The following is a 55,456-nucleotide window of genomic DNA, read 5'->3' on the forward strand; positions in this document are numbered from 1 at the left end:
ATTACGTGGAGTACCTCGACACCGGCATGTCGGTGAACTTCCGCTTCGGTCGCGACGATTTCGCGCGGAAGGTGGTCGACGCCAACCGGGTGCCGTTCTATCCGGAGCTGCACCAGTTGTTGTCGCTGTTGAAAGAGGTTCCCGAGACGCCCGAGCGGGCCGGGCTGCAGGACAAGATCTGGACCGAGATCAGCTCTACACTCAGGCAGGAGCACACCGACAGCCGCGCCCGCCACCGGGCCACCCAGGAAATGTACCGGCGGCTCGTCGCCGACCTGTTGGCGCCCGGGGAACTGCCCCGGCAGGTGGCCACCGACTGCCCGGTCGCCGAGCAGATGGCGGTCGAGCGGCACGATGCGCCGAGCAAGCGGTGGCGCGAGGAACTCATGCTCGGCGACCCGCTGTAAAGGATCCCCATTTCGGGCTCGTTAATTCGTTGTATCGCTTCCTTCCGTGGATCATATTTCCATTTCGGAGAGGTGCATGCACAACGATCGGGAAGATATCTGGTTCACCTGGAACACCCCGCGGGACAACGCCGTGCCGCCGGGGATCTTCTTCGACGAAACCCTGCGGGACGGCCTGCAGGCGGCGAACATCCCGATTCCCACGCTGGAGCAGAAACTGCGGATCGTCGACCACATGGCCCGGTGCGGCATCCGCTGCGCGGACCTCGGCTTTCCCGGCTCCAGCCCGCAGGCCCGGCAGGAGTGCACCGAGCTGGCCCGGCACATCGCCGCCTGCGGCTATCCGATCGTGCCGGGCTACGCCGGACGCACCCACCCGGCCGACATCGAGGCGATCCGCGCGGTCGCGCAGGACGCCGGCAGCTCCGTCGACGCCTACCTGTTCATCGGCGTCAGCCCCATCCGGCAGTACGTCGAGGACTGGAGCCTGCCCGCGATCCTCGGCAACATCCGCGACTCGGCCGCGGCCTGCGAGCGCGACGGCCTCGAGTTCGTGCTCGTGCTGGAGGACACCGTGCGGTGCACCCCGGACGTGCTGCGGCAGGTCTACGACACCGCGATCGATGTCGGGGTGCGCCGGGTGACGCTGTGCGACACGGTCGGCGCGGCCACACCCGAGGGCACTCGGTCGCTGATCCTGTGGTCCGCGGAGTACTTCACCGATCGCGGCCACCCGGTCGGGCTGGAGTGGCACGGGCACAACGACCGGGGGCTCGCCCTGGCCAACTCGCTGACCGCGCTGGAGGCGGGCTGCGTGCGGGTGCACGGCACGATCCTCGGCGTCGGCGAGCGGGCCGGCAACACCTCGCTCGACCAGCTGCTGCTCAACAGCCACCTGTTCGCGCACGAGCGGCACGACCTGCTGGCGCTGCGGGAGTACTGCGAATATGCCGCGACCGTGCTGGAGATCGACGTGCCGGAGAACTACCCGGCGATGGGCCGCGACGTGTTCAAGACCAGCGCCGGCGTGCACGCGACGGCCATCCTCAAGGCGCACGAGAAGGGCGACGTCGCGGTCAAGGACTCGGTCTACTCCGGAGTGCCGGCGAGCCTGCTCGGCCGGCAGCAGGAGGTGCTCATCGACTCGTCGTCCGGCGCGAACAACGTGCGCTACTGGCTGACCGCCAACGGCTTCGCGCAGGACGACAAGGTGATCAGGAAGGTGCTGGAGACGGCCAAGGCCGACCGCAACCCGTTGGACGACGAGCGGATCAGGAGCATCATTGCCACCGTCAACTGAGCACGCGATGTCAGCCCAGACGGTCAGCCTGACCGGCGGCGTGCTGGTCGTCACCGAGGACCCGGACCTGGTCGCCGCCCAGCTCGCCGGCGCGTGCGACGTCCCGCCGCGGCAGCTGATCCGGGAACCGTTGCGCGACAACATCTCGACCGACGAGATCATCCCGGGCTGGTGCTGCTACTGGTACGACGAGAAACTCGGCGACTACGCCTACCTCGGGCTGCGCGACCGCCGCTTCGCCGAGGGCGACGTGCGCAAGTTCGCACCACAGGTGATCGTCAGCGGCGCGGCCAAGGGCTGCGGGTCCTCGCGCGAGCACGCCGTCTACGCCGAGCGGTACGCCGGCGTCGAAATCGTCTTCGCCCGGTCGTTCGAGAAGATCTACGAGCAGAACTGCCGCAACGTCGGCATCATCACGTGCGACGACTTCGACGTCCTGGAGGCGCTGCTGGCCGGCGAGCGGCTGCCGCTGACCGCGTTCGTGCGCCGGGCCAACGGGCTGGAGCGCGCCATCATCGACGCGGGCGGACTGTTCGCCTACAACCGCCGCCGCGGCGAGGCCGCCACGCCGGCGGTACCGGCCGAATGGGCCGGCCCCCGGCCGCTCAACCGCGTGGAGAAGATCGTCCAAAAGCGACTGTCGGCGCGCAACCCGCTGCCGGACGGCGCCACGGTCCACATCGGAGAGTCGTACTTCATCGAGACCGACGTGCGGTTCTCGCACGAGTACGTGACCGCGATGGCGGCCGGCATGTTCGCGCACCAGTTCGGCGACGGCGCGGTCCTGGCCGACGCGGGCAGCTGCTACTTCTTCCAGGACCACCTCTCGCTCGCACCGGCCGTGCTCGGCCGCCGGGCCGACGGACCGCAGCTCGTGCAGCGCATCGAGGGACTCAACCGCAGGCAGCGCGAGTTCGCGCAGCTGGCCGGCGGGGTCTTCGTCGGCCCGCAGGAGGCGATCTGCCACAACTACATGGTCGAGCGGGTCGCCCGCCCCGGCCAGGTCGTCATCGGCACCGACAGCCACACCTGCACGGCCGGCGCGGTGGGCGCGTTCGCGTTCGGCGTCGGCGCCACGGACATCGCCAACGCCTGGTACAACCGCGAGATCCTGGTCAAGGTGCCGGAGGTGATCCGGATCGACCTGGCCGGCGCGCTGCGCCCCGGCGTGTGCGCCAAGGACCTCGTGCTCGGCCTGCTCGCCCACCCCGAGCTGCGCGACGGGCGCACCCTGGGCCGCGTGCTGCTCTACGGCGGCCCCGGCCTGTCCGGCCTCGACATGGACGAGCGCGCCACGCTCGCCAACATGGCGGTCGAGGCCGGCGCGATCACCGCGCTCGTCGAGCCCGACGAGCTGACGGCCCGGTTCCTGGCCGGACGGGCGCCGGCCGGCAGTACCCCCGAAGCGACAGACACGGCGTGCGACCCGGGCGCGACCTATCACGCCGTCGTCCACATCGATCTGTCCACCGTGGAGCCGATGGTGGCGCTGCCCGGCGACCCGCGCAACGCCATCCGGCTGGACGCGGTCACCGGCGAGGTGCGGGTCGACAAGGTATACGGCGGATCGTGCACCGGCGGCAAGGCGCACGACATGGACATGTACGCCAGCGTGTTCGCCCTGGCCCGCGAGCGCGGCGCCGCCGTCGCACCGGGCGTCGAGGCCTACATCCAGGTGGGCAGCGAGGCGATCATGCGCTACGCGCGGGAGCGCGGCTACGTCGAGCTGTTCGAGGCCGTCGGCGCGCGGCTGCTGCCGCCGTCGTGCGGCGCGTGCATCAACGCGGGTCCCGGTGCGTCGTACACCCCGGAAGAGATAACGGTGAGCGCGCAGAACCGGAACTTCCCCGGTCGCTCGGGGCCCGGGCAGGTGTATCTGGCCTCGCCCTACGTGGTCGCCGCGACCGCCATCGCCGGGCGGCTCTGCTCGGTCGAGGATATGTTCAATGTGGACGGTGCGCGATGAGGATCGCGGTGGTGCCCGGTGACGGGATCGGCGCCGAGGTGGTGCCCGCCGTGCTGCCCGCGCTCGACCTGCTCGGCCGCGCGTTCGGGCTCGACGTGCGGTACGACGTCTTCGGCTGGGGCGCCGACGAGTGGCTCGCCACCGGCACCGGCCTGCCCGACGGTGCGCTGGACACACTGCGCGACGAATACACGGCGGTCCTGCTCGGCGCGCTCGGCGATCCGCGGATCCCGGACATGGCCCACGGCAGGGCGATCCTGCTCGGCCTGCGCCGCGGGCTCGACCTGTACGTCAACTATCGGCCGATCCCGCTGCCCTCCGGCGACACGATCCAGCTGTTCCGGGAGAACACCGGGGGTCTCTACTCGGGCGTGGGCGGGACGGTCAGCCGGGGCACCGTGGCCCAGGTGGCGATCGACGAGTCCGTCTACACCCGGGACACCGTCGAACGGTTCACCCGCTACAGCCTCGCCCGGCTGCGTGAGCTCGGCTGCCGGCGGGCGGTGCTGGTGCACAAGGCCAACGCCGTGCCCAACACGGGCCGTCTCTGGCGCGAGGTGTACTACCGGGAGGCGGAACGGTTCGGCGACGTCGAGACGTCCGACGAGTACGTCGACTCGTTCTGCTACCACCTGGTCCGCGACCCGGCGCGCTACCAGGCCGTGCTGGCGCCCAACCTGTTCGGCGACATCATCAGCGACATCGGCGCGGCGCTCATGGGCGGGCTGGGACTCGCCGCCAGCGCCAGCGTCTGCCCGGAGACCGGGCAGGCGCTGTTCGAGCCGGTGCACGGCAGCGCGCCCGACATCGCCGAAAAGGGCATCGCCAACCCGTACGCGGCGGCCCGCTGCCTGGTCCTGCTGCTCGACCACGCCGGGCACGCCGAACCGGCGCGGCTGCTCGACCGGTGTCTGGACGAGGCGATGCGCACCGACGCGCGCACCCCCGACGTGGGCGGGCACGGCACGACGCACGGGTTCATGGCCGAGGTGACCAACCGGCTGGCGGCGGCCACCGGCGACGGAAGGAGCGCGGCGTGACCAGCAGCGTCGGCATCGTGCCACCACCGGCCCTGGCCCGGGCCGGGCAGGAGACCTCGTCGGTCGTCCGCGACTCACTGATCCTCGCCGCGACGCCCGGGATCCTCTCGTTCTCCGGCGGGTTCCCCGCGCCGGAACTGTTCGACGTCGAGGGCCTCCGCGCGTCGTACGACCACGTGCTGCGCACGGCCGGCCGGCGGGCCCTGCAGTACTCGGCCACCGAGGGCGACCCGGACCTGCGCGCGGCGATCGCCGCCCGGCTGGCGTCGCAGGGCTTCGCGGCCGATCCCGACCGGATCGTCATCACCACCGGCGCGCAGCAGGGCCTGTCGCTGCTCGCCGGCGAGCTGCTCGGCCCCGGCGACACGGTGCTGGTCGAGAACCCGACGTACGTCTCGGCGCTGCAGTCCTTCGCCGCGGTCCGCGCCCGCGCTGTCCCGGTCGCCACCGATGAGCAGGGCATCGTCGTCGAGGCGCTCGCCGACGCGATCCGCCGCGAGCGCCCGGCGGCGATCTACCTGGTGCCGAACTTCCAGAACCCGGCCGGGCACACCCTGCCCGCGGCCCGCCGCGCGGCCGTCGCCGAGCTCGCGGCCGCACACGGGCTGTGGATCGTGGAGGACGACCCGTACGCCGAGCTGCGCTTCGACGGCGCACCCCGCTTGCCGCGTATCAGCGGCTACCCGGCGGTGCACGACCGCTCGATCCTGGTCGGCAGCCTGTCCAAACTCCTGGCGCCGGGGATGCGGCTGGGCTGGCTGCACGCGCCCGCGCCGGTACACCGGGCCGTGGCGCTGGCCAAGCAGGCGGCCGACATGCACTCGTCCACGGTGGACCAGGCCGCGGCCGCGCACTACCTCGCGACCCACGACCTCGACGCCCACCTGACCACGGTCCGCCACGCCTACCGCGAACGCGCCGAGGCCATGCTCGCCGGCCTGGCCGCGGCCCTGCCCGAGGGCAGCCACTGGAGCCACCCGGCCGGCGGCATGTTCATCTGGGCACGCCTGCCCGACGGCCACGACACAGCGGCCCTCCTACCGAAAGCGGTCGCCGCCGGCGTGGCCTACGTCCCGGGTGCCCCCTTCTATGTGGGTACCCCCGATCCGGCGACGCTGCGCCTCTCGTTCATCACCAACCAGCCGTCCGCCATCCGCACGGGCATGGCCCGCCTGTCCACGCTCTTCTGAGCTGCCGCAGCGCGGGCAAGGAGCCGGCGTGGCTCTTCTGAGCTGCCGCAGCGCGGGCTGGAGCCGGCGTGCGGGAAGGTCAGGCGCTGCCGCTGGAGGCGTCGTCGCCGGCGACGGCGAGGACGCCGTCGAGCCCGGCCAGGGCGGCGGTCAGCGGCGCGATGTCCCGGCGGCCGGTCAGCGTGAGCAGGACGGTGACGACGGGTGGCTCCGCGGCGGGGCGGGGCTGTTCGACGTGGACCTCGGCGACGCTGAAGCCGCGGTCGGTACAGGCGGTGAGCGCGGCGCGGAGCACGCCGTGGCGGTCGAGGTAGGTCAGCCGGAGCCGCCACGGGGCGTACTTCGAGCGGGGCAGCCGGGCCGCGAGCGGGGTGAAGGCAAGGACGATGACCAGGTGTCCGGCGGTGGCGGCGACGGCGAGCTGCCACAGCCCGGCGCCGGCCGCCATGCCGACGGCGGCGACCAGCCAGATGATGGCGGCGGTGGTCAGGCCGCGGACCACGTCGCGGCGCACGAAGATCAGGCCACCGCCGATGAAGCCGATGCCGGAGACGATCTGGGCGGCGATGCGGGACGGGTCGAGCACGACATGGTCGCCGATGACGTCGGCGAACCCGTACTTCGACACCTGCATGATCAGCGCGGCGGCGAACCCGACCACGGTGTGCGTGCGCAGCCCCGCGCTCTTCTGCCGGATCTCCCGCTCACAGCCGATGATCGCGGACAGCAGCAGCGCCAGGCCGAGCTCGCCCAGCTGCGACCAGCCCTGCCCGTCACCGAATGCCATCGAGCCAGCCTAGCCCCAGACCAGGACGCCGGCATTCGGTCGGCGTGCGCACGGCTAGGCGCACGTCGCGGGCGGTGAGGTCGACCTCATACGAACCGAATCTGGTGGTGGGTGGCCAAACAAAAGGAAAGACTCTTTACAGTTAGCCAAATTTGCGATATGAAAAGAGCCCCCAATAGATCAGGGTCCATGTCCCGCCCACTCCCTCACCCAGGAGCATCACCATGGACAGATCACGATCGGCGCGCCTGCGCCGGGTGCTCGTCGCGGCCGCCTCCGCCGTCCTCGGCGCCTTCATCCTCATCCCGGGCACCGCGGCCGCCGCGGGCACCGGCGCGATCACCGGCTACGGCGGCAAATGCGTCGACGTCGCCGGCGCCAACACCGCGAACGGCACCCAGGTGCAGCTGTGGACGTGCAACGGCACCAGTGCACAGAACTGGACCGTGGGCACCGACGGCACCGTCCGCGCGCTCGGCAAGTGCCTGGACGTCTCCGGCGGCTCCACCGCCGACGGCGCGAAGGTCCAGCTCTGGGACTGCAACGGCACCGGCGCCCAGCAGTGGGTCGCCAACGCGGCCCGCGACATCGTCAACCCCCAGGCCAACAAGTGCCTCGACGCCACCGGCGTGAGCTCGGCCGACGGCACACCGCTGCAGATCTGGACCTGCGGCGGTGGCGCCAACCAGAAGTGGACGGTCCCGGGCGGCGGTGGCGGCGGTACGCCGAGCGGCTTCGTGGTCACCGAGGCCCAGTTCAACCAGATGTTCCCGAACCGGAACCCGTTCTACACCTACGCCGGACTGACCGACGCGATGAAGAAGTACCCCGCGTTCGCCACGACCGGCAGCGACACGGTCAAGCGCCAGGAGGCCGCGGCGTTCCTGGCCAACGTGGGCCACGAGACCGGCAATCTGGTGTACATCGACGAGATCAACACCGCCAACTGGCCGACCTACTGCGACTGGAGCCAGCCCTACGGCTGCCCGGCCGGCCAGTCGGCGTACCACGGCCGCGGCCCGATCCAGCTCAGCTGGAACTTCAACTACAAGGCGGCCGGCGACGCGCTCGGCGTCGACCTGTTGAACAACCCGGGCCTGGTGGGTACGAACTCGTCGATCTCCTGGCAGACCGGGCTGTGGTACTGGATGACCGGCACCGGCAACGCCGGCACGACCTCGCACAACGCGATGGTGAACGGGCAGGGCTTCGGCACCACCATCCGGGCGATCAACAGCATCGAGTGCAACGGCGGGAACACCCCCGCGGTGCAGAACCGGGTGAACCTCTACAACCAGTACGTCGGCATGCTGGGCGTGCCGGCGGGCGGCAATCTGACCTGCTGACGCCGACGGGCACTGTCGTCGACGGACCGGTCACGCCCGCGGCGCGACCGGTCCGTCGCATCTCCCCCGCCACAATGCATTCGCTTACAGGGCCGGAGTCGTCCAGATCGGGAACCAGCGGCCGAGGTCCGTCTCGATGGGAAGCTCGCCGCCGAGCTGGGCCCGGGTCTGCAGCTCGAGGTCGTTGTCGCGGGTGTCGGCCCCGGTGGGTGCGAACGGGTAGAACGTGCCGCGTTTGAACAGGTAGACCAGGCCGAGCCGGCGGTTGTCGGCGGCGCCGACGAAGCCGATGATCGTGCACAGCAGGCTGGGCCCGTAGCCGGCGTCGGCGAGGGTGCTGTTCACCGCGTGCAGGTCCGTGACCAGGCCGGCCAGGTCGCTGCTCTCGTGCCGGCTGGCGATCCACGTGTAGCGGTACTCGTCCTGGCTGACGGCCACATTGCCCACAGCGTCCGCGGTGAGCAGCGAGATCGAGTCGGTCTGGGCCTGCGCGGCGGCCGGGCCTTCGGCCGGTTTGAAGCAGACCGCGCCGACGCCGGTCGGGACCAGGTCCAGGGCCGCCTGCAGGGTGGTGGCCGCGGCCGGCACCCCGAACAGGGCGTCGAGGTCCGGCTGGACCGGTCTCGTGCGTCCCAGTAACGCGTCGAGGAACTTCATGCGCTCGGTGCCGCCTCTCCGAGTTCCGTCGAGATCTCGGCCAACCGGTCCAGCCGCTGCTGCAGGCTCGGATGCGTCGACAGCAGGGTCGACAGGCTCGGCCGCGGACCGGCAGCGGGGGTGAAGAAGAACGCGTTGAACGCCTGGGCGGCGCGCAGGTCGCGAGTAGGGATGCGGGCCATCTCGCCGGTCACCTTCGTCAGCGCCGAGGCCAGCGCGGAGGGACGGCCGGTCAGCGTCGCGCCGGCGCGGTCCGCGGCCAGCTCACGATAGCGGGACAGGGCCCGGATCAGCAGGAAGCTCAGTGCGTACACCACCGCGGAGACGAGCATGACCAGCATGACCAGCAGGTACGTCTGGTCGCCCCCGCTGCGGCGGCGCCCGCCGAACAGCTGCGAGTAGAACATGAAGCGCGTGACCATGCCGGCCACGACGCCGAGGAACGACGCGATCGTCATGACCGCCACGTCGCGGTGTGCGATGTGGGACAGCTCGTGGGCGAGTACCCCCTCCAGCTCGCCGGTGTCGAGGCGGCGCATAATGCCGGTGGTCACGCACACCACCGCGCGCTCGGTGTTGCGCCCGGTGGCGAACGCGTTGGGCAGGTCGGAGTTCGCGACGGCGACCCGCGGTTTGGGCATGTCGGCCGCGGCGCACAGCCGGTCGATGATCCCGTGCAGACGGGGCTGCTGCTGCGGGTCGACGACCCGGGCGTGCATGGCCGCCAGGGCGATCCGATCGGAGCAGAAGTACTGCAGGGCCAGCAGGCCACCCGCGATGACCACGATCGCGACCCACGACTTCAGCAGCGCGACCAGCACGGCGACGAACGCGACGTACACCAGCCCGAGCAGGAACACGGTCAACGCCATGCGCACGGTCAGCTGGCGGTCGGGGCGGAACCGGGTACGCATCGCCTGCTCCTCAGCCCGGGATGAGGCCCTCGTCACCCAGCAGCGCGGCCACATCCGCCAGTTCGCTGTCGGGCGCGGGCAGGACCAGCTCGGAGGCGGTCAGCACGTCGTCGGGCACGTGGGCGCCGCGCTCACGGACGGCGGCGAGCAGATCGCCCAGACGCGCCCGGAACGCGATCGTGTCGCCGGTCTCGACGGCCGCCTGCACCGAGGCGTCGAGCGTGTTGAGTTCGGCCAGCGCGGACTCCGGCAGGTCGTACTGGCCTTCCTCGAGAATCCGGATGATCATCGCTGGGCCTCCTCGTCCGACTGCCCCCCGCCCACGGCGCGAGGCTCCGACCGGCCGCCGACGGCCGGCGCCGGCCGCCCGGCCTTGAGCGCCGCGAGTTCGCGGTCTACCCCCTGGTCGCCGCGCGTCGCGTCGAGCGCGGCCTGCAGGTCGTCGCGGCCGGCGGTGGTCGCGGTGGCGTCCTGGATCGCGCCCGAGGCGAGCAGCTCGTCGATCGCGCCGGCGCGGGCCTGCATCTGGGCGGTCTTGTCCTCGGCGCGCTGGACGGCCATGCCGACGTCGCCCATCTCCTCCGAGATGCCGGAGACCGCCTCACCCACGCGGGTCTGCGCCTCGGCCGCGGTGTAGGTGGCCTTGATCGTCTCCTTCCGCGTACGGAACGCCTCCACCCGAGCCTGCAGCCTGGTGGCGGCGGTGGTGAGCTTGGCCTCCTCGGCGGTCAGTCCGTCGCGCTGGGCGGTGATGTCCCCCATCTGGGTGGCGACGGCCGCCCGGCGCGTCAGCGCCTCGCGGGCGAGGTCGTCGCGGCCGAGGTCGACGGCCTGCCCGGCCTGTTCCCGCAGCCGGTCGGCGGCCTGCCGCAACTGGGCGAGCTGCAGCTCGAGGCGCTTGCGGCTGGTGGCGACGTCGGCCACGCCGCGGCGGACCTTCGTCAGCATCTCCAGTTGGCGTTCGTACGAGTAGTCGAGCACCTCGCGGGGGTCTTCGGCCCGGTCGAGGGCTTTGTTGGCCTTGATCCGGAACAGACCGGCCAGGCGGCGAGCAATACTCACGACACCTGTCCTTCCTCTCGATGCCGTTCGGCTTGGCCTCACGACGCCGATGCGTTCAACCGGCCGTGCGCACCGCCGGTCCGGCGCCACCTCCAATCTTGCTTCGGCGATGGCGCCGAATCGCGCATTCGGCCGCCGGACCACAACTTTCACCACATCGGTCCCGCGCGGCCTGGGGCGGCCGTGGAGCTCGCGGGCGCGGCACGGCGCAGCGGCCGGAAGTCTCCGCGATCATGCACAACCGGCACCGACACCAACGGTTTTTCATGATCACGGAGAGCTGATGTACCCCCGTGTACCACAAGTCTCCGGGATCATGGCAAACCCGGTGTGCGGCCACCGCGAACATCACGATCACGGAAACATTCGTCCGCCCCGGGCCACCCCGATCGGATGGTGTGCCCGGCGGACGCGACAGCCGCAACGACCGCCGGTTACTCGGCCGCCGAGCCCCCGTCACTGCCGCCCCGCCGGCCGGAGTTCAGATCGGCTCGGTGAGCAGCGACATGTCGATGGCGCGCAGCGCCGCGTCGGTGGCGCGGGAGAGCAGCATCGCGGTGAGCTCGCCGTCGCGCGCTTCGATGGCCTCGAAGATCCGGAACTGGTCGGCGACCGACGCGTGCAGGCGGCCGGGCCGGGCCAGCGAGGCGTGCCGCAGCACCAGTGTCCGTAGCGCCAGCGAGTCGAGGATGTCGGCCAGGGTCTGGTTGCCGGCGATGGTCATGAGCCGGCTCTGCAGGTCGACGTGACCCCAGAAGTACGAGTCGACGTCGCCCGCGCTGGCCGCCGCCCGCATCCGCCCGAGGCGCTCGCGCAGATCCTCGATCTCGTCGTCGTTCACGCGCTCCGCCACGAGCGACCCGACCAGGGCCAGCAGGTGACGGCGGACAAAGTAGATCTCCCGCACGCGCTGCGGGGTGAAGGAAGCGACGCGCGGCCGCTTGCGGGCCCGGATCTCGACCAGCCCTTCGGACTCCAGAAGCATCAGGGCCTCCCGGACCGGGGTCCTGCTGCTGTTGAACCGGTGGGACAGGTCGACGGAGTTGAGGTCCTGCCCCGGGGTGAGCCGGCCCTCGACGATGCCCGTGGCCACCCAGATCGCGATCTGGGCGACGGCCGGCTCGCGGCGCTCCTCCAGCTTCAGGAGGCGAACCAGTTCCGCCGAGACATCTGTCGCCGGCTCCACGAGCGTCTCGCTCATCTGCATCCTTCCGCTGCCTGGGTCTGCGTCAGCGTATCGGTCCGCATGGATCAGCGCGGCCGGCGCCGCGAAGCCGGCCAGATCCCCTGCTTGCCGGGCGCGAATACGCCCTGCGGGTCGACGGCGTCCTTGAGCCTCTCGACGAAGCGCAGGTAGGCGTGGTCGTTGAAGGAGAACTGGTCGGCGGCGACGTCCATCACACTGAGGTGCGCCCGGTAGTTGCCGTACCCGAGCTTGCCCGCCTCGGTGACCAGCCGCTGCATCGTGTCGTAGACCAGACGGGCCTGCTCCTCGTCGTCGAAGCCGAAGTTGGCGCCGCTGACGTAGACCGCGCTGCGCTCCGAGACCGCCATGATGGCGCTCTTGAAATCCAGCCCCGCCGCCTCGACCATCGGCCGGAAGGTACGCAGGAACCGCAGCAGCTCGGCGCCGTCCAGCGCAATGACCGGGGCGAAATCCATGTGCCCGCCCCGGGCTCCGGCCCGCCAGCCCGCCATCATCTGCAGGTCGAGGCTCGGGACACCGGCGGCCACCCGGTCCGAGGGGTGCTCGAGCTCGCGGGCGCCGGCCGGCGTGGTCCGCTTCCCGGTCACCGTCGCGCCGGGGATCGCGCCGAACGCCTGCTGGATCTTCGCGTACCGGTGGTCGACCACCGGCCCGTCGCCCCACAGCGAGATCCGAGCGATCCAGCGCCCGATCCCCAACTCCCGGCCGATCCGGTCGAGGACCGCTTCGGGCATGGGGCCGTCACCGTCGTACCAGTCGGACCGCTGCGTCACCATGGCTGCGGCGCTCGGGGTGTTGTACATGCAGGGAACGCCCGCGATCGTGCCGTCCAGCAGCAGCCGGCGCAGCGTGTCGGCGAGCGGCACGATGTCCTCCTCACGCGGCACGGTGACCGTTACCGGCATGATGACCTCGGGCTGCGGCTGGAGCCAGATCCCCATCTTGGTGACGATGCCGAAGTTCGACTGCATGAACAGCTGATCCAGCGAGGGCCCCAGGCCGCGGCGGTAGAGGTTCCAGGTGCGGCTGCCGGGCACCCCGCCCATCCCCGTACGCAGGACCTCGCCGTCCGCGGTGACCACCTCGAGCCCGCACGGCGCCATGAAGTCCTGCCCGTATTTGAGATAGGTGATGCCGTGTTCGAGAGAGTTGCCGACCAGGCTGCCCCAGCCGATGTCCGGGACCGACAGCGTCAGCGGGTGGCCGCCGTCGCGCAGCGCGCCGTCCAGCTGCAGGAAACTGACGCCGGGCTCGACCAGGGCGTAGCAGAGCTCGTCCTCGATCTCGAGGATCCGGTTCATCCGGCGCAGGTTGACGGTCACCGAGCCGGACAGCCGCGGCCCGGCCCCGCCGTACCCGTTGTTGCGTCCTTGGCTGTTGGTCCACAGCGGAACCGACCACTGCGCCGCGACCCGCACGATCTCCTGGATCTGCTCCACGGTCTCGGGCTGGACCACCGCCGAGGGCAGGTGGTCCTCCCAGCCCTCCGGCTGGAACGGGTCGCGGAACTCCCCCATCCGCTCGCCGCGCAGGACGTGCTCCGGTCCGACGACGTCCTCGAACCGTGCGATCGCCTTCTCCAGCGTCATATTTCTCCTTGTCCGATTTCGTGGCCTGAGCAGAGCTTCATTTGATGGCCAATGCGTTCGCGGGTGAGCCGATGCCGCCCGGAACGTGCAGCGGGGCGCTGGTCACGAACATCTCCCATCGGTTGTCCGCGCGGCAGTCGTCCACCAGGCCGGCGAGCCACCACAGCTCGCCGAGGGCCAGCCCCAGCTGGCCGATGAGCATCCGGTGCATGGCGCCGAACGGAGCCGCCGCCGCGGAGAAGTCGGCGGGAAACGCCTCGACGGCCAGGTTGTCGGAGGCCACCGCCGAAAAGCCGTGGTCCCAGAGGTAGCGGCAGATGCTTTCGTTGTGGGCCAGCCCGGGCGACGTCAGCTCCATCGCGGTCCGCCCGTCCACCGTCAGCTCACCGAAGGCGGCGGCGAACCCGGTGTGCAGGAGCAGGATGTCGCCGGACCGGTACTCCAGCCCGGACCGCTCCCGGGCGGCCTCGAGGTCCTCGACGGTGAAGTGCTCCGGCGCGAACGGCTCGAGGACGAGGCCGCGGTCGGCCCACAACCCCTGCATGTCGAGCAGGACCCCGCGACCGGCGATGCCCCGCCGGGCCCAGTGCTCGATCGTGTTGCGCCGCCCGGAGCGGACGTCGTCCTCGGTCGCTCCGCCGAACCACTGCCCGGCGGCGTATCCCACGTGTCCGAGGGAGTCCCACTGGCTGGATCCTTGCAGGGCGAAGCGGTCGAGCACGTCGTCGAAGAACAGCGTCCCCTCCGGGTGGACCACGTCGTGCCGCACCAGGGTCCGGCCCCACTGCTGGTGACCGAAGGCGTCGATCGGCGCGTTGAGCGAGAACACCTTGCCGTCCCGGACCAGGCCGGCCGCGGCCGCGACGGTCCGGGCTGTCTGGAGCGCTATCGACCCCAGGTCGCGCGCGGCATCGCCCTCGGCGGGCCATCCGCTGCGGCCACCGCCCGTGGCCGGCGGCAGCGCGTCGTATTTGACACGGCCGGTTCCCGCGGCGGGCCCGTTCACGCGGCGCCCGCCATGGCCTGCCGCGCCCGCTTCCCGCGCGGCGCCCGCTGAAAATGCCACCCGAGCAGGGCGTGCTCGACCAGCAACAACGCGACACTCAATCCGTAGCCGACGATGCCGATGAGAATCGTCCCGCCCCACGTGTCGGCGACCCGGAAGCTGGTGCCGCTCTGCAGGATGAAGTTGCCGAGCCCGACGGGTGATCCGTAGATCTCGCTGACGACCATGAGGACGATGGCGATCTGCAGGGCGACCCGGATGCCGGCGAAGATCTGCGGCGAGGCACCGGGCAGCGTCACCCGGAAAAGCTTGAGCCACCAAGGGATCCGGTAACTGCTGGAGATCTCGTTCACGGCCGGGTTGATGCCGGCGACTCCGCTGATCGTGTTCAACAGGATCGGCCAGACCGACCCCAGGGCGATGAGCACGATCTTCGGGGTCGAACCGAGGCCGAAGGACAGGATGAACACCGGGACGAACGCGATGGTCGGCGTCGCGCGGATGTAGTCGAGCAATGGACCGGTGGCGCGCCGCAGACCGTCGGACTCACCGATCAGCAGGCCCGCGATCACCCCGGCGACGGTGGCGATCGCCAGGCCGGCGACGGTGTTCTTGATGCTGAACCACAGGTCTGCCTTGAGCTCCCCGTGCGCCAGGCCGTCCCACAACGCCGTCAGCATGTCCTTCAAGGGCGGGAAGCCGAACGAGGTGTTGCCGGCGGACGAGAGCCACCACACGACGACCACGAGGACCGGCAGCCACAGCTGGACCAGCGCACCGCGCCACCGCATCAGGCACCTCCTCTCGCCGGCGGGCGCCACCGCAGGAGCCGACGCTCCAGGCGCTCCGACACGCTGTTGATCGTCCAGCCGACGAAGCCCGCGGCGACGATGTACGCGAAGGCGCGCGGTGAGTTGCCGTTCTGCTGGGAGGCCGCGATGGTGTGGCCCATTCCGGGCAGCGTGCTCAGCAGCTCGGTCCCTAGGGCGACCAGCACGGACGTGGTGGCGGCGAACCGCACGCCGGTCATGATCGAGGGGGTCGCGCTGGGCAGCACCACCTTGCGGAAACGCAGCAACCGGGGGATGCGGAAGCTGTGCGCGGTCTCCTGGATGGTCGGCGGCACGTCCCGGGCGCCGTACTGCGCCTGCAGGAAGATCGGGAAGACGCAGGCGATGAAGACGACGGTAATCTTCATTTCCGGCTTGGCCCCCATGACCAGCAGGAACACGGGCAGCAGCGCGATCACGGGGAACGATCGCAGGATGTCCACCAGCAGGCGGCTCGACCGCTCGGCCGCGGCGAAGGTGCCGGTGACGAGGCCCAGGGGGATGCCGGCCACCGCCGCGAGCAGCAGACCGGCGACCGCGCCGCGCAGAGTCTCGCCGACATCCGTCCAGAAGCCGCGCGTCGCGAAGGCTTCCCTGAGCGAATCCGCGACCTGTGCCGGTGTCGGCAGCGCATCCCGGCTGATCCAGCCGCTCGCGCAGACGGCGGCCCACAGCGCGATCGCCACCACCACCGCCAGCACCTGCCGGAGGCGGATGTTCAGCCCGCCCCCGAGGCGCCCGGCAACCGCGGTCGCGGTCGCTGTCGCTGTCGTCGAGGTCATCGCGTTTTCCTCGTCACTTGATGTCGCCCGTCGGGGCATCGCTCCAGATCAGCGACGACAGATCGGGCGCTTTCTCGGCGATCCCGAAGGTCTGCATCTTGGTCACGAGAATGCCCATCGTGTCCTTGTCGATCTCGGCGTAGAAGGTCTGAATGGTCCGATTCTTGATGTAATCCGCCGACAACTGCGTGTACTTGGTGTCGATATCGCGCACGGCTTCCGGATTCTTGTTCGCGTAGTCGATGCCCTTCGAGACCGCGTCGACGAACTTCTTCGCGGTGTCGGCGTTCTTCTTCAGCCAGTCGGTGCCGGCGAAGAGCACCGCCTGCGGGAAGCCGGGCAGGGTGTTCATGCCCTGACCGATGATCCGGTCTCCGGCATTGCGGGCGGCGTCGAGGAAGGTCGAGAAGATGTACGCCCCGTCCACCTGACCTTTGTTCAGGGAATCGACAATCGAGTTCAGCGGCAGGGCGACGTAATGGATCGTCTTGGGGTCGACGCCGGCCTGCTCGGCGAGGTAGTCGCAGATCAGTTCGACGCTGCCCTTGAGGTTGGGCAGGGCGATCGTCTTGCCACCGATGTCGGCGAAAGACTTGATCGGGCTGTCCTTCGCCACGGCCAGCCCGTCCGACGGCTCGGTGGTCGTGGTCGACGACTGCAGGCCGGCGACCATCTGGATGCCGAGGCCGGCCGCGACGGCCTTGGTGACCTGGACGCTGTCCGCCATGGCGAACTGGGCCTCGGCCCGCAGAACGGAGGGCGCGTTCTGGGACTGGTCGGAGGCGCCGGCCTTGATCTCGACCTCCAGGCCGTTGGCCTTGAAGTAGCCCTGATCCTGCGCGATGTAGAGGGGCTCGAAGGTGGAACCCGCGGAGCGCAGCACCGTGATTTTCGTCAGGCCACCGGACGAATCGGCGCTGTTGCTGCCGCTGCTCGCATCCCCGCAGGCGGCGAGGGACAGGGCGGCGACGACGGCAAGTCCGAGAATGCCAGCCCTCCGCCGACTCACGAGAACGTTGACCTGCATCTTTCGTTCCTTCCGGAGGACGGTTTGTGACGACAGTCTCACCACATGGCGCAACGTACTGTCGACAGATTCGCCGTGTCAAGCACATCGTGCTGGCCCTTTAACAGGCTTGTCGATGTCTGGACACAAAAGTGTGGACACTTGGCCGGACTCGACTTAGGCTCCTCCAAGGTGCCATCGAGTAGGGAGACGACGTGACCGAACCACCCCAAGCATGGGCACACCGGACAGGCAAGGTCTCGTTGCAGCCCCTGCGACCGGCCGACTGGAGCCCGGAAGCGCTCGCGGCCCGCGCCCAGATCGCCGAGGCCTTCTACCGGTTCGGCATGGGCCACGACGAGCACCGCGCCGATGTCGCCGCCTCGTGCTTCACCGAGGACGTCGTGTACGAGGTCGCGCTCGGTTCGGCCGAGCCGATCACCTCGTGGCACGGCCGCGGCGAGGTCGAGAAGGGCCTCTCCGCCGTGGCGGGCGAGCTGCCGGGCCAGCGCCGCCACCTCGTCTCCAACATCGTCGTCGAGGAGCTCGACCTCGTCGCGGGAACGGCGAACGCGCTCGCGTACGGCCAGGTATCGGTCGCGGCGGACGGCCTCTTCCTGGGAGCGAGCGTCATCTACACCGCCAGAGCACGCCGCGAGCCGGACGGCTGCTGGCGATTCGACTACTTCTTCATCGGCATGGACCACTTCACCGGAACACGCCCCGACCTGGAGACGAAGCCATGACACTCGTCGTCGACGATCTGCACCTGACCTACGGCTCGGGTGCGGCTGCTCACGAGGTTCTCGGCGGGGTCAGCCTGACCGTGGCAGCCGGGGAGCTGGTCTGCATCGTCGGACCGTCGGGCGCGGGCAAGACCACCCTCCTGCGCTGCCTCTCGGGCCTGTTACGGTCCACCGCCGGAAGCGTGACGGTCGACGGGCGGGTGGTCACCAAGCCCCTGCCCGAGATCGCGGTGGTATTCCAGGACTACCGCGGCTCACTCATGCCCTGGATGACCGTCGAGGACAACGTCGCCTTCCCCCTCCAAGGCGCGGGCGTCAAGAAAGCCGAACGCCGCACCCGCGCCCGGCAAAGCCTGCACGCCGTCGGCCTGCCCGACGTCACCCACAAGTACCCATGGCAACTCTCCGGCGGCATGCAGCAACGCGTCGCCATCGCCCGCGCCATCGCCTACCGATCCCCCATCCTGCTGATGGACGAACCCTTCGGCTCCGTCGACGCCCAAGCCCGCTTCGACCTCGAAGACCTCACCCTCCAGCTCCGCCACGAACTCGGCATCACCGTCGTCATCGTCACCCACGACATCGACGAAGCCGTCTACCTCTCCGACCGCGTCATCGTCATGGCCGGCCGACCCACCCACGTCGTCGACGACCTCACCATCGACCTCGGCACCAACCGCAACCAAATCACCACCCGCGCCCACCCCCGCTTCGCCGAACTCCGCACACGCGTACTCGAAGAGATCCGCGGAGACCGCCGTGCGGATGGGCAGTCGACCGTGGACACCGACGACAGGAGACAGGCGTGGCACGCATACCCGAGGCCGACGGATCCGGAGAAGTCGCCGAACGCATCCGGGCCCGGCGTCCGGACGGCCTTCTCCGCCCCATAGACCGGATGCTGCTGCACTCACCGGTGGTGGCCGACGGCTGGAACTCCCTGCTCGGGACGCTGCGGGGCGGAGCGGGTCTGCCGGCGGACCTGCGGGAGCTGGCGGTCCTGCGGATCGCGGTGCTCAACGACGCCGGGTACGAGTGGGACTCCCACGAGGCTGATGCCGCCGCGGCCGGGCTCACCGCCGGCCAGATGGCGGCGCTGCGCGACGACGAGGTGGACATCTCCGCGTTCACCCCGCTCCAGGCGGCCGTCCTGCGGCTGATCGACACCATGACGCGCAGCGTTCGCGTGCCCGACGAGGTCTTCGCCGACATCGCCGCCCTGCTCGATGCCGCGGCGCTGGTCGAGCTGGTCGTCGTCGTCGCGGCCTACAACATGGTCTCCCGCCTCGTCGTCGCCCTCGAGGTCACCGCGGCTGGGGCAGCGCGATGACCGGCCGCCTGGCCGGCAAGGTCGCCATCGTCACGGGGGCCGGCAGCGTGGGCCCCGGCTGGGGCAACGGACGGGCGACGGCCGTCTTCTTCGCCCGCGAGGGCGCCCGCGTCGTCCTGGTCGACCGCGACGCGGCCGCGCTGGACGTGACCGCGGAGCAGGTCCGCGAGGTCGGTGGTACGCCAACCGTCCTGCTCGCGGACGTGACGGATCCGGCGGCGGCGGAGCGGTTCGTCGCGGCCTGCGTCGAGGAGTACGGCAAGCTCGACATCCTCGTCAACAACGTCGGCGGGTCGCGGGCGGGCGGGGTGGCGGAGTTGAGTCTCGACGACTGGAACGCACAGGTGGAGATCAACCTGACCAGCGTCTTCCTCGGCTGCAAGGCGGCCGTCCCGGTCATGCGCGCGGGCGGCGGCGGTTCGATCGTGAACATCTCCTCCGCCTCGGGCCTGCGCTACACGGGCGCCGCACAGGTCGCGTACGCGTCGGCGAAGGCCGCGATCATCCAGCTATCGCGGGTGACGGCGGTGCAGTACGCGCCGGACGGTGTGCGGGTGAACACCGTCGTCCCCGGCCAGCTGCACACACCGATGGTGGCAGCGCGCCTGGCGGGACAGCGCGCCGGCGGTGACGTCGAGCTCCTGCTGCGGCAACGCCAGGCGAGGATTCCGCTCGGTTTCATGGGCGACGGCCGCGACACCGCGCACGCCGCGCTCTTCCTCGCCAGCGACGAGTCGCGCTTCATCACCGGCACGGAGATCGTCGTCGACGGCGGGATGACAGCGCGCTGTGACTGAGACGGCCTTCATCCCCTCCCCCGGCAACCCGGGACCACACCCCCGGCCCAGCAAGCCGAGCCTCGTGCTGCCGCCCGGCGCCACGGACGCCCACTGCCACGTCTTCGGTCCGGCCGACCGCTACCCCTACGCGCCCGACCGGGCGTTCACGCCCGTGGACGCGCCGCACGAGGAGGTGGCGGACCGGCAACGCTTCCTGGGCTTCCAGCGCGCGGTGATCGTGCAGTCCTCGGGGTACCGCAGCGACCACCGGCTGCTGCTGGATGCCCTGGCCGCCGATCCGGCCAGCCGCCGCGGGGTCGCGATCCTCCGCGCGGACACCGGCGCCGCCGAGATCCGGCGGCTCGACGCGGCCGGTGTCCGCGGCGCCCGGCTGCACTTCGTGAACCACCTCGGGCCGGATCCCCAGCCCGAGCACACCCGGCGGATCGTGCACAAGCTGGCCGATGTCGGCTGGCACGCCGAGATCCATGTCCAGGACGACGGGATTGTCCGGCACGCGGCCCTGATCGGTGACATCCCGGCACCGGTCGTCATCGACCACATGGCCCGGATGGACCTGCGGGAGGGCCTCGACGGGCCGCCGGCACGGGCGCTGATGTCGCTGCTGGACCGCGGAAACGTCTGGGTGAAGCTCAGCGGCGTGGACAGGTTGTCGCGCACGGGCCCGCCCTACGCCGACGCGGTGGCTCTCGCCGCGTCGCTCGTCTGCCGCTTCCCGGAGCGTGTCCTGTGGGGTACGGACTATCCCCACGTGAACATCACCGGAGCCGCGCCCGACGACGGCCTGCTCGTCGACCTGATCGCGCAGATGGCTCCGACCGAGGCCGCCCGGGAGCGGCTGCTCGTACGCAACCCGGCCGAGCTGTTCGGCTTCGAACGTTGAGGGAGACCTGCTATGGCTGACCGGCTCAAGGGCAAGGTGGCACTCGTGACCGGCATCGGCGCCGGCATCGGACAGGGCGTCGCGCTGCGGTTCGCCGCCGAGGGCGCGACGGTGATCGGCTGCGACATCGATCCCGCCAGCGCCCAGCGGACCGTGGATGCCGCCGCGGAGGCGGGCACGCCGATCGAGTCCGTCCACCCGGTCGACCTCACGAACCGCGCGGACGTCCGCCGCTGGGTCGCGGTCGCCCGGGAACGTCACGGCCTCGCACACGTGCTGGTCAATGCGGCCGCCATCCCGCCGCACATGGCCCCCGTCGACGAGATGGACTTCGACACGCAGTGGCGGCCGACCATCGCCGGCGAGGTCGACCTGGTGTTCCACGCCTGCCAGGAGGCCTGGCCCCTGCTCCAGGCGGCGCAAGGGGCGTCGGTCATCAACTTCGCCTCGGTCAACGCCAGCCGCGGTAGCCGGCACCTCAGCATGCTCGCGCACTGCGCCGGCAAGGGCGCCGTGCTCTCGATGACCAAGCAGCTCGCCGTCGAGGGCGGTCCGGACGGCATCCGCGCGAACACCATCGCCCCCGGACTGGTGCGGACGCACGCCACCGCGCTCGCCGGCCTGCCCGGCGGCCCGGCCGGCGAGATCGTCAAGGCCCGGACCCTCGTGGGCCGGCTCGGCGTACCCGACGACATCGCCTGGTGCGCCGTCTATCTCGCCTCGGACGAGGCCACCTGGGTCACCGGCGCCAACTTCGCCGTCGACGGCGGCGTCATGGCCGCCTGAGCTCAAGGAGCAGAGAATGACGCAATCCGCGGACCGCAAGCCCGAGGTCTTCACCGACGATGAGCGGGCCGGATTCCGGGCCGACATCGCCGCGATGCGCCGGCCGGGAGCGTACGAGCCCGGCCGGTGGTCGGTGAGCCCGCTGAACCGTGATCGGGACGTCGTCGGCGCGGTTCCCGCCACCATCGCGCTGCGCGATGTCACTATGAGGTCGCTTGAAAGCCTCCCGGGCGTCGTCACGACGGCCGAGGCCAAGCGCTCGTTCCTGCGCGCTCTGGTCGCCTCCGGCATCCCCGAGATCGTGGTCGCGAACGTGCGCAACCGCCCGGTCGAGGAGGCCCGCCGCGACGTGGCGGAGATCCGCGGCCTGAACCCGAACTGCCGGATCACCTGCCCCATGGTCTTCCGGACGCCCGACCTGGAAGCGGCGGCCGCGGCCGGCTTCGACGCGGTCCAGATCTGGCTCCCGCCGTGGGGTCCGGCCTCCACCATGTACGAGCCCCACTTGTTCGCGGCCACCTGGAACGGCCAGGACTGGCGGACCCTCGGCCAGCCCACCGACCGCGCGGGCTACCTGCGGCGGGCGCTCGACCTGATCACGACCGCCAAGGACCTCGGCCTCGCGGTCACGGTGCCGATGCTCATGGTGTCCTACCTCGACGACGCGCGGCACATCGAGTCCGTCGAGGCGCTGGCCAAGGCGGGCGCGGACGAGATCGCGCTCTTCGACGGCCCCGGGGCGATGACACCGGAGGCCATGGCCGAGCTGGTCCGCCGCACGCGCGCCCTCGCCCCGGACGCCCGGATCGGGCTGCACCCCCACAACACCTTCGGCCTCGCCGTCGCCGTCGCCGTGGCCGCCGCCCGCGCGGGCGCCGACGTCGTGGAGGTCTCGGTCAACGGCTACTGCGGCGGGCCGGGCAACGCCGACCTCGCCACGACCGTCGCGGCATTCGAGGCCGCCTACGGGGTGTCGACGGGCATCGACCCTGGAACGCTCACGCACCTGTCCCGGGCAGCGGAGGAGATGACGGGGTACCGGCGCGCCTACAACCAGCCCGTCACCGGCGAGAAGGTCTACAACTGGGGCGGGATGGACTTCATGACCCAGGAGTTCGACGTCGACACGCTGCTGCACAACTGCATCTCCCCGGAATGGGTGGGCGCGGCCCTGCGCATCCCGCTCACGGAGATGAGCGGCCCGTTCACCTCGTGGGACAAGCTCATGGAGCTGGGCTTCACGCCGACGCACGACGGCGTCGACGCCTTCCGCGCCCGAGCCCAGGAGTCGATGGCCCGGCGCGGCCGGCTGCTGACCGACGACGAACTCGCCGCGGTCGCCCGGGAGTGCGGGCTCTGACGGGACGGGATCAGCGCACGCCGTCCCAGGCCGCCGCGGTCGCCTCGATCGTCGCCAGGACGTCGGCGTCCGAGCCGCCCATTGCCGCCGGCTGGAGCACCATCTCGTCGATCCCCCGCCGCTGCAGTTCCCGGGCGCGGGCGGCCAGCTTCTGGGCCGCCTCCTCGGGCGTGCCGATCACCGCGAGCTCGTGCGCCAGCGCCTCGGGCACGAGCTCGCCGAGCGCGTTCCAGTCCGGACGCTCGTTGTGGGCGGGAGCCGCCTCCTGCAGCTTGGTCACGTCCGCCTCCCACCGGGTGCCGCTGGCGACCCGGGACAGGCCGGGCACGGAGAGGTAGAGGGCGAGCCTCGTTCGTGCCTCCCGCAGGGCCCGGCCCGCATCGGGATCGATGCTGGTGACGCACCAGGCGGCCACGGCCGGCGTACCCCCGGAACTCGCGATGGCCGGCAGGGCGACCTCGTCGAGGTAGGGCGGGAACGCCCCGAGCGGGTGCAGGGCGATGCCGTGCGCCACGCGGCCCATCACGCGCAGCGACGTGGGCGACATGCCGGAGCCGTAGACCCGGATGGCCTCACGGCGCTGCGGAGGAACGGCGCTGCCGAACGTCTGCAGCGCCGCGGAGTAGAACTCGCCCCGGAAGTCGATGCCGTCGGTGGCGACCAGGGCCTGCCGGACGAGCGTGAGGTACTCCCCCAACCTGGCGGCCGGGCGGTCGAACTCGACGCCCAATGCGGAACGGAAATCCGCCGGACCGGACCCGATGCCGAGCGTGAGACGCCCGCCGGTGAGCTCGTTGGCCTCGATCGCGGCGGCGGCCGCCGCGAGCGGATGACGGGTAAAGGCATAGGCGATCCCCGTGCCCACACCGATCCGCTCGGTGCGCCCGGCGACCTCCACCGCGCGCATCAGCGCGTCACGACCAGGTGTCTCCGTCACCCAGGCCCGGTCCAGGCCGCGCCGCTCCACGAAACGGGCGGCGTCGGCGAGCACCGCGAAGGAGCGGACCGAGAAGACGATCGAGTGCTTCATCCGTGGATCTCCTTGGGGCGCAACGGTTTTCCGAGCGGAACGACGGGCGGAGCGGGCACGAGCGTTGCCTGGATCGCACCGAGGGAACCGGCCTCCAGGCGGACGACGTCCCCCGCTCGCAGCCACGGGTACTCCTCGGGCGAGTGCCGGGCGGCGAGGTCGGCGATGCACCCGGTCCCGACCGTGCCGCTGCCGATCACATCGCCGGGCCGGACCTCGGTGCCGCGCGACGCGTAGGCGATCATCTGGCCGAAGGTCCAGAAGAGCTCGCTGAGCCGGCCGCCGGAGTAGGGGCGACCGTTGACGGAGGCGGTCATCCGCAGGTCCGGGGTGCGGCCGCCGGGGTCCAGCGGAAGCTCGTCGGGGGTGACGAAGTACGGGCCGAAGGACGTTGCCCAGTCCTTGCCCTTGACCGGCCCGAGCCCGATCCCGCGCTCGCGGCGCTGCAGGTCACGGGCACTCCAGTCGGACATGAGCAGGTAGCCGGCGATACACGCCGTCCCCTGCTCCGGTGTCAGGTCACGGCCCGCGGCTCCGATCACCGCGGCGATCTCCAGCTCGAAGTCGAGCTCGGCGCCGCCCGGCGCGCAGGGCACGTCGTCCGTCGGGCCGAGCACCGCCGCCGGGTTGGTGAAGTAGAACGCCGGGAACTCGTACCAGGCCGGGTCAAGGGTGGCGCCACGGGCGGCGAGGATCGGCAGCAGGTGCTCCTCGAACGCCATGAAGTCGCGGATCGACGGTGGCACCGGGATGGGTGCCTCGAGGCGGAGCGTGTCGAGCCGGCGCCGGGCCGCGGGGGCCGATCGGGCCCGTGCGGCCGCCTCGGCCAGGCGTGTCCCGTCGTCACCGAGCAGTTCCAGCAGGCCGGTGTGGTCCGCGGACTCGAGGACCTCCTCGCCCTCGACCAGGCCGAGACGGCGGGTTCCGTCGTCGGGCGAGCGGTACGCGGTCCAGCGCATGTGATGCCTCTCAGGAGTTCGTCGCGGATGTCCGGGCCAGCAGGCGGCGGGCGTTGTCGCGCAGGAGGCCCCCGGTGAGGCCGTCGACCGCGCCGGCGAGGGCGCCGGGATCCTCGACGCCCATGTCGAACGGGTAGTCGGTGCCGATCACCACGCGGTCGGCGCCCACCACGTCGATCAGGGCCCGGGCGACCTGTGGCGAGTGCACCACCAGGTCGAACCACATCCGGCGCAGGTAGTGCCGGGGCGGATGCCGCATCGTGTGGCTGTCCGGGCGGACCCGGTACGCGTGCTCGCTGCGCCCGAGGTAGGTCGGCAGGTATCCGCCGCCGTGCGCCAGGCAGAACCGCAGGTGCGGGAACCGGTCGAGGACGCCGCCAAAGATGAGGTGGGACAGCGCGATGGCCGTCTCGACGGGCTGACCGACCACGTTGTTGAGGTAGGCCGGGGCCAGCCGTCCGGTCAGTTGCGGGCAGCTTAGGGGATGCACGAACAGGACCGCCTGCCGCCGCTGCGCCACCTCCCACAGGACGTCGAAGGCCGGATCCGAGAGATCCCGGCCGGCGGCCTGGGTAGAGATCTGGGCGCCGGCGAAGCCCCGGCGGTCCAGCACCGTGTCGAGCTGCCGGGCGGCGAGGACCGGATGCTGCAGCGCGATCGCACCCAGGGCCAGGAAGCGGTCCGGGCGCCGGGCGACCAGCGCCGCGAGGTCGTCGTTGACGGCGTCGATGAGCACGGACGCCTCCTGCTCGCCCGCCCAGTGGCAGTACTGGCCGGGGTTGACGGAAACGACCTGAAGCTCGACACCGGCGGCGTCCATCGCGGCGAGCCGGGCATCGACGTCGGACAGCAGGACGTCCCACTCCGGCTGGACGCGGGCCATGTGCGCCGCCGTGTGCGGGTCGCGGTAGCGCTCCGCCGAGGCGGTGAGCTGAGCGGCGTACCCGGGCATCCGCGCCGCGAGCCGGGTGGCCTCGGGCGACGACGCGTGGGCATGCAGGTCGATCACCGGAGGCCTCGAGTGGAGGCGACCACCGGGGTCCGTTGCGTCCCGAGCCCGGTGATGCTGCCGGTCATCACGTCGCCGGGGCGCAGGTACCGGCCGTGGTGGGCGCCGTTGCCGGCGGGCGACCCGGTCAGCAGCACGTCCCCGGCGCGCAGCTGCGCGCACGCCGAGGTGTGCTCGATCAGTCGGGGAATGTCGAAGATCATGTCGCACACGGCCTCGTTCTGCATCGTCTCGCCGTTGAGCCGGAGCGTGATGGTCAGCGCCGACGGGTCGGGCACGTATCGGGCCGGGACGACGATCGGCCCGAGCGGCAGGAACGTCGGCGCTCCTTTGCAGGCCAGCCAGTCCGCCCCGCGCGAGCTGTCGCCGGTCGGGTAGATCCGGTCGCGCATGGTGATGTCGTTGGCGATCGTATAGCCGGCGACGTGGTCCCACGCCGACTCGCGCGGCACGAGATAGCCGTCGCGGCCCAGCACCACCGCCAGTTCCAGCTCCCAGTCGGCTTCCTCGGTGATCGGCGGGATCTCGACGGCTCCGAAGGCGCCGTTCAGGCTGCTGACCTGACCGGCGAAGACCGTCGGTGTCCCGGATGCGGCCCGCTGGTCCATCAGCGCGGTGGCGAACACCCGGCGCTCCGCCGGGCTCGCGTTCGCGTGTTCCGGCCGGGGCGAGGCGACCATCAGGTCGATCACGTGCTTGCGGTAGTTGGCCGCGGCCTGGAAGATCTGCGGCGCCGCGAGCGGGGCGAGCACCTGGTCGGCGCGGGGCGTCACCGCCGCCGCGGCGGTCGCGCCGCCGGCAAGCCATCGTTCGACCCGATCGCACACGGCGTCCCACCCGGGCAGCAGGTCGGCCACCGCGCCGGCGTCGTCCACGATCGCGCGCAGCGGGTAGATGCCGCTGCCGGCGACGGCGGCCAGCTCGGGTCCGTCGCCGAGGTCGAGGCGGGCGAACCCGAAGCCGATCTTCGGCAGGTTGTCCCATACCGCCTCAGCCACGGCGCCCTCCGGCCGCCTCGGCGGTGTCGTCCCAGAATTGGGCGTACCGCTCGAGCATCGCGGTGAACCGTTGCAGATCCTCGGTACCGAAGATCTCCCGCGACGCCGTCTCCAGCGCCGCCACCCGGCGGCGGGCCACCTCGGCGACGGCCCGGCCCTCGGCGGTCAGCGACACCGGGCGCACCCGCGCGCTGTGATGCGAGGCCGGCCGCGAGACCAGACCGCGCTGCTCGAGCTTGTCCAGCGGCGCGCTGAGCGCCTGCCGGCTGACCAGGCAGCGGCGCGCCAGCTCGGCCGCGCCCACCTCGCCGAGCTCGTAGAGGCTCTCGATGATCAGGCCCTGCGTGCCGTTGAGGTCGACATCGGCCAGTGCCGCGCCCACCGCCTCGGACGTGCTGACACGGATCCGGTGCATCAGATAGATCAGGCGGTCCACCACGAGCCGGTCGGGCACCACGCCGGTTGTCTCGGTCACTGAACCTTTGTACGACCGTCAACTAGTTTACGTCAACTACTTGACAGTCGGCATCTCGCGAGTCACCTTCAGCAGGGAAGAGAGGTGACCGCATGACCGACCTGATCACCGGCGCCCAGCCGCCCACCTTCACGCCACGGATCCTGCCTCCGGCGGCGCCGCTCGGGCCCGAACGGCCGTCCGAGACGGCGGCCCGAGCGCACCTGAGCGGCCTGCGGCACGTAGCGCTGGCCGTGCCCGACCTGCACCGGACCGTCGCGTTCTACGAGGGCATCTGGGGCCTCTACCGGATCGCGGACGACCGCGGCGTGGTGTTCCTCGGCTCGGTCGGCAGCCCCGAGCCGTTCGTGATCCGGCTCCGGCAGGCGACCGACAAGCGGATCGACGTCGTCGCCTTCGCCGCCAAGAGCCGCCGGTCCGTGGACACGCTGTTCGAAGAGCTCGCGACCGCCGGCGTCAAGATGGTGCGCTCGCCGGGCCCGCTCGACACCCCCGGCGGCGGCTACGGCATGCGGTTCTTCGACATCGACGGCCGCCTCATCGAGGTCTCCGCCGACGTCGCACCCAAGCCGTTCCGCGACCTCGAGGAAGGCGAGTCGATCCCGCGCAAGCTCAGCCACGTCGTGCTCAACAGCACCGACGTCCGCCGGACCATCGCGTGGTACCAGAGACATCTGGCCTTCCGGCTGTCCGACTGGCTCACCGAGCGGATGGCCTTCCTGCGCCTGTCCTCCGACCACCACTGCCTCTCGATCGCCCAGCGCGACAAGGTGACGCTGAACCACATCTCGTTCGAGATGCGCGGCCTGGACGAATACATGCGCGGCACCGGCCGGCTGCTGCGCCACGGCCACGCCGCGCTGTGGGGACCGGGCCGGCACAGCGCCGGGGACAACACCTTCTCCTACTTCGCCGACCCGTTCGGCAACGTCGTGGAGTACACGACCGAGCTGGAGTGCATCGCCGACGAGGACGCGTGGACGCCGCGGATCTGGCCCGCGACGCCGGACTACGCCGACCAGTGGGGCACCGCCGGTGGGCTGGAGGACCTGTTCGCGCTGGACGCGGCGACCAGTGAGGACTCCGGCCTGTGGGTCCCGGCCCCGATTTAGGAGCGCCTTTCCATGAGCACATCGATCGCCGACGCGCGGACCGTCGAGGTGGCCCCCGGCGTCCACGCCTACCTCCAGCCCGATGGTGGCTGGTTCATCAACAACTGCGGATTCCTGGTCGGGGACGACGGCGTGGTGCTGGTCGACTCGGCGGCGACCGAGGCCCGCACGACGGCGCTGCGCCGGGCGATCGCGGCCGTGACGCCGTTGCCCGTCCGGGTTCTGGTGAACACGCACTGGCACACCGATCACACCAACGGCAACTCGCAGTTCGAGGGCGCGGTCGTCGTCACCCACGACGCGGCCCGCGCACCGATGCTCGAGCTCGTTCCCACCAGACCCGATCCGCACGGCCCGTTCCCTGCCGTCGCGTGGGGCCGGCTCGGCAGGACTCGTCCGGATCTCACGGTCACCGATTCGCTCACGCTCTGGGCGGGAGATCTGCGGTGTGAGGTACGCGGCGTCGGCGGCCCGGCGCACACCGTCGGCGATCTGGTGGCCTGGATTCCCGAGCACGGCGTGCTGTTCGCCGGAGATCTCGCGTTCAACGGCCAGGCCCCGCTGATGTCGGCGGGCTCGATCTCCGGGTCGCTGCGGGTCCTCGCCGAACTGCGTGACCTGGGGCCGGCCGTCGTGGTGCCCGGCCACGGCGAGCTCTGCGGTCCCGAGGTGTTTCAGACCGAGATCGATTACCTGACGTTCGTGCTGGAGTGTGCCGAGCGGGGCCGCAAGGACGGGCGCACCCCGCTGGAAACCGCGCGTTCGCTCGGGCCGCACCCGTTCGACCACCTCGCCGATGCCGAACGCATCGTCGCGAACCTGCACCGGGCGTACGCCGAACTCGACGGCGCCTTGCCCGGCGCCGAGATCGACCTGACCGCGACCCGGCTCGACATGATGGCCCTCAACGGCGGAAAGGCCCTGACATGCCACGCCTGAACCGCAACGCCCTCGTCGTCGGTGCCGGGATCGGCGGCCTCTCCGCCGCCCTCACGCTCGCCACCAACGGCTGGAAGGTCGACGTCGCCGAGATCAAGGAGGAGAACTTCACCGTCGGCGTCGGCATCAACCACCCCGCCAACGCGTTGCGCGCCCTCCAGCGGCTCGGCGTCTATGACGAGGTCGCCGCGGCGGGCTACCACTACCAGGGCATCCGGCGCTTCGGGGCCGGCGGCCGGCTCATCGAGGAATTCCGGCCCACGGATCCGCCGGACGTACCCTTCCAGATCTCGATGACCCGGGCCGACCTGCACGCCATCCTCACCAAGGCCGTCACCGACCGCGGCGTGAAACTCCGCCTCGCAACCACCTGGACCGACTTCACCGACGGGCCGGACGGCGTCACGGTCGAGCTCAGCGACGGCTCCCGCAACCGGTACGACATCATGGTCGGCGCCGACGGCATCCGCTCCCCCCTGCGCACCCGGCTGTTCCCCGGCAACGACCCCGTCGCGACGGGGTACGCCTGCTGGCGGCTCGCGGTGCGCCGGCAGCCGGACATGGTGCTCAGTGAGTACTGGAACAGCGGCCAGGCCAAGGCGACCGTGCTGCACCTCAACGCCGAGACGATGTACCTGCTGGTCGTCGAGGCCGGTTCGTGGTCGCACATCCCCGAGCGCTCCGCGATGTCGCGGATGCTCGTGGACCGGTTGCGGCCGATGGGCGGGCTGATCGCCTACGTCCGCGACACCATCCGCCCGGACAGCGACATCCACTGGGCCGTGCTGGAGGAGGTCTTCCTGCCCAGCCCCTGGTTCAAGGGGCACGTGGTGCTGATCGGTGACGCCGCCCACGCGGTGACACCGCACCTGGCCCAGGGCGCCGGGATGGCGATGGAGGACGCCATCGTGCTCGCCGAAACCCTCGACGGCGCTGAGGTTCCGCAGGCTCTGGAGACGTTCATGGCCCGCCGCTACGAGCGCGTGAAGTACGTGCAGGACCAGGCCCACGCCATCCTGGTCAACGAGATGGAACCGGATCCCCAGGCCAAGGCCGCCTTCGCCGCCGCCCTGGGTGCCCGCCAGCAGGAGATCACCGCTCGGCTGAGCGTGCCCGCGTGACCGGCATCGACTTCGTCTCCGGGCCGGCGGTCCGCCAGACGCTCGACTGGTCCGCGTGCGTCGAGGCCCTCGCCATCGTGTACGGCCCCGGGGCCGAGGACTCCGCCCTGCCGCCGCGCGCCGTCGCGTCCACGCCGGCCGGCAACTGGATGCGCGTGCTGCCCGCGCTGCCCGGCGTCGGCGATCACTTCGGGTTGAAGGTGATGGGCGGCCGCCGAGGCTCCTCGCCGACGGCTCAATACCTGATCGTGTTGTTCGACAAGGCATCCGGCGCCATCGTCGCGTTCGTCGACGCACACTCGATCACCGGAGTACGGACCGCCGCGACCTCCGCGCTCGCGGCCCTGCACCTCGCCTCGCGGGGGCCATTGCGCCTGGGCGTTCTCGGCAGCGGCCTGGAGGCCCGGATGCACACCAGGGCGCTGGTATCGGTCCTCGACATCGCCGAGGTGACGGTGTTCAGCACCACCGAGGCGCGGCGGCACGCCTTCGCGGAGGAGCTCAGCGCCGAACTGGGCGTGCCGGTCCGGGCCGCGCCGACCAACACCGAGGCGGTACGCGAGGCCGAGCTGGTCGTCGCTGCCGCCCGTTCCCACGACGAACAGCCGATCGTCTCGGCCGCCGACCTGAAGCACTGCCGCACGCTGGTGTCGATCGGCTCGACCGTGCCGTCGCAGCGCGAGATCGACGCCGACCTCATCGACCGGGCCGACCTGATCGTGTGCGACGTCCCCGGCGAGGCGACCGCCGAGGCCGGGGACTTCCTCGCCGCGGCCGCGGCCGGGATCGACTTCACGTCCAAGGTTCACTCGCTGTCCGACCTGGTGACCGGCCGCATCGGCGGTGCGGCGGACTTCGCCCTGTTCAAGTCCGTCGGCAGCGGCCTGCAGGACATCGCCATCGCCTCGCTCGCCCTCTCGCGGGCCCGCGCCGCCGGACTCACCACACCGCTTCCCGTCGCCTTCGAAGGCATCTAAGGAGAACTCATGCCCGCGTATACCAAGGCGGAGGCCCGCGACTGGGCCCGTGAACACCTGAAGGGCGTCATCAACGTCCTGATCCCGTCCTTCACCAACGACCTGCGGGGCATGAACGAGCAGGCGATCCGGCACGACGTACGCAAGCAGTTCGAGTACGGCTTCGCCGGCGCGCTGCTCGTCTCGGAGGTCAGCATCACGCTGCCCGAGTACCGGCGATTCTGCGAGATCGCCGCCGACGAGGCCGCCGGACGGCAACTGTTCGTGCACCACTCCAGCTGGAGCAATCTCGAGCACGCCCTCGAGGCGTTGCAGGTGGCCGAGGCGACCGGCGCCGAGCTCGTGCTCCTCTCGTACCCCCCGAACTTCTACCCGGAGTCCGAACAGGACATCTACGACTACACGAAGGCCATCTGCGACGCCACCGACCTCGCCGTGATGATGTTTCCGATGTACCTGTGGGGCTTCTCCCCGCGGATCCATCCCTCGGACATCCCGACGAGCGTCATCCGGCGGCTGATCGACGACTGCCCGAACATCGTCGCCATCAAGGCCGAGGGCGGATACCCGAGCATCATGGGCCTGATCGAGTGCCACCGGCTGTTCGGCGACGAGGTGGTGATCAGCTGCCCGATCGAGGCCGACCTGATCCCGTTGTCGCAGCTCATCCCGATCCAGGTCTCGGCCACCAGCGACCACGAGTACTACGGCCCGACCATCCCGGTAATCTTCGACCTGCTCGCCAAGGGCGACTACGACGAGGCGACCCGCCTCTACTGGCAGATCCACCCGGCCCGCAAAGCCAAGCAGGCCGTCGGCCCCCAGCTGCACGGCGGCTGGTTCATCAACCGGCAGGCCTGGAAGTTCGAGGGCTGGCTGCAGGGCTACAACGGCGGCCCGATGCGCGCACCCACGCAGCGGATCCACGATGCCCAGATGAACGCGCTGCGCAAGGGGCTCGTCGACTCGGGCCTCAATCCGAGCATGGACCCGTACCGCGACTTCTTCGTCGGCCGGAACCCGGCATGACCCTGTCCCTGCCCGAGACCGAACCCCGCGCGGCGACGGCATTGCGGATCGGCGACACCTGGCGGGAGGCCAGCTCGCGCCAGGTGCTGACCGTCGTCGACCCGGCCACCGAAGGCGTGATCGGCACCGTGGCGGACGCCACCCCCTCCGACGCCCTGCTGGCCCTCGACGCCGGGGCCGAAGCGGCGCGCACGTGGGCGCACTCGTCGCCGCGGATGCGCTCGGAGGTACTGCGCCGTACCTACGAGCTGATGATCGCCGACAAGGAGCGGCTGAGCCGGCTCATCACCGCCGAGAACGGCAAGTCCATTGCCGAGGCGCGGGCCGAGGTCGACTACTCGGCCGAGTTCTTCCGCTGGTACTCGGCCCAGGTGCTCGGCGCGGACGGAGAGTTGCGCACCGCTCCCGCCGGGAACAACCGGATCCTGGTCAGCCAGCACCCGATCGGCCCGGCCGTCCTCGTGACGCCGTGGAACTTTCCCTCCGCGATGGCCGCCCGGAAGCTGGCCCCCGCCATCGGGGCCGGATGCACGGCCGTGCTGAAACCTGCCCCGGAGACCCCGCTGAGCGCCGTCGCCCTGGCCGCGATCCTGGAACGAGCCGGCCTGCCGCCCGGCGTCGTCACCGTCCTGACCACCAGCGACGCGCCAGGGGTGGTCGGCGCGCTGCTGGCCGACCCCCGGGTCCGCAAGCTGTCGTTCACCGGCTCCACCGCCACCGGCCAGGCTCTGCTGCGCGCGGCCGCGGACGGCGTCATCTCCTGCTCCATGGAACTTGGCGGCAACGCGCCCTTCCTGGTACTCGCCAGCGCCGACCTTGACGTCGCGGTGGCGAGCGCTATGGCGGCCAAGCTGCGCAACGCAGGGCAGTCCTGCACCGCAGCCAACCGCTTCTACGTGCACGAGAGCGTGGCCGAGGAGTTCACTGCCCGGTTCTCCCGAGCCCTGAGCTCGGTCACCGTGGGAAACGGCCTCGACCCGGGCGTGGATCTCGGCCCGCTGATCAGCGGCACCGCCCGCGACAAGGTGACGGCCCTCGTCGAGAGGGCGCTCGCCCAGGGAGCCCGAACCACCACGGGCCATCGCTCCCTGCCCGACCGCGGTTTCTTCTGTTCCCCCACCTTGCTGACCGGCGTTCCCCCGGACGCGGAGATCCTGCGAACCGAGGTCTTCGGCCCGGTCGCCCCGGTCGTCACCTTCTCCGACACCGATGACGCCGTCCGGCTGGCCAACGACACCGACATGGGCCTGGTCGCCTTCGTCCACAGCGGCGACCTCGCCGAGGCCCTTGCCATCGCCGACCGTCTCGAAAGCGGCATGGTCGGCATCAACCGCGGCGTCGTCTCGGACCCCGCAGCTCCCTTCGGCGGCTGGAAACACAGCGGCCTGGGCCGCGAGGGCGGCCTCCACGGCTCGGCCGAGTACCTGGAACCCAAGTACATCGCCACCGCCTGGTGACCGTCCGCCCGCACCCGCACCGGCGTGGGGAACCGCGGTCGGGTCCTTACGCCGGTTTCCCGAGGCGGTCGGCGACGGCGGCCCGGCGCGACACGCCGAGCTTGGCGAAGATCCGGGTCATGTGGATGTTCACGGTGCGCGGGCTCAGATACAGCGCTTCGCCGATCTGGCGGTTGGTGAGACCCCGCGCGGCCAGTTCGGCGACCTGGCGCTCGCGCGGTGTGAGCGCGTCGGCGGGCTGCCCACCGGCCGTCGTGGCCGGCGCCGGACGCGGCTGCCGGGCATCCATCCGGCGCCGTTCGCGCAGCACCAGAGCGGCCTGTGCCGGTGCGCCGCACGCCTCGTAGAGCGCGCCGGCCTCGGTGAAGTGCCGGCGTGCCGAGTCCAGGTCGCCGGCCGTGCCGTAGGCCGTGGCGGCCGACAGGTGCGCGCGGGCCGCCATGAGCCGGTCGCCCGCCTCGTGCAGCAGCCGCACGGCGTGCAGCGCCTCGGTGGCGGCGGCCGCCGGGTCCGTCGGCAGCAGGGCGTGGGTGCGGGCGAGGTGGGCCAGCCCGGTCCGGCGCGGCAGACCGGCGGCGTGGGCGAACGCTCGATCGGCCCAGCCGGCCGCCGCCTCCGGCCGGCCCAGGGCCGCTTCGGCGGCGGCCAGCGTCTCGTACCAGTTGTTGCGCTCGATCCCGTCGACGCGCCACAGGCGCGGGCCGCCGCCTCCGGTGAGGATGAGCTCGATACAGGCGGCCGGATCGCCGGCATGGTGGTACGCGATGCCCAGCGCGCCGGCGGCCACCCCGGCGTTGGCGTGCCTGCCCTCGTCGGCGCAGGCGAGCGCCTCCTTGCCGAGGCGCACGGCCTCCTCGGTGTCGCCGGCCATGACGGCCAGCAGGCACTGGTCGCGCAGGGCGTTGCTGCGCTGCGCCGTGCTGCCGGTGAGGTACGCGGCGTCGAGCTCGTCGTCGAAGCATGCCGTGGCCCGGTCGAGACGGCCCAGGAGCAGGTTCGCCGTACCGAGCATCATGTGCAGGAACGCGACGACGTGGCTCTGGCCCGAGCTGCCGGCGACCCGCCGGGCCCGTTCCAGGTGACGGATCGCGCTGGGCAGCCGCTCCTGGTTGATCTCCGCCGCGCAGAGAAACCCGACCAGCTCGACGGTCTCGGCGAGCGCCCCGTCGGGCAGGGCGTCGATGATGGCGGTCGCCTCGTCGAGCCGGGCCGCGGTACCGGCGTCGACGCGGTCCGCCATGTGCTCGGCCATCACGCACATCGCGAGCGCCGCGGCGACCGGCGCCGGGTCGGGGTGCAGGCGGGCGGTCGCGAGCGCCTCGGCCGGCCAGTCCCGGTCGGCCTCCGGGTCGGCGCGCATCACCGCGCCGGCCGCCAGGCCGAGCTTGAGCAGCCGCGCCGCGACGCCGTCCTGGTCGGGCAACGCCGCCAGCTCGGCCAGCAGTTGCGCATGCGCCTCCTCGTGGCGGCCGATGAGCCGCTCGATCAACGCGCAGAACCCGGCGATCTGGGCATGCTGCTCGACCAGCTCGGCCGGCAGCAGCCGGCGCAACTCGTGCAGCCGGGCGCGGCTGTCCTCCAACCGGCCGACCAGCGCGGCGGCGCGGGCCCGCAGGCTCAGCAGGTCCAGCCGGACCAGCAGGGATTCGGGTGTGTCCGGGACCAGCCGCAGCGCGGCCTGCAGCCAGTGCCCGGCGGCAGCGGGCGCCGCGAAGAGGCTTGCGGCGGCCGCCTCCCGCAGCGCCTCGATGGCGTGCGCGTCGCCCCGCTTCGCGGAGCGCTCCAGGTGGTGCACCACCTCGGCGTTGGGTGCGCCCCACTCGGTCAGGGCGGCGGCCGCGCGGGCATGCGCGGCGATGCGCCAGCCCGCGCCGGCCAGGTCGTACGCGATCCGGCGGACCAGCGGGTGGCGGAACTCGAAGCGCCCGCCCACGGGCCGCTCCCGCAGCAGATCGTGGCGGACCAGCACGTCGAGCGCGGTCAACGCGCCGGCGAGGTCCAGCCCGGCGGTCCGCGCGATCAGGTCCGCGTCGACGCCGTCGCCGGCCACCGCGGCGCCCCAGGCGGTGCGCCGCTGGTCCGGGTCGAGCGCGACGAACTCGGCGACGAGGGCCGAGCGCACCGGCTCCGGGACGCCGGCCGCGCGGATCGCCGAGTCGAGCGCGGCCGCGGCCGGACCGGACTCGGCTTCGCCCCACGCGGCCAGCGCCTCCAGGTAGAACGGGTTACCGCCGCTGGCCGCGTAGAGCCGCTGCCGGTGGTCAGCGCCGAGGCCGGCCGGCAGGAGCCGGCCGGCCTCCGCCGGCGTCAGCGGTCCGAGCTCCATCCGCTCGACCCCGCCGTCCCGCGCCGCGCGCGCCAGCGCATGCCGCAGGCGGTGCGCGATCTGCCGCGGCCGGTGCGCCACGGCCAGCAGCACCCGGCCGTGCGGCGGGTGGCGCAACAGGTACTCCACGATCTCGGCCGAGCCGTCGTCGGCCCAATGCAGATCGTCGAGCACGAGCAGCAGCCCGGCGGGGCGGGAGAGCTCCTCCAGCAGGGTGCGGACCGCCCGATGCAGCTGGTACCGCTCGGTGATCAACGCTGTGTGCGGGTCGGCGATGGCCGGGAGCGGACCGTCGAGGTGCGGCTCGAGCGCGTCGCCGATGATGCTGAACGGTGCGTTCCGCTCCAACTCACCGGCCCGCCCGCGCAGCACCAGCCACCCGGATCGCCGCGCGCCGTCGCCGAGCTCGGCCAGCAGCCGCGTCTTGCCGATGCCCGGGTCGCCGGCGATCTCCACCGTCCGGGCCGGCCCCGCGCCGGCCGCCTCGACGAGCGCACCGAGGCGGATCAGCTCGGCCCGGCGCCCGACCAGCCGCGCCGGACGGTATTCCCGCGCGGCACCGACAACATGCTCACCGCCCGCTGCCCGCGTCACGCGCGCTGACCTCCCGTACCAAGCGAATTGCACCGATCTGTCGCATAGAGCATTTGCCAGATGCTAGCGCCCCACGCAGGCACCAGACTCGGCGCGGTTCGGCCTAAAAGGGTACGAACATTCCTCTCTACGGGAGCACTCACGCATGAGCACTCAACACGGCACGCCGGCATCGAGCCCGGGCATCTTCGAGGCGGCACCGGTGCGCCCGGCCACGCTCTCGACGGCGGTCTGGGGCAGCGTCGCCGTCGCACTGCTGTCGCTCGTCGGCGCGATCCTGATGATCGTCAAGGGCAAGGCGTCGATCGAGGCATACCTGGACGAGACCGCGGGCGCCGACCTCTCGGGTCTGGTCAAGGACGTGATGGCCGAACAGCTCGACGAGGCGTACCACCGTCTCGTCATCAAGGCCGGGGTCGCCATCGCGCTCGCGGTGCTCGTGCTGATCTTCGCCCTCACCGCGCGTGGCGGCTCGATGGTGGCGCGGATCCTGCTGACGGTGGCGCTCGTGGTGAACATGTGCGCGGGCAGCGGGCTGCAACTCGGCGACCGTGACGTGCTGCCGAGCGGCAGCGTGGCAATCGCCGCGCTCACACCGCTGCTGAGCCTGGTGATGATCGTGCTGCTCTTCCTGCCGGCGAACAACCGCTACGCCGCGGCCCGCGCGCGCGGCAGGTGACCGACGGTCGCGGCCCTCTCACCACCGTGGGAGGGCCACCGCCCCGGTGCCTCCCGCGGGCCCGGCAGTCCCCTACGCTTCGCCGGTGCGCTCGCCGGTCACGCGCGTCCGCGGCAGCCGCCCCGCGCGGGACTCGCCGGAGAGGGCATCGCCGTTGACGGTGACGTCGTAGACGAGGTTGAGCCGAAGCGGCCGGGTGATGCTCTGCCGCCAGGTGACGCGCCGGCCGGCCGGGCCGTCCTCGGCCACGATGTCCGTGAGAGGCGTGGTTTCGCCGCCACCGCTCGCGCTACCGCGGATCACACCATCCTCCTCCTCGAAGCGGTATTCGGCCTCGATGGTGCCGACGGGCGTCTTCATGCGCAGCAGCCAGGTTCCGGCGATGGTGCTCATTGTTTGGTACCTTCCGTCGGCCGGGCCGCAAGCGGGCGCGTGCTCTTCCAGGTGGTCCCGCGGCGCTCGTACTCGAACAGTTCCTCGACCGCGTGCGCGGTGTGCGAGCCGAAGTCACGTTCGAGCAGGTAGAGGGCCACGTCGAGGCCAGAGGTGACGCCGCCGCCGCTGATGAGGTCGCCGTCGTCCACCACACGAGCACGGACGGCGTTCACCCCCGTGGCGTCGAGCATGTCGATGCCGAGCACGTGCGTGGTCGCGGTGCGGCCTTCGAGGAGGCCGGCCATCGCCAGTGCGAGCGAACCCCCGCAGTACGCCGCGACGGTGACGTCCGGGTTGTCGAGCGCACGGCGGATCAGGGGCATCGCGTCGCTCGATGCGAACCGGCCCAGGAGCACGGGGATGGTCTCGTCCCCGGCGTCGGGGTCTCCATCGACGGGACCGACCGCCCCTGGGACCAGCACATAGCCGGGCACGTCCGGGTCGAGCACGGCGGTGGCCGCCAGCGTGATCCGGGGGTTGCCGGATCGCACGACGCCGGGACCGCTCGCGCTGACGAGCTCCACCGCGAGCGCGCCGCCGAGGAACTCGCTCCCGGCGGTCAGCGCCTCGAACGGTGCGACGACGTCGAGCGGGTCGAACCCGTCGAAGAGCACGAACTGGACGTTGACCTGGGGCATGAATGATCCCTTCCGCTGGGCGCACCCCTCTATGTTCACGATCCCGCGCCGGGCGGAGCAATGACTATCGCGACAGGAATCACCTGAATCTGGCCAACCGCGAATGCCTTATGGTTTGGGGATGTACACCGTGGTTGTGCTCGCATTGCCGGATGCGATTGCCTTCGATATGGCCACGCCCATCGAGACCTTCGGACGTGTGCGCCTGCCGGACGGCCGCCCCGGATACCGGATCGTCGTCGCCGGCTCCGAGTCGTCGGTCCAGGCCGGTCCGCTGCGGCTGGCGATCGATGAGGGGCTGGACGCGCTCGAGCGCGCCGATCTCATCGTGGTGCCGGGACGGAACGACCCGTTGCGGCCGTCGCCGCCCGCCGTCCTCGCGGCCCTGCGGGCCGGGGCGGAGCGCGGGACGCCGATCGCGTCGATCTGCGTCGGCGCGTTCACGCTGGCCGAGGCGGGCCTGCTCGACGGCCGGCACGCGACGACCCACTGGCTCGCCGCGGACGAGCTCGCGCGCCGGCATCCAGCCGTCCGGATGGACCCCGACGTGCTCTACACGGACACCGGGGACATCCTGACGTCGGCGGGAGCCGCGTCCGGTCTCGACCTCTGCCTGCACATCGTCCAGCGTGATTACGGAATGGCCGTCGCGGCGGACGCCGCCCGCCTTGCCGTCGCGCCGCTGCACCGGCCGGGAGGACAGGCGCAGTACATCGTCCGGAACCGTGCGACCCATCGGACGTCGACGCTTGAGCGGGCGCTCTCGTGGATCGAGGCGAACGCGCATCGCGACCTCATGCTCGCGGACATCGCCCGGGCGGCGGGCATGAGCGTGCGCACGCTGACCCGCCGGTTCAAGGACGAGACGGGGCAGAGCCCTATGCAGTGGGTGGCGGGGGTGCGCATCCGTCACGCGCAGGAACTGCTCGAAACCACGGACCACACCGTGGATCGGATCGCCGCCCAGACCGGGTTCCCCACGACGAGCAACTTCCGTTCCCAGTTCGGACAGGTCCTCGGCGTCACACCCGGCGCGTACCGCAAGGTGTTCCGCCCGCGGGCGTCGAGGGCGTGACCGGCCGGGTCGTGCCACCTCCCGGCCTTCGCCGGCCGCCGCCACGCTACGGGCCTCATCGATCGGCCGACAGTTCCGCCCGTTCCGGGACCTGCGCCGCGACCGGCGCGGCGGCGGGCCTGCGGAGCAGGACGAGCACCAGGATCCCGGCGACCAGGGCGGTTCCGGAGGCGACCAGCATGGTCGCGTTCAGCCCGTCGGCGAACCCGGCCGGCGAGCCGTGCCCGGCGGCGATCCGGTCGGTGAAGACGGTACCGAAGACCGCGACGCCGAGTGCGAGCCCGAGCTGGCGGAACGTGTTGAGCGTCCCGCCGGCCATCCCGCTGCGCTCGCGCGGCACCTCGGCCAGCACCGCGGAGGCGTTCGAGGGCAGCACGCAGCCGACGCCGAGACCGGCCACGATCAGTCCGGGGATCAGGATCGCGCCGGTGCTGTCCGTGCCGATCCGGGCCTGCAGCAGGTCACCGGCGGCGATCAGGAGCAGGCCGAGGCCGACGGTCCAGCGTGGGGCGATCCGCTGCAGGAACCGGCCGGCGGCCGCGCCGACGACCAGGGCGGCGGCGGCCATCGGGAGGGCGCCGTACAGGCCGGCGTCGACCGGGCCGTTTCCGAGCACCTGCTGCAGCCAGACGGTGCTGAACGCCAGGTAGCCGAACGCGGCGGCCTGGGTCAGGAACGCCGCGACGATCAGCACGGTGAACGGCGCCCGGCGGAACAGGGTCAGGTCGAGCATCGGGTGGTCCGAGCGGGCTTCGGCGATCAGGAACAGGACCAGGGCGACCAGGCCGGCGGCGAACGCGGCCAGGGCCACGCCGTCGGTCCAGCCGGCGTCACCGGCGCGGATCAGGCCGTACGTCACGGCGGCCGCCGCCACGGTGAAGCTGATCGTGCCGGGCAGGTCGAAGCGGCCACCCCGCGGCGCCCGGGACTCGCTCACCCCGCGCATCGTGAACCAGACCGCGACCAGGCAGACCGGCAGGTTGACCAGGAACACCCAGCGCCAGCCGAGGTGCTCGGTGAGCAGGCCGCCGGCGATCGGGCCGGCCGCGGCGGCGGCGCCGTTGACCGCGCCCCAGACGCCGAAGGCGACGCCCCGGTCGTGGCCGTGGTAGGTGACGTTGAGCAGGGCGGCGGTGCACGCGAACATGGCCGCGCCGCCGAGGCCCTGCAGGATCCGGGCGGCGATCAGGGCCTGCTCGTTCGGGGCGACCGCGCAGAGCAGCGAGGAGATCGCGAAGACGCCGACGCCGATCAGGTAGGTGCGGCGGCGGCCGAACCGGTCGGCGAGCGAGCCGGCGCCGAGCACCAGGGCGGCCAGGGACAGGGCGTACCCGTCGATGACCCACTGCAGGTCGGTGTAGTCCGCCCGGAAGTCGTCGGAGATCGCCGGCAGGGCGACGACGACAATGAGGACGTCCACCAGCAGCAGGAAGGTGCCGAGGCAGACGGCGATCAGTGGTGACCATTTGCGCATGCACTGCAGGATGCCGGTTCACACATCATTTTTCCCAGCCAGATGCTCCATTTCTGCGGATCTCGACATTCGGTAGGCTGATGCTGTGGAAATCGACGAGCTGGACCGGCAGGTGACGCACGCGCTGCGGATCAACGGCCGGGCCGGGTACCGGGAGATCGGCACGGTGCTCGGCGTCTCCGACCAGACGGTCGCCCGGCGATACCGCCGGTTGCGCGCCGAGGCGGGCGTTCGGGTCGTCGGCCTGCCCAACCCCATCGAGCTGGGGTACGAGACCTGGTTGATCCGCCTGCGCGCCGCCCCGGACTCGGCGCTGCCGATCGCCGGCGCGCTGGCCCGCCGCCCGGACACCGGCTGGGTGTCGATCACCTCGGGCGGTACCGAGATCGCCTGCACCGTGCGGGTGCCGGCCGCGGTCGACCGGGAGACCCTGCTGCTGCAGAAGCTGCCCCGGACCCCGCGGGTGACCTCGGTCAGCGCGCACTGCGTGATCCACCAGTTCGTCGGCGGGGCGGTCGGCCCGGACCTGCACGACGACGCGCTGACCGCCGAGCAGATCGCCGCGCTGACCCCGCTCCGGGCGGCGCGGGGCGGTGACCGGTCGGCGGCGCACCTCACCCCCGCGGACGCGCCGCTGCTGGAGGCGCTCGCCTGGGACGGGCGGCTCAGCTACGCGGAGCTGGCGGCCACCACCGGCTGGCCGGAGTCGACCACCCGCCACCGGGTGCAGGAGCTGTTCGAGTCCGGGTCGCTCTACACCGACGTGGAGATCGAGCCGGAGCTGTACGGGTTCCGCGCCCCGGTCCTGCTCTGGCTGACGGTGACCCCGCCCCGGCTGGCGGCGGTCGGTGCGGCGCTCCGCGAGCACGAGGAGATCGTCTTCGCGGCGGCCACCACCGGGCAGACGAACGTGCAGGCCCTCGCGATCTGCCGGGACATGCCGGAGTTCTACCGGTACCTGACCGAGAAGCTGGGCTCGCTGGGCGGTGTGGAGCGGATCGAGTCGGAGCCGCTGCTCCGACACGTCAAGCAGCTCGGCACGGTGCGTTGACCCGAACGAGATGCTGACAACGTCCGGCCCTTCGCCTACCGGCTCATCCCTGCGAACCACCCGGCAAACCACCCCGCGCCCGTTGAGCCCATCGGCTGGTAAGGCACCTCAAGCGGCAGGTGATAGTTGAGTGAGAGGCCGAAGGCGGGAGGCGCACCGTGATGCTCGGGAAGCGGGTGTTCGCAAACCGTGTGGACGCCGGGCGGCAGCTTGCCCGCAAGCTGGCCGACCTGCGCGGTCAGAACGTCGTGGTGCTGGGTCTGCCGCGCGGTGGTGTACCGGTGGCATATCAGGTCGCCGCGGCACTCCGGGCTCCGCTGGATGTGATCATCGTGCGGAAGCTCGGACTCCCGGAGCAGCCCGAGCTCGGCATGGGCGCGATCGGTGAGGACGGTGTCCGGGTGCTCAACCCGCGGGTGATCAGCCTCGCCGGCGTTTCCACCGACGAGTTGGCGGAGGTCGAAGAGTCCGAACGGGTGGTGCTGAGCGGCCGTGCGCGGTGGCTGCGCGGGGATCGCCCTGCGGAGGGCTTCGCCGGGCGTACCGCGGTGATCGTCGACGACGGCATCGCCACCGGCTCCACCGTCCGGGCCGCCTGCGAGGTGGCCCGGGCCCGGGGCGCGGCCCGTGTCGTCCTGGCCGTTCCGGTGGCGCCGGCCGACCTGATCGAGCCGCTGCGCCGGGTGGCCGACGCCGTGGTCTGCGTGCGGACGCCGAGCCGGCTGTCGTCGATCAGCCAGTGGTACGCCGACTTCACCCCTACCTCGGACGACGAGGTCCACGAGTTGCTCGTCCGGGCGGCCGCCCATCGGGTGTCCCCCACGGCGCCGGCCGGGACCCGGCGGGCCGGCGGCTTGCCCGGGCGCGACGAGGAGGTCGCGATCCCGCTCGGCGACTGGAGCCTCGCCGGACACCTCACGCTCCCTCCGGACGCGACCGGACTGGTGCTGTTCGCCCATGGCAGCGGCAGCAGCCGCCACAGTTCACGCAACCGGTACGTGGCCCTGATCCTCAACCAGGCCGGCCTGGGCACCCTGCTGTTCGACCTGCTCACGCCGGGCGAGGCGGCCGACCGGGCCAACGTGTTCGACATCGAACTGCTCGCCGAGCGCCTCACCGGGGTCAGCGCCTGGGCGCATGACCAGCCCTGGGGTCATGACCTGAGCATCGGCTGGTTCGGCGCCAGCACGGGCGCCGGGGCCGCGCTGTGGGCCGCCGCCGAGCCGCACGCCGGTGTCGCCGCGATCGTCTCCAGGGGCGGCCGCCCCGATCTGGCCGCCCGGCGGCTGCCTGCCGTCACCGCGCCCACGCTGCTCATCGTCGGCGGGCTGGACACGCAGGTGCTCGCGCTGAACCGCGCCGCGCAAGCCGAGCTGCGATGCCCCAGCGAGCTCGTCGTGGTACCCGGCGCCACCCACCTGTTCGAAGAGCCCGGCACCCTGACCGCCGCGGCCCGCCACGCCGAGAGCTGGTTCACCACGCACCTGCGTCATGTGGCGCGCGCGGGCCGTACACCAGGCTGAGCACCTCGGCGGCGATCCGTGCCGCGAGCCGGTCGGCGGCCTCGGCCACGCCGGGCGAGAGCCCCGTGCCGAAGTCCGTGTCGGCGGCCTCGACGCCGTAGACGACCAGGCGGGCGGGGAGCCGCCCGAGTGTCCGGGCCAGCGTCACGGCGTCGCCCGGGTCGACGGCGTGCGTGCTGGTCGGCGGGCCGCACGACTCCGGCGGCGGCGCCGCCGTGCGGTGGATGCGGCCCGGGTGCGGCGGGTCGGCGCGGACGGCGTCGACGAGGATGGCGAGGCGACGGCGCTGCCACAGCAGGATGAGCGCGCCGGCCTCGCCGTCGCTCTCGGCGAGCACGTCGCTCGGCAGGCCGGCGGCGCGGAGCCGCTGGATGACGGCGGGGCCGATGCCGTCGTCGCGCCGGTAGGGGTTGCCGATGCCGATGACCACGACGGGGGGTCTCATCGGCGTTCCACGGTGAGGTCGAGAAAGTGCGTGGCGCAGGAGATGCACGGGTCGTAGTTGCGGATGGCCTGCTCGCAGGCGGCGGTGAGCCGGGCGTCGTCGAGGTGCAGGCGGTCCTGGACGAACCGGCGCAGGTCGTCCTCGATGGCCGGCTGGTTCTGCGAGGTGGGCGGCACGATGCGGGCCGTGCCGATGGTGCCGTCGGCGTCGATGGTGTACCGGTGGAACAGCGCGCCGCGGGGCGCCTCGGTCGCGCCGTAGCCGGTCGCCGCGCGCGGCGGGACGGGCTCGTGCGCCGGCGCCGGGGGCTCGTAGGCGTCGATGAGCCGCAGCGCCTCGTCGACAGCGTAGACGAGCTCGACCGCGCGGACGGCGATGCTGCGGAACGGGTTGTCGCAGACCGGCCCGAGGCCGGCCGCGGACGCCGCCTCGCGGGCCAGCGGCGACAGGACGGCGGCGTTCAGCGCGTAGCGGGCGAGGGGCCCGGTCAGGTAGGCGCCGCCGCCGGCGAGCCGGGCGTGCAGGGCGGTCGAGTACGGTACCTGGGACTCCACGACGTGCCGCTCGAAGTCGCGCACCGGGAACGACCGGCCGCCCGACGTGCGAGGCTCGCCGCGGTCGATGGGGTACCGCCGGGGATCGGTCAGGGCGAGCAGCTCGTGGCCGACGGTGAAGTCCGCGAACTCGAATCCGGCGACCCAGTCGACGGTGGCCAGGGCGTGGTCGAGGGCCGGGCGCAGCGTGTCGCGGGCCAGTGCGCGCAGCTCGCCCGGCTCGGGGGCGCGGTGGAAGCCGCCGACGCGGACGTTGATCGGGTGGATGGCGCGGCCGCCGACGAGCTCGAGGATGGCGTTGCCGGCCTGCTTCAGGGCCAGCCCGCGCTCGACGGCGGCGCGGTGGTCGCGGGCCATCTCCACGACGCCGGGGTAGCCGAGGAAGTCGGGGGCGTGCAGCAGGTAGACGTGCAGGGCGTGGCTGGCGATCCACTCGCCGCAGTACAGCAGCCGCCGCAGCTCGGCGACGCGCTCGCCGACCGCCACCCCGCACGCGTCCTCGAGGGCGAGGCAGGCGCTCATCTGGTACGCCACCGGGCAGATCCCGCAGATGCGGGCGGTGATGTCCGGCGGTTCGGTGTGCCCCCGGCCGCGCAGGAACGCCTCGAAGAACCGCGGCGGCTCGTAGATGCGCAGCCGCACGTCGGTCACGGTGGCGCCGTCCACCCGCACGTACATCGCCCCCTCGCCCTCGACCCGGGCGAGGGACGCGACCCGCAGCGCGCGGTCGTTGCGATGGCTCACGCCCGCTCTCCTTGCTCGGCGGCGGCCTGGAACTCGGGACGGGCGACGTGGTAGGTGCGGAACACCCGGGCCACGTCCTGCGGCGACATGCCGTGCTCGCGCAGCGAGGCGACGATGGCGTCGGTGTTCGGCTGCGCCATCGGGCCGAAGCAGCCGTAGCAGCCGCGGCCGTAGGCCGGGCAGAGGGCGCCGCAGCCGGCCCGGGTGACCGGGCCGAGGCACGGCGTGCCGTGCGCGACGGTGACGCACGTGGTACCGCGGACCTTGCACTCCTGGCAGACGCTGTGCACCGGCAGATTCGGGCGCCGGCCCATGAGCACGGCGGTGAGCAGGTCGATGAGCTGCCCGCGGTCGATCGGGCAGCCGGGCAGCTCCAGGTCCACCCGCACGTGTGCCGAGATCGGCGTCGAGCGGGCCAGGGTCTCGACGTACCCCGGCTTCGCATAGACGATCGACCGGAACTGCTCGACGTCGGCGAGGTTGCGCAGCGCCTGCACGCCGCCGGCGTTGGCGCATGCGCCGATCGTGACCAGCGTGGCGGACTGTTCCCGGATCCGCTCGATCCGCCGCACGTCGGCCTCGGTCGTGACCGAGCCCTCGACCAGCGACACGTCGTAGGGACCCGCCACGGTGGCGCTGGAGGCCTCCAGGAAGTGGGCGATGTCGTAGCGCCCGGCGAGCGGCAGCAGCTCGTCCTCGCAGTCGAGCAGGGTGAGCTGGCAGCCGTCGCAGGAGGCGAACTTCCACACCGCCAGCTTCAGCTTGTCCATCACAACTCCTTCACCGACAGCAGCGGCAGGGCGGTCGAGCAGGCGGCCACCGGCCCGTCCCGGCACAGCAGCAGCGGGCCGAGCTGGCAGTGGCCGCAGTGGCCGATGCCACAGTGCATGTTCCGCTCCAGCGACAGCCACACCCGCTCGGCAGGAATGCCGCGGTCGAGCAGGCCGCGGGCGGCGAAGCGCATCATGACCTCGGGTCCGCACACGAACCCGGCGGTGCGGGCCGGGTCGGTGCGCAGCTCCTCGAAGAGCGCGGTCACCACGCCGACCCGGCCGGTCCAGCCGGCGGCGGCCCGGTCGACGGTGGTGGCGACCTCGACGCCGGCCGCGCGCCATTCGTCGTACTCACCCGGGTACAGCAGGTCGCCGGGGGTCCGGGCGCCGATGAGCACCGCGACGCGCCCGTAGCGGTCGCGGTCGGCGGCGGCGTGCCGCACGAGCGGGCGCAGCGGCGCCAGGCCCAGCCCGCCGGCGACCACGACGAGGTCGGCCCCGGCCGGGGCGGGCAGCACCCAGCCCCGGCCGAACGGCCCGCGCACCCCCAGCGTCGCGCCGGGCCTGGCCGCGCACAGCGCGCCGCTGGTCGCGCCGACCGCCCGCACGGTGTGCAGCAGGCCGCCGGCGCCGAACCGCCCGGAGACGGAGATCGGCACCTCGCCGACGCCGAACGCGTACAGCATCGCGAACTGCCCGGGGCGGAAGACCGGCAGCGGCTCGTCGACCGGCTGGAGGGCGAGGGTGACCGTGTCCGCGGTCTCCTCGACGCGCTCGGCGACCCGGTACCGGGCCGGGGTCATGGTGCTCATACCGGCGCCCGGTACAGGTCGAGCAGCCGCACGCGGGTGGCCTGCATCCGGTCCACGACGACGGCCATGAAGCGGGTGGTCAGCTCGTAGCCGAGCTGCGGGTCGGCGGCGCAGAGGCCGCGCAGGCCCGGCCCGTCGAGGGCGATGGCCAGCACCGGGCCGACGGTGACCGCGCCGAAATGCCAGCGGTACGGCGGGAAGAGCCACGACCAGCCCAGCACGCTGCCCGGGCCGAGCGTCTCGACGATCACGTCGCCGCGCCCGGGGACGGCGGTGTCCAGGTTGACGAAGCCCTCGCGGATGAGCCAGCAGTGCTCGGCCCGGCCGTTCTCGTCGAAGATCCGCGTCGCGGCCGGGAACGGTGCGCGGTGTGCCCAGTGCGACAGCCGCTCCAGGTGGCGGGGCTGCAGCCCGGCCAGGAAGGGGTGCGCGGCCAGCAGGTCGTAGGTGGTGATCACGGCAGGCCTCCCGGGTCCGCGGGCGGATGGGCGTGCAGGGCGTGCAGTTCGGCGGTGACGTCGATGCCGACCGGGCACCAGGCGATGCAGCGGCCGCAGCCGACGCAGCCGGACTCGCCGAACTGGTCGTGCCAGGTGCCGAACTTGTGGCTGAGCCACTGCCGGTAGCGGGCGTCGCGCGTGTGGCGCACCGGCCCGCCGTGCAGGAGGCTGAAGTCGAGGTCGAAGCAGGACTCCCAGGTCTCCCACCGCTCGGCGTGCTCGCCGGTCAGGTCGGTCGTGTCGGTGACCGAGGTGCAGAAGCAGGTCGGGCACACCATCGTGCAGTTGCCGCAGGCCAGGCAGCGCTCCGCCACGTCGGCCCACTGCGCGTCCTCGCGGTGCCCGGCCAGCAGCGTGCGCAGGTCGGTCTCGGGCAGTGTGCGGCCCATCCGGTCCGCGGCGGCGTCCACCGCGCTCGCCGCGGCCGCCACGTCGCCGTCGGACGCGGGCGCGGACGGCACCCGCCGCAGCAGCGCCTCCCCCTCGGCGGAGCCGGCGCCGGCCAGGTAGGTGCCGTCGGGCCGCTCGGTGAGCACGAGGTCGTAGCCCGTGTCCGCGCCGGGACCACCGCCCGCGGACACGCAGAAACAGGTCCCGCCCGGCTCGGTGCAGTTGACCGCGACGATGAGCATGTTCGCGCGGCGCGCGGCGTAGCGGCCGCCGTCGCCGAGGACGTGATCGAGGACGCCGATCGCGCGCAGGTCGCAGGAGCGCACGCCGAACAGCGCCAGCCGGCGCGGCGGCGATCCGCCGTCCTCGACGGTGAACCCGTCCTTGCCGCTGGTGGCCGACCACAGCCGCTCCCGGGGCGGGTGCAGCACCTGTTTCCACGACTGCGGGCCCGAGGTGTGGGTGAACGCGAGCCGCTCGTCGCCGGGGCGCAGCCGGTAGGTGCCCGCCTCGACCTCGGTGCGCCGGCCGTAGGGCAGCCGGGCCGCCCCGTCGATCTCGGCCAGCACGATCGCGCCGTCGCGCACGGTCGGCCCGACCACGGCGCGGCCGTCGGCGCGCAGCGCGGCGATCAGGTCGTCCAGGCCCGGCAGCAGTACCGGGCCGAGGTCGGTCATCGCGGTCCTCCCGGGAGAGACTCTTCTGCCCATCGCAACGCGATGTATGCGTGCCGGCCAGGGCCGTTCGGCCCGGTACGGCGGGCATGGCGGGTCAGCAGATGCGCGGCAGCTGCTCGCCGAGCAGCATGTCGACGATCCGCCGGCCGCCGACGAGCGTGTGCATCACCACCCGGCCCGGGTGCTCCCCCACCACCCGGCCCAGCACCACGGCCCCCTCCCCTTCCGGGGTGCGGCGCATCGCGTTCAGGAGGTCGTCCGCGGCCTCGGCGGCGGCCACCGCGACCAGGCAGCCCTCCCCGGCCACGTGCAGCGGGTCCAGGCCGAGCAGGTCGCACGCGTCGGCGACCGGGGCCGGCACCGGCAGCGCCGCCTCGTCGATCTCGATGCCGGCCCGGGACGCCGCGGCGATCTCGTTGAGCGCGGAGGCCAGCCCGCCCCGGGTCGGGTCGCGCATGGCGTGCAGCGCCGGGCCGGCCGCGGCCACCATCGCCGCCGCGAGCCGGTGCAGCGGCCGGGTGTCGGAGGCGAGCTCCGCGGCGAAGCCGAACCCCTCCCGCGCGCCGATGATGGCGGTGCCGTGGACGCCGATCGGCCCGGACAGCAGCACGACGTCGCCGGGGCGGGCGGCCGCGGCGGACACGGCCGCGCCGCTCAGCCGCCGGCCGACGCCGGTGGTGGTCACGAACAGCCCGTCCGCGGCGCCGCGGCCGACGACCTTCGTGTCGCCGGTGACGATCCGCGTCCCGGCGGCGGCCGCGGCGGCACCGGCGGAGGCGGAGATCCGGCGGAGGTCCTCGACGGGGAAGCCCTCCTCGATGACGTACGCCAGGGCGAGCGCCACCGGCGCGGCGCCCATCATCGCCAGGTCGTTGACCGTGCCGTGGACCGCGAGGGCGCCGATGTCGCCGCCCGGGAAGAACAGCGGGTCCACGACGAACGCGTCGGTGCTCAGGGCCAGCCGCGCGCCGTCGACGGCGAACGCGGCGGCGTCCTGCGGCACGTCGCCGGCCGTGCCGAACGCGGGCAGGATCACGTCGCGCAGCAGCTCGGCGGAGAGCCGGCCGCCGCTGCCGTGGCCGAGCAGCACCCGGCCGGTCTCCACCGACGGCGCCGGGCACACCGCCCGCGCCGGATCCGCGACACTCATCGCGAGCCTCCCCGGCCCGCCGCGTGGAACGCGGCGCAGGTCCCCTCGGCCGACACCATCGGCGCGCCGAGCGGCGAGCGGGGCGTGCACCGCGTGCCGTAGGCGGCGCAGTCGGTCGGTACCCGGGTACCGCGCAGGATGTCCCCGGCGATGCAGTCCGGGTGCTCCCACCCGGCCTCACCGGTGAGCGCGAAGCGCAGCTCGGCGTCGTAGCCGGCGAACTCGTCGGCGAGGCGCAGGCCGCTGCCCGGGATGGTGCCGATGCCGCGCCAGGCGCGGTCGCCGACCCGGAACACGCGCCGGATGGCCTCCTGCGCCGCGCCGTTGCCCGAGCGGCGCACCGCCCGCGCGTACTGGTTCTCCACCTCGCAACGCCCCTCCTCCAGCTGCCGCACGGCCATCAGCACGCCCTCGAGCAGGTCGAGCGGCTCGAACCCGGTCACCACGATCGGCACCCCGTAGCGGGCCGCGATCGGCTCGTACTCCGTCCAGCCCATGACCGCGCAGACGTGCCCGGCCGCCAGGAACGCCTGCACCCGGCAGTCCGGCGCGTCCAGGATCGCCGTCATCGCCGGGGGTACCAGCACATGGCTGACGAGCATGCTGAAGTTCGCGAGCCCCAGCCGGTGCGCGCGCAGTACCGCCATGGCGTTGGCCGGCGCCGTGGTCTCGAAGCCGACGGCGAAGAACACCACCTCGCGGTCGGGCCGCTCGGCGGCGATGGCGACGGCGTCCAGCGGCGAGTACACCACCCGGACGTCGGCGCCCCGCGCGCGCAGGGACAGCAGGTCGGTGCGGCTGCCCGGCACCCGCAGCATGTCGCCGTAGGACGCGAACACGACCCGGTCCCGCCCGGCGAGGTCCAGGGCGGCGTCGACGATCTCCAGCGGCGTGACGCAGACCGGGCAGCCCGGCCCGTGGATCATCCGCAGCCCCGGCGGGAGCAGCTCGTCGATGCCCTGCCGCACGATCGTGTGCGTCTGGCCGCCGCAGACCTCCATCAGCGTCCACGGCCGGGTGGTGGCCGCCCCGATCCGGCCGAGCAGCTGCCGGGCCAGGGCGGGGTCGCGGTACTCGCTGAGGTACTTCACGGGCCCGCCTCCGGGGTGAGCTCCCGCTCCAGCAGATCGTCCATCGCCCGCAGGACCCGCAGCGTGCGCAGTGCCTCGGCCTCGTCCAGCCGGCCGATGGCGAAGCCCACGTGGACCACGACGTACTCCCCCACCCGCGCGTCCGGCACGTAGGCCAGGCAGACCTCGCGCCGCACGCCGCCGAAGTCGACCGTCCCCATCGGCAGGCCGGAGCCGTCGTCGACGGCCGTCACCCGGCCGGGCACACCGAGACACACGGGTCCGTCACCCCTGCCGCATCCGGGCGGCCGCGACGGCCGCCTGGCCGTAGCTGATCCCGCCGTCGTTCGGCGGTACCCGCTCGTTGACCAGGGGCGTCAGCCCGGCCGCGGACAGCCCGGCGACCAGGGCCTCGACCAGCAGCTGGTTCTGCATCACGCCGCCGGACAGGCAGACCGCCGACGTGCCGTGCCCGGCCGCGGCGTCGCAGCACACGGCGACCGTCACCGCGGCGACCGTGGCGTGGAAGGCCGCGGCGAGCGGGCCGGCCGCGGCGCCGTCCCGCGCCGCCTCCAGCAGGGCCAGCAGCGTCGGCACCGGGTCGAAGACGACCAGGCCGTCGCGCACGGCGAGCCGCCACGGCAGCGCTCCGGCGCCCGGGTGCCCGGCCGCGCACGCCTCCAGCGCGACCGCCGCCTCGCCCTCGTAGCCGGCGTCGTCGCGGATGCCCAGCAGCGCCGCGACGGCGTCGAAGAGCCGCCCGGCGCTGGAGGCGACCGGGCAGTTGACCCCGGCCGCGACCATCCGGCGCACGTCCGCCACCTCGCCCGCCGGCAGCCGGCGCAGCAGCGGGCCGGCGAGCCGTTCCAGCCGCTCGCGGGAGCCGTCGTCGGCGAAGGGCTCGGCGCCGAAGAGGTAGCCCAGCGCCATCCGGGCCGGGCGGCGCACCGCGGCCGCGCCGCCGGGCAGCGGCGCCCGGCCGAACCGGGCCAGGCGCCGGTACGAGCCCAGGTCGGCCAGCAGCACCTCGCCGCCCCACAGGGTGCCGTCGTCGCCGAGGCCCAGCCCGTCGTAGGCGACGCCGAGGTACGGCCCGGTGATCCCGTGCTCGGCGGCGCACGAGGCGACGTGGGCGTGGTGGTGCTGCACGCCGATGCGGAGCGAGGCCGGCAGCGCCTTCGCGTACTGCGTCGAGGCGTAGCCCGGGTGGAGGTCGTGCGCGACGACGGCGGGCACGATCCCGGTGACCCGGGACAGGTGCGCCACGCCGGCGGTGAACGCCTCCATCGCCTCGTGCCGTTCCAGGTCGCCGGTGTGCGGGCCGACCACCGCGACGCCGCCGTCGGCGAGGGTGAAGGCGTGCTTGAGCTGGCCGCCGACGGCGAGCACCGGCTCGGGCGCGGCGAGCGGGAGCGGCACCGGCTCGGGCGCGTAGCCCCGGGCCCGGCGCAGCAGCGACGGCCGGCCGGCGACCACCCGGGCGACCGAGTCGTCGTAGCGGGCGCGGATCGCCCGGTCGTGGCCGAGGAACCCGTCGGCCACGCCGCCCAGTCGCGCGCGGGCCTCGGCGTCGCCGATCGCGATCGGTTCGTCGGCCAGGTTGCCGCTGGTGACCACCAGCGGCCGGGCCAGGTCGGCGAGCAGCAGGTGGTGCAGCGGCGCGGCGGGCAGGAACACGCCGATCCGGGCGGCGCCGGGGGCGACGGCGGCGGCGAGCGGGTGGCCGGGGCGGGGCCGCAGCAGCACGATGGGCCGGGCCACGGACGTCAGCAGGTCCGCCTCGGCGGCGTCGACGACCGCGATGGACCGCGCGGCGGGCAGGTCGGCCACCATCACGGCGAACGGTTTGGCCGGGCGGCGCTTGCGGGCGCGCAGCCGGGCCACGGCCGGCTCGCTGGTGGCGTCGCAGACGAGCTGATACCCGCCCAGCCCCTTGAGCGCGAGGATGCCGCCCCGCCCGACGAGCTCCTCGCCGGCCGACAGGGCCCGCTCGCCGCGCGGCCGCCCGCCCCACGTGAGCGCGGGGCCGCACGCGGGGCAGGCGATGGGCTCGGCGTGGAAGCGCCGGTCGGCGGGCTCCGCGTACTCCGCCGTACACGCGGGGCACATGGCGAACGCGCGCATCGTGGTGCCGGCCCGGTCGTAGGGCAGCGCGTCGACGATCGTCGCCCGCGGACCGCAGTCGGTGCAGTTGACGAAGGGGTACCGGTACCGGCGGTCCTGGGGGTCGAACAGCTCGGCCAGGCACGCGTCGCAGGTGGCCAGGTCGGGCGGGACCCACCCCGGCCGGCCCGCGGCACCGGGACCGCGGGCGGTGGACGGATCGACCCGGAAGCCGCTGCCGGCCGCCGGGGCTACGCCGCTGACCGGGTCGACGCGCACCTCGCTCACCCGGGCCTGCGGCGGGGCGTCCGTGCGCAGCCGGGCGGCGAGCCGCCGCATCGCGCCGGCCGGCCCGGCCGCCTCCAGCAGCACGAGGCCGCCCTCGTTGCGCACCCAGCCGTCCAGGCCCAGGTCCCGGCCGAGGCGGTAGACGAACGGGCGGAAACCGACGCCCTGCACGGTGCCGCGCACCTCGATGCGGCGTGCCACCCGGCGCTGCCGCTCCGGCGTACTGTGCATCGCGCCTCCCGTCGGATCCGACGACCCTCAGGCGCGAGTCTGGTCCCGCTCGGGCCGCGCCGGTGGGCGTTCGGCGCCGGCTCACCCGGCATCCCCCGCGCCGATCGCGTCGAACGCGGCCGGTTCGCCGCCGGACGCGTCCGCATGGGCGAGCTACGTGCCGAGCAGGCGCTTGAGGGCTCGTCGTGACGCCGGCAGCGGACGGCCGGCGTCGAACTCCAGCGCTGAGATCTCCCGCGTCATCGCGCCCAGCAGCTGAGCCGCGGCTTCGATGTCCTCCCAGCCCATTGCCTCGAGGTCGGCGAACCCGCCTTCGACGAGGCGCTCGCGCCGTGCGGTCATCGCGTCTTGCTCGGGGCTGGAGCGCACCTCGAGGGAGAGGGCCTTGACGCCGCGATTCTGCAGTGAAACGTCGAGATAGACCTCGAATGCTCGAAAGAGTCGCTCGGCGCCCCTCGGCAATCCCGCCACAGCACCCGCCACGGCGGCCTCGACGCGGGCGTGGAAACGGGCGTGCATGGCGTCGATGAAGGCGGAGCGGTCCTTGAAGTGCACGTAGAACGTACCCTTCGCGACTCCCGCGCTCGCCACCACCATGTTCACGCTGACGCCGCTCAGGCCGTGCCGCTCCGCCAGCGCGGCACCGGCGTCCAGCAGCGCCTCGCGGGTCTGCGGAGCTCCCGACGCGTGCGATTCTTCTGTCACCCCGGAAGTTTAAGCGAAAAGCACGGTGACCGACCGGTCGGTCACCGTGCTACTGTCCTCACCATGCTCACCCTCCTCACCTCGGCCGGCGAGATCGCCTACGACGCGCGCGGGTCCGGTCCTGCCGTCGTCTTGCTCCCCAGCGGCGCCCACCGCCGCCGCGATTACGACGCATTGCGCGACCTGCTTCCGGAACGCTTCCGCAGCATCGGCGTCGACTGGCCCGGCCATGGCGAATCCGCCGCCGGGAGCCGGTCGGCGGATGAGCTGGATCTCGCCGGACTGGTCGAGGAGATCCTCGATCAGCTCGCTCCCGGTGGTGCCGTGCTGGTCGGCAACTCGATCGGCGGTAACGTCGCCGCGCGGATTGCGGTCAGGCGCCCGGCCCTCGTCGCCGGGCTGATGTTCATCGACGGTGGCGGTTTCGAGGCATCGCGGCTGCCGAGTCGCATGTTCTGCGCGTTGATGAGCCGCCCCTGGTTCGTGCGAATGGTCTATCCAGCCTTCTCGCGGTGGTACATGCGGTCGCGCACGAGCGCCGACCGGCGTGCGCGCGCCGACGCGATCGCCACCACCCGCACTGCCGCTGGACGGAAAGCCGTCGCGGAAATGTGGCACAGCTTCACCCTGCCGGAGCACGATCTCCGCGGCCAGGCACGGCAGATCACCGCACCAACCGTCGTGGTCTGGGGCCGGCACGACCCGGTCCTGCCGCTCAAGGCCGCCGAGACCGCTCACGATCTCATCCCGGATTCCAAGCTCGTCGTGATCGACAGCGGGCACTCCCCGCACACCAGCGACCCGGAGGCGGTCGCGGCGCACCTCGTCCCCCTGCTCGATGCGGCATTCCCCGCCGCCGGTTCGAGCAGCCCGATCGCGTCGGCGTCCGCCCGCGGAGAGGATGGCACAGCATGAAAGCGGCAGTCATCACCGACATCGGTGGCGTCCCTCGTACCGAGATGGTCAGCGACCCGTCGCTTCCCGGCGAGAGCAAGGTGCTGATCCGGGTCGAAGCGACGGCGCTGAACTCGATCGACCTGCACATCGCGGCCGGGCATCACCGGGCCGGAAGGCCGCGGCTGCCCTACATTCCGGGGATGGAGAGTGTCGGCGTCGTCG

General features: G+C 72.4%; 56 protein-coding genes (2 of these 56 only partly in view). 25 read left to right on the top strand and 31 right to left on the bottom strand.

The genetic code is table 11. The features are described from left to right. The 5 genes from ACQPXD_RS35765 to ACQPXD_RS35785 form a co-directional block, all read left to right on the top strand. Window positions 1–407: the end of a cupin-like domain-containing protein gene (locus ACQPXD_RS35765; RefSeq protein ID WP_432825867.1), read on the top strand. It extends 715 nt beyond the left edge of the window; 407 of the gene's 1,122 nt are visible here — the last part of the coding sequence; the start codon falls outside the window, past its left edge; its stop codon occupies window positions 405–407. Between the two features lie 76 nt (window positions 408–483). Continuing rightward, window positions 484–1,707 (top strand): LeuA family protein, encoded by a 1,224-nt coding sequence (locus ACQPXD_RS35770; RefSeq protein ID WP_432825869.1) that lies wholly within the window; start codon window positions 484–486, stop codon window positions 1,705–1,707. Window positions 1,708–1,714: 7 nt separating this feature from the next. Continuing rightward, window positions 1,715–3,673 carry an aconitase family protein gene (locus ACQPXD_RS35775; protein ID WP_432825871.1) on the top strand — a complete coding sequence of 653 codons (1,959 nt, stop codon included), beginning with the start codon at window positions 1,715–1,717 and terminating at the stop codon, window positions 3,671–3,673. Further along, entirely contained in the window at window positions 3,670–4,713 is a 1,044-nt protein-coding gene (locus ACQPXD_RS35780; protein ID WP_432825873.1) for an isocitrate/isopropylmalate dehydrogenase family protein, read from the top strand. Before ACQPXD_RS35775 ends, ACQPXD_RS35780 begins: the two co-directional genes overlap by 4 nt. Next, complete coding sequence (locus ACQPXD_RS35785) at window positions 4,710–5,903, top strand: PLP-dependent aminotransferase family protein (RefSeq protein WP_432825876.1); 1,194 nt, start codon at window positions 4,710–4,712, stop codon at window positions 5,901–5,903. Before ACQPXD_RS35780 ends, ACQPXD_RS35785 begins: the two co-directional genes overlap by 4 nt. Window positions 5,904–5,982: 79 nt before the next feature. Here the strand turns inward: ACQPXD_RS35785 and ACQPXD_RS35790 are convergent, their stop codons facing one another. Further along, window positions 5,983–6,690, bottom strand: a complete 708-nt coding sequence (locus ACQPXD_RS35790; RefSeq protein ID WP_432825878.1) for an MgtC/SapB family protein — start codon at window positions 6,688–6,690, stop codon at window positions 5,983–5,985. A 224-nt stretch (window positions 6,691–6,914) separates the two neighbouring features. On the opposite strand from ACQPXD_RS35790, the gene ACQPXD_RS35795 reads away from it, so the two are divergent. After that, window positions 6,915–8,036 carry a glycoside hydrolase family 19 protein gene (locus ACQPXD_RS35795; RefSeq protein WP_432825880.1) on the top strand — a complete coding sequence of 374 codons (1,122 nt, stop codon included), beginning with the start codon at window positions 6,915–6,917 and terminating at the stop codon, window positions 8,034–8,036. Window positions 8,037–8,120: 84 nt separating this feature from the next. Here ACQPXD_RS35795 and pspAB read toward each other — a convergent pair whose 3' ends face one another. From pspAB to ACQPXD_RS35845, 10 genes are all read right to left on the bottom strand, one after another. After that, window positions 8,121–8,693 (bottom strand): PspA-associated protein PspAB, encoded by a 573-nt coding sequence (gene pspAB, locus ACQPXD_RS35800; RefSeq protein ID WP_432825882.1) that lies wholly within the window; start codon window positions 8,691–8,693, stop codon window positions 8,121–8,123. Further along, entirely contained in the window at window positions 8,690–9,607 is a 918-nt protein-coding gene (htpX, locus tag ACQPXD_RS35805; RefSeq protein ID WP_432825884.1) for a zinc metalloprotease HtpX, read from the bottom strand. The genes pspAB and htpX overlap by 4 nt, the downstream gene beginning before the upstream one ends. Window positions 9,608–9,617: 10 nt before the next feature. Continuing rightward, on the bottom strand, window positions 9,618–9,896 hold the full coding sequence (gene pspAA / locus ACQPXD_RS35810; RefSeq protein WP_432825886.1) for a PspA-associated protein PspAA: 279 nt from the start codon (window positions 9,894–9,896) through the stop codon (window positions 9,618–9,620). Then, window positions 9,893–10,669 (bottom strand): PspA/IM30 family protein, encoded by a 777-nt coding sequence (locus tag ACQPXD_RS35815; protein WP_432825888.1) that lies wholly within the window; start codon window positions 10,667–10,669, stop codon window positions 9,893–9,895. The genes pspAA and ACQPXD_RS35815 overlap by 4 nt, the downstream gene beginning before the upstream one ends. A gap of 481 nt (window positions 10,670–11,150) precedes the next feature. Further along, window positions 11,151–11,870, bottom strand: coding sequence for a GntR family transcriptional regulator (locus ACQPXD_RS35820; RefSeq protein WP_432825890.1), 720 nt, complete (start codon window positions 11,868–11,870; stop codon window positions 11,151–11,153). A 50-nt stretch (window positions 11,871–11,920) separates the two neighbouring features. After that, complete coding sequence (locus ACQPXD_RS35825; protein ID WP_432825892.1) at window positions 11,921–13,465, bottom strand: FAD-binding oxidoreductase; 1,545 nt, start codon at window positions 13,463–13,465, stop codon at window positions 11,921–11,923. Between the two features lie 37 nt (window positions 13,466–13,502). Beyond that, on the bottom strand, window positions 13,503–14,471 hold the full coding sequence (locus ACQPXD_RS35830; RefSeq protein WP_432825894.1) for a cyclase family protein: 969 nt from the start codon (window positions 14,469–14,471) through the stop codon (window positions 13,503–13,505). Continuing rightward, on the bottom strand, window positions 14,468–15,262 hold the full coding sequence (locus tag ACQPXD_RS35835; protein WP_432825896.1) for an ABC transporter permease: 795 nt from the start codon (window positions 15,260–15,262) through the stop codon (window positions 14,468–14,470). Before ACQPXD_RS35835 ends, ACQPXD_RS35830 begins: the two co-directional genes overlap by 4 nt. Beyond that, window positions 15,262–16,083, bottom strand: coding sequence for an ABC transporter permease (locus tag ACQPXD_RS35840; RefSeq protein WP_432825898.1), 822 nt, complete (start codon window positions 16,081–16,083; stop codon window positions 15,262–15,264). Before ACQPXD_RS35840 ends, ACQPXD_RS35835 begins: the two co-directional genes overlap by 1 nt. A gap of 13 nt (window positions 16,084–16,096) precedes the next feature. Next, the gene (locus ACQPXD_RS35845; protein WP_432825900.1) at window positions 16,097–17,110 is read right to left on the bottom strand and encodes an ABC transporter substrate-binding protein; all 1,014 of its coding nucleotides are present in this window, start codon (window positions 17,108–17,110) and stop codon (window positions 16,097–16,099) included. Window positions 17,111–17,304: 194 nt separating this feature from the next. Here ACQPXD_RS35845 and ACQPXD_RS35850 point away from each other — a divergent pair, with 194 nt between their 5' ends. Genes ACQPXD_RS35850 through ACQPXD_RS35880 form a run of 7 tightly spaced genes read left to right on the top strand, consistent with a single transcriptional unit; the run spans window position 17,305 to window position 22,994 of the window. Further along, window positions 17,305–17,835, top strand: a complete 531-nt coding sequence (locus ACQPXD_RS35850) for a nuclear transport factor 2 family protein (RefSeq protein ID WP_432825902.1) — start codon at window positions 17,305–17,307, stop codon at window positions 17,833–17,835. After that, window positions 17,832–18,728: an ABC transporter ATP-binding protein gene (locus ACQPXD_RS35855; protein ID WP_432825904.1), complete on the top strand. Its 897-nt coding sequence runs from the start codon at window positions 17,832–17,834 to the stop codon at window positions 18,726–18,728. The genes ACQPXD_RS35850 and ACQPXD_RS35855 overlap by 4 nt, the downstream gene beginning before the upstream one ends. Window positions 18,729–18,733: 5 nt before the next feature. After that, complete coding sequence (locus ACQPXD_RS35860; RefSeq protein WP_432825906.1) at window positions 18,734–19,165, top strand: carboxymuconolactone decarboxylase family protein; 432 nt, start codon at window positions 18,734–18,736, stop codon at window positions 19,163–19,165. Beyond that, window positions 19,162–19,962 carry an SDR family NAD(P)-dependent oxidoreductase gene (locus ACQPXD_RS35865; RefSeq protein WP_432825908.1) on the top strand — a complete coding sequence of 267 codons (801 nt, stop codon included), beginning with the start codon at window positions 19,162–19,164 and terminating at the stop codon, window positions 19,960–19,962. Before ACQPXD_RS35860 ends, ACQPXD_RS35865 begins: the two co-directional genes overlap by 4 nt. Continuing rightward, complete coding sequence (locus ACQPXD_RS35870) at window positions 19,955–20,848, top strand: amidohydrolase family protein (RefSeq protein ID WP_432825910.1); 894 nt, start codon at window positions 19,955–19,957, stop codon at window positions 20,846–20,848. The genes ACQPXD_RS35865 and ACQPXD_RS35870 overlap by 8 nt, the downstream gene beginning before the upstream one ends. A gap of 12 nt (window positions 20,849–20,860) precedes the next feature. Beyond that, entirely contained in the window at window positions 20,861–21,634 is a 774-nt protein-coding gene (locus ACQPXD_RS35875; RefSeq protein WP_432825912.1) for an SDR family NAD(P)-dependent oxidoreductase, read from the top strand. A gap of 16 nt (window positions 21,635–21,650) precedes the next feature. Beyond that, window positions 21,651–22,994, top strand: coding sequence for a hypothetical protein (locus ACQPXD_RS35880; protein WP_432825914.1), 1,344 nt, complete (start codon window positions 21,651–21,653; stop codon window positions 22,992–22,994). A 10-nt stretch (window positions 22,995–23,004) separates the two neighbouring features. Here ACQPXD_RS35880 and ACQPXD_RS35885 read toward each other — a convergent pair whose 3' ends face one another. The 5 genes from ACQPXD_RS35885 to ACQPXD_RS35905 are packed head-to-tail and all read right to left on the bottom strand — an operon-like array spanning window position 23,005 to window position 27,465. Then, window positions 23,005–24,024: an LLM class flavin-dependent oxidoreductase gene (locus ACQPXD_RS35885; RefSeq protein WP_432825916.1), complete on the bottom strand. Its 1,020-nt coding sequence runs from the start codon at window positions 24,022–24,024 to the stop codon at window positions 23,005–23,007. Then, a complete protein-coding gene (locus tag ACQPXD_RS35890) occupies window positions 24,021–24,983 on the bottom strand; it encodes a fumarylacetoacetate hydrolase family protein (protein ID WP_432825918.1) in 963 nt (320 codons plus the stop codon). The genes ACQPXD_RS35885 and ACQPXD_RS35890 overlap by 4 nt, the downstream gene beginning before the upstream one ends. A 10-nt stretch (window positions 24,984–24,993) precedes the next feature. Further along, on the bottom strand, window positions 24,994–25,992 hold the full coding sequence (locus ACQPXD_RS35895; protein ID WP_432825920.1) for an amidohydrolase family protein: 999 nt from the start codon (window positions 25,990–25,992) through the stop codon (window positions 24,994–24,996). Further along, entirely contained in the window at window positions 25,989–26,990 is a 1,002-nt protein-coding gene (locus ACQPXD_RS35900) for a fumarylacetoacetate hydrolase family protein (protein ID WP_432825922.1), read from the bottom strand. Before ACQPXD_RS35900 ends, ACQPXD_RS35895 begins: the two co-directional genes overlap by 4 nt. Next, entirely contained in the window at window positions 26,983–27,465 is a 483-nt protein-coding gene (locus tag ACQPXD_RS35905) for a MarR family winged helix-turn-helix transcriptional regulator (protein WP_432825924.1), read from the bottom strand. The genes ACQPXD_RS35900 and ACQPXD_RS35905 overlap by 8 nt, the downstream gene beginning before the upstream one ends. Window positions 27,466–27,557: 92 nt before the next feature. On the opposite strand from ACQPXD_RS35905, the gene ACQPXD_RS35910 reads away from it, so the two are divergent. The 6 genes from ACQPXD_RS35910 to ACQPXD_RS35935 are packed head-to-tail and all read left to right on the top strand — an operon-like array spanning window position 27,558 to window position 34,100. Then, window positions 27,558–28,577, top strand: a complete 1,020-nt coding sequence (locus ACQPXD_RS35910; RefSeq protein WP_432825926.1) for a VOC family protein — start codon at window positions 27,558–27,560, stop codon at window positions 28,575–28,577. A gap of 12 nt (window positions 28,578–28,589) precedes the next feature. Next, window positions 28,590–29,516: an MBL fold metallo-hydrolase gene (locus ACQPXD_RS35915; protein WP_432825928.1), complete on the top strand. Its 927-nt coding sequence runs from the start codon at window positions 28,590–28,592 to the stop codon at window positions 29,514–29,516. Beyond that, window positions 29,504–30,637: an FAD-dependent monooxygenase gene (locus ACQPXD_RS35920; protein WP_432825930.1), complete on the top strand. Its 1,134-nt coding sequence runs from the start codon at window positions 29,504–29,506 to the stop codon at window positions 30,635–30,637. Before ACQPXD_RS35915 ends, ACQPXD_RS35920 begins: the two co-directional genes overlap by 13 nt. Next, the gene (locus ACQPXD_RS35925) at window positions 30,634–31,614 is read left to right on the top strand and encodes an ornithine cyclodeaminase family protein (RefSeq protein WP_432825932.1); all 981 of its coding nucleotides are present in this window, start codon (window positions 30,634–30,636) and stop codon (window positions 31,612–31,614) included. Before ACQPXD_RS35920 ends, ACQPXD_RS35925 begins: the two co-directional genes overlap by 4 nt. Window positions 31,615–31,623: 9 nt before the next feature. After that, window positions 31,624–32,643 (top strand): dihydrodipicolinate synthase family protein, encoded by a 1,020-nt coding sequence (locus ACQPXD_RS35930; RefSeq protein WP_432825934.1) that lies wholly within the window; start codon window positions 31,624–31,626, stop codon window positions 32,641–32,643. Further along, window positions 32,640–34,100, top strand: a complete 1,461-nt coding sequence (locus tag ACQPXD_RS35935; RefSeq protein ID WP_432825936.1) for an NAD-dependent succinate-semialdehyde dehydrogenase — start codon at window positions 32,640–32,642, stop codon at window positions 34,098–34,100. The genes ACQPXD_RS35930 and ACQPXD_RS35935 overlap by 4 nt, the downstream gene beginning before the upstream one ends. 46 nt (window positions 34,101–34,146) lie before the next feature. Here ACQPXD_RS35935 and ACQPXD_RS35940 read toward each other — a convergent pair whose 3' ends face one another. After that, window positions 34,147–37,020: a helix-turn-helix transcriptional regulator gene (locus ACQPXD_RS35940; RefSeq protein WP_432825938.1), complete on the bottom strand. Its 2,874-nt coding sequence runs from the start codon at window positions 37,018–37,020 to the stop codon at window positions 34,147–34,149. 145 nt (window positions 37,021–37,165) lie between these two features. Here ACQPXD_RS35940 and ACQPXD_RS35945 point away from each other — a divergent pair, with 145 nt between their 5' ends. Further along, entirely contained in the window at window positions 37,166–37,699 is a 534-nt protein-coding gene (locus tag ACQPXD_RS35945) for a hypothetical protein (protein WP_432825940.1), read from the top strand. Window positions 37,700–37,771: 72 nt separating this feature from the next. Here ACQPXD_RS35945 and ACQPXD_RS35950 read toward each other — a convergent pair whose 3' ends face one another. Further along, a complete protein-coding gene (locus ACQPXD_RS35950) occupies window positions 37,772–38,092 on the bottom strand; it encodes a hypothetical protein (protein WP_432825942.1) in 321 nt (106 codons plus the stop codon). Next, window positions 38,089–38,772: a DJ-1/PfpI family protein gene (locus tag ACQPXD_RS35955; RefSeq protein WP_432825944.1), complete on the bottom strand. Its 684-nt coding sequence runs from the start codon at window positions 38,770–38,772 to the stop codon at window positions 38,089–38,091. The genes ACQPXD_RS35950 and ACQPXD_RS35955 overlap by 4 nt, the downstream gene beginning before the upstream one ends. Window positions 38,773–38,875: 103 nt before the next feature. On the opposite strand from ACQPXD_RS35955, the gene ACQPXD_RS35960 reads away from it, so the two are divergent. Continuing rightward, the gene (locus tag ACQPXD_RS35960) at window positions 38,876–39,847 is read left to right on the top strand and encodes a GlxA family transcriptional regulator (RefSeq protein ID WP_432825946.1); all 972 of its coding nucleotides are present in this window, start codon (window positions 38,876–38,878) and stop codon (window positions 39,845–39,847) included. A gap of 55 nt (window positions 39,848–39,902) precedes the next feature. Here ACQPXD_RS35960 and ACQPXD_RS35965 read toward each other — a convergent pair whose 3' ends face one another. Then, complete coding sequence (locus tag ACQPXD_RS35965) at window positions 39,903–41,321, bottom strand: MFS transporter (RefSeq protein ID WP_432825948.1); 1,419 nt, start codon at window positions 41,319–41,321, stop codon at window positions 39,903–39,905. 85 nt (window positions 41,322–41,406) lie between these two features. On the opposite strand from ACQPXD_RS35965, the gene ACQPXD_RS35970 reads away from it, so the two are divergent. Together ACQPXD_RS35970 and ACQPXD_RS35975 are read left to right on the top strand one after the other, a co-directional pair. After that, window positions 41,407–42,372, top strand: a complete 966-nt coding sequence (locus ACQPXD_RS35970; RefSeq protein WP_432825950.1) for an Lrp/AsnC family transcriptional regulator — start codon at window positions 41,407–41,409, stop codon at window positions 42,370–42,372. Window positions 42,373–42,548: 176 nt separating this feature from the next. After that, window positions 42,549–43,895, top strand: a complete 1,347-nt coding sequence (locus ACQPXD_RS35975) for a phosphoribosyltransferase family protein (RefSeq protein WP_432825952.1) — start codon at window positions 42,549–42,551, stop codon at window positions 43,893–43,895. On the opposite strand, the gene ACQPXD_RS35980 is transcribed toward ACQPXD_RS35975, so the two are convergent. From ACQPXD_RS35980 to ACQPXD_RS36030, 11 genes are all read right to left on the bottom strand, one after another. Then, a complete protein-coding gene (locus ACQPXD_RS35980) occupies window positions 43,846–44,340 on the bottom strand; it encodes a hydrogenase maturation protease (RefSeq protein WP_432825954.1) in 495 nt (164 codons plus the stop codon). The two genes, ACQPXD_RS35975 and ACQPXD_RS35980, sit on opposite strands and share 50 nt — an antisense overlap. After that, window positions 44,337–45,638 (bottom strand): Ni/Fe hydrogenase subunit alpha, encoded by a 1,302-nt coding sequence (locus ACQPXD_RS35985; protein WP_432825956.1) that lies wholly within the window; start codon window positions 45,636–45,638, stop codon window positions 44,337–44,339. The genes ACQPXD_RS35980 and ACQPXD_RS35985 overlap by 4 nt, the downstream gene beginning before the upstream one ends. Continuing rightward, entirely contained in the window at window positions 45,635–46,408 is a 774-nt protein-coding gene (locus ACQPXD_RS35990) for an oxidoreductase (protein ID WP_432825958.1), read from the bottom strand. The genes ACQPXD_RS35985 and ACQPXD_RS35990 overlap by 4 nt, the downstream gene beginning before the upstream one ends. Next, window positions 46,408–47,223 carry an FAD/NAD(P)-binding protein gene (locus tag ACQPXD_RS35995; RefSeq protein WP_432825959.1) on the bottom strand — a complete coding sequence of 272 codons (816 nt, stop codon included), beginning with the start codon at window positions 47,221–47,223 and terminating at the stop codon, window positions 46,408–46,410. The genes ACQPXD_RS35990 and ACQPXD_RS35995 overlap by 1 nt, the downstream gene beginning before the upstream one ends. Beyond that, a complete protein-coding gene (locus ACQPXD_RS36000; protein WP_432825961.1) occupies window positions 47,220–47,681 on the bottom strand; it encodes a Crp/Fnr family transcriptional regulator in 462 nt (153 codons plus the stop codon). The genes ACQPXD_RS35995 and ACQPXD_RS36000 overlap by 4 nt, the downstream gene beginning before the upstream one ends. After that, window positions 47,678–48,790: a 4Fe-4S dicluster domain-containing protein gene (locus ACQPXD_RS36005; protein ID WP_432825963.1), complete on the bottom strand. Its 1,113-nt coding sequence runs from the start codon at window positions 48,788–48,790 to the stop codon at window positions 47,678–47,680. Before ACQPXD_RS36005 ends, ACQPXD_RS36000 begins: the two co-directional genes overlap by 4 nt. 94 nt (window positions 48,791–48,884) lie before the next feature. Further along, window positions 48,885–49,940, bottom strand: coding sequence for a hydrogenase expression/formation protein HypE (gene hypE / locus ACQPXD_RS36010; protein WP_432825965.1), 1,056 nt, complete (start codon window positions 49,938–49,940; stop codon window positions 48,885–48,887). After that, window positions 49,937–51,031, bottom strand: a complete 1,095-nt coding sequence (hypD, locus tag ACQPXD_RS36015) for a hydrogenase formation protein HypD (protein WP_432825967.1) — start codon at window positions 51,029–51,031, stop codon at window positions 49,937–49,939. The genes hypE and hypD overlap by 4 nt, the downstream gene beginning before the upstream one ends. Then, window positions 51,028–51,288 carry a HypC/HybG/HupF family hydrogenase formation chaperone gene (locus ACQPXD_RS36020; protein ID WP_432825969.1) on the bottom strand — a complete coding sequence of 87 codons (261 nt, stop codon included), beginning with the start codon at window positions 51,286–51,288 and terminating at the stop codon, window positions 51,028–51,030. Before ACQPXD_RS36020 ends, hypD begins: the two co-directional genes overlap by 4 nt. Window positions 51,289–51,295: 7 nt before the next feature. Then, window positions 51,296–53,632 (bottom strand): carbamoyltransferase HypF, encoded by a 2,337-nt coding sequence (gene hypF / locus ACQPXD_RS36025; RefSeq protein WP_432825971.1) that lies wholly within the window; start codon window positions 53,630–53,632, stop codon window positions 51,296–51,298. A gap of 153 nt (window positions 53,633–53,785) precedes the next feature. Continuing rightward, the gene (locus ACQPXD_RS36030) at window positions 53,786–54,337 is read right to left on the bottom strand and encodes a TetR/AcrR family transcriptional regulator (protein WP_432825973.1); all 552 of its coding nucleotides are present in this window, start codon (window positions 54,335–54,337) and stop codon (window positions 53,786–53,788) included. 63 nt (window positions 54,338–54,400) lie between these two features. Here ACQPXD_RS36030 and ACQPXD_RS36035 point away from each other — a divergent pair, with 63 nt between their 5' ends. Then, on the top strand, window positions 54,401–55,252 hold the full coding sequence (locus ACQPXD_RS36035; protein ID WP_432825975.1) for an alpha/beta fold hydrolase: 852 nt from the start codon (window positions 54,401–54,403) through the stop codon (window positions 55,250–55,252). Further along, a protein-coding gene (locus ACQPXD_RS36040; RefSeq protein ID WP_432825977.1) for a quinone oxidoreductase family protein crosses the window boundary here: on the top strand, window positions 55,249–55,456 show its 5' portion. The gene runs 743 nt beyond the window's last position; the window shows 208 of its 951 coding nt (coding positions 1–208); the start codon lies at window positions 55,249–55,251; its stop codon lies beyond the right edge, outside the window. Before ACQPXD_RS36035 ends, ACQPXD_RS36040 begins: the two co-directional genes overlap by 4 nt.

The sequence above is a fragment of the Dactylosporangium sp. CA-092794 genome (assembly GCF_050948465.1).
GTDB lineage: Bacteria > Actinomycetota > Actinomycetes > Mycobacteriales > Micromonosporaceae > Dactylosporangium.

What these genes read in the sequence shown, in the direction of transcription:
- ACQPXD_RS35840 (WP_432825898.1), bottom strand. Translation starts at nt 16,083, where the DNA reads ATGACCTCGACGACAGCGACAGCGACCGCGACCGCGGTTGCCGGGCGC.
- ACQPXD_RS35845 (WP_432825900.1), bottom strand. Translation starts at nt 17,110, where the DNA reads ATGCAGGTCAACGTTCTCGTGAGTCGGCGGAGGGCTGGCATTCTCGGA.
- ACQPXD_RS35775 (WP_432825871.1), top strand. Translation starts at nt 1,715, where the DNA reads ATGTCAGCCCAGACGGTCAGCCTGACCGGCGGCGTGCTGGTCGTCACC.
- ACQPXD_RS35795 (WP_432825880.1), top strand. Translation starts at nt 6,915, where the DNA reads ATGGACAGATCACGATCGGCGCGCCTGCGCCGGGTGCTCGTCGCGGCC.
- ACQPXD_RS35865 (WP_432825908.1), top strand. Translation starts at nt 19,162, where the DNA reads ATGACCGGCCGCCTGGCCGGCAAGGTCGCCATCGTCACGGGGGCCGGC.
- ACQPXD_RS35955 (WP_432825944.1), bottom strand. Translation starts at nt 38,772, where the DNA reads ATGCCCCAGGTCAACGTCCAGTTCGTGCTCTTCGACGGGTTCGACCCG.
- hypE (WP_432825965.1), bottom strand. Translation starts at nt 49,940, where the DNA reads ATGAGTGTCGCGGATCCGGCGCGGGCGGTGTGCCCGGCGCCGTCGGTG.
- htpX (WP_432825884.1), bottom strand. Translation starts at nt 9,607, where the DNA reads ATGCGTACCCGGTTCCGCCCCGACCGCCAGCTGACCGTGCGCATGGCG.
- hypF (WP_432825971.1), bottom strand. Translation starts at nt 53,632, where the DNA reads ATGCACAGTACGCCGGAGCGGCAGCGCCGGGTGGCACGCCGCATCGAG.
- ACQPXD_RS35920 (WP_432825930.1), top strand. Translation starts at nt 29,504, where the DNA reads ATGCCACGCCTGAACCGCAACGCCCTCGTCGTCGGTGCCGGGATCGGC.
- ACQPXD_RS35880 (WP_432825914.1), top strand. Translation starts at nt 21,651, where the DNA reads ATGACGCAATCCGCGGACCGCAAGCCCGAGGTCTTCACCGACGATGAG.
- ACQPXD_RS35930 (WP_432825934.1), top strand. Translation starts at nt 31,624, where the DNA reads ATGCCCGCGTATACCAAGGCGGAGGCCCGCGACTGGGCCCGTGAACAC.
- ACQPXD_RS35770 (WP_432825869.1), top strand. Translation starts at nt 484, where the DNA reads ATGCACAACGATCGGGAAGATATCTGGTTCACCTGGAACACCCCGCGG.
- ACQPXD_RS36035 (WP_432825975.1), top strand. Translation starts at nt 54,401, where the DNA reads ATGCTCACCCTCCTCACCTCGGCCGGCGAGATCGCCTACGACGCGCGC.
- ACQPXD_RS35980 (WP_432825954.1), bottom strand. Translation starts at nt 44,340, where the DNA reads ATGAGACCCCCCGTCGTGGTCATCGGCATCGGCAACCCCTACCGGCGC.
- pspAA (WP_432825886.1), bottom strand. Translation starts at nt 9,896, where the DNA reads ATGATCATCCGGATTCTCGAGGAAGGCCAGTACGACCTGCCGGAGTCC.
- ACQPXD_RS35835 (WP_432825896.1), bottom strand. Translation starts at nt 15,262, where the DNA reads ATGCGGTGGCGCGGTGCGCTGGTCCAGCTGTGGCTGCCGGTCCTCGTG.
- ACQPXD_RS35790 (WP_432825878.1), bottom strand. Translation starts at nt 6,690, where the DNA reads ATGGCATTCGGTGACGGGCAGGGCTGGTCGCAGCTGGGCGAGCTCGGC.
- ACQPXD_RS35890 (WP_432825918.1), bottom strand. Translation starts at nt 24,983, where the DNA reads ATGCGCTGGACCGCGTACCGCTCGCCCGACGACGGAACCCGCCGTCTC.
- ACQPXD_RS35965 (WP_432825948.1), bottom strand. Translation starts at nt 41,321, where the DNA reads ATGCGCAAATGGTCACCACTGATCGCCGTCTGCCTCGGCACCTTCCTG.
- ACQPXD_RS35820 (WP_432825890.1), bottom strand. Translation starts at nt 11,870, where the DNA reads ATGAGCGAGACGCTCGTGGAGCCGGCGACAGATGTCTCGGCGGAACTG.
- ACQPXD_RS35995 (WP_432825959.1), bottom strand. Translation starts at nt 47,223, where the DNA reads ATGAGCACCATGACCCCGGCCCGGTACCGGGTCGCCGAGCGCGTCGAG.
- ACQPXD_RS35950 (WP_432825942.1), bottom strand. Translation starts at nt 38,092, where the DNA reads ATGAGCACCATCGCCGGAACCTGGCTGCTGCGCATGAAGACGCCCGTC.
- ACQPXD_RS35960 (WP_432825946.1), top strand. Translation starts at nt 38,876, where the DNA reads ATGCCTTATGGTTTGGGGATGTACACCGTGGTTGTGCTCGCATTGCCG.
- ACQPXD_RS35855 (WP_432825904.1), top strand. Translation starts at nt 17,832, where the DNA reads ATGACACTCGTCGTCGACGATCTGCACCTGACCTACGGCTCGGGTGCG.
- ACQPXD_RS36005 (WP_432825963.1), bottom strand. Translation starts at nt 48,790, where the DNA reads ATGACCGACCTCGGCCCGGTACTGCTGCCGGGCCTGGACGACCTGATC.
- ACQPXD_RS35910 (WP_432825926.1), top strand. Translation starts at nt 27,558, where the DNA reads ATGACCGACCTGATCACCGGCGCCCAGCCGCCCACCTTCACGCCACGG.
- ACQPXD_RS35915 (WP_432825928.1), top strand. Translation starts at nt 28,590, where the DNA reads ATGAGCACATCGATCGCCGACGCGCGGACCGTCGAGGTGGCCCCCGGC.
- ACQPXD_RS35945 (WP_432825940.1), top strand. Translation starts at nt 37,166, where the DNA reads ATGAGCACTCAACACGGCACGCCGGCATCGAGCCCGGGCATCTTCGAG.
- ACQPXD_RS35935 (WP_432825936.1), top strand. Translation starts at nt 32,640, where the DNA reads ATGACCCTGTCCCTGCCCGAGACCGAACCCCGCGCGGCGACGGCATTG.
- ACQPXD_RS35875 (WP_432825912.1), top strand. Translation starts at nt 20,861, where the DNA reads ATGGCTGACCGGCTCAAGGGCAAGGTGGCACTCGTGACCGGCATCGGC.
- pspAB (WP_432825882.1), bottom strand. Translation starts at nt 8,693, where the DNA reads ATGAAGTTCCTCGACGCGTTACTGGGACGCACGAGACCGGTCCAGCCG.
- ACQPXD_RS35825 (WP_432825892.1), bottom strand. Translation starts at nt 13,465, where the DNA reads ATGACGCTGGAGAAGGCGATCGCACGGTTCGAGGACGTCGTCGGACCG.
- ACQPXD_RS35780 (WP_432825873.1), top strand. Translation starts at nt 3,670, where the DNA reads ATGAGGATCGCGGTGGTGCCCGGTGACGGGATCGGCGCCGAGGTGGTG.
- ACQPXD_RS35885 (WP_432825916.1), bottom strand. Translation starts at nt 24,024, where the DNA reads ATGAAGCACTCGATCGTCTTCTCGGTCCGCTCCTTCGCGGTGCTCGCC.
- ACQPXD_RS35860 (WP_432825906.1), top strand. Translation starts at nt 18,734, where the DNA reads ATGCTGCTGCACTCACCGGTGGTGGCCGACGGCTGGAACTCCCTGCTC.
- ACQPXD_RS35990 (WP_432825958.1), bottom strand. Translation starts at nt 46,408, where the DNA reads ATGGACAAGCTGAAGCTGGCGGTGTGGAAGTTCGCCTCCTGCGACGGC.